54 protein-coding genes and 1 tRNA gene (1 of these 55 only partly in view) are annotated in these 56768 nt (G+C 62.2%); 27 read left to right on the top strand and 28 right to left on the bottom strand.

Translation table 11 applies throughout. The features are described 5' to 3' along the window. Positions 1-113: 113 nt before the first annotated feature. The 5 genes from secE to P7228_RS04015 all read left to right on the top strand — a co-directional run bounded on the left by secE (position 114) and on the right by P7228_RS04015 (position 4328). The gene (gene secE, locus P7228_RS04035) at positions 114-323 is read left to right on the top strand and encodes a preprotein translocase subunit SecE (protein ID WP_278016931.1); all 210 of its coding nucleotides are present in this window, start codon (positions 114-116) and stop codon (positions 321-323) included. Positions 324-373: 50 nt separating this feature from the next. Further along, the gene (gene nusG, locus P7228_RS04030; RefSeq protein ID WP_278016930.1) at positions 374-910 is read left to right on the top strand and encodes a transcription termination/antitermination protein NusG; all 537 of its coding nucleotides are present in this window, start codon (positions 374-376) and stop codon (positions 908-910) included. A gap of 205 nt (positions 911-1115) precedes the next feature. Further along, the gene (locus P7228_RS04025; RefSeq protein ID WP_278016929.1) at positions 1116-1328 is read left to right on the top strand and encodes a hypothetical protein; all 213 of its coding nucleotides are present in this window, start codon (positions 1116-1118) and stop codon (positions 1326-1328) included. 5 nt (positions 1329-1333) lie between these two features. Then, complete coding sequence (locus P7228_RS04020; protein WP_278017702.1) at positions 1334-2728, top strand: class I SAM-dependent methyltransferase; 1395 nt, start codon at positions 1334-1336, stop codon at positions 2726-2728. Further along, positions 2721-4328, top strand: a complete 1608-nt coding sequence (locus P7228_RS04015) for a hypothetical protein (protein WP_278016928.1) — start codon at positions 2721-2723, stop codon at positions 4326-4328. The genes P7228_RS04020 and P7228_RS04015 overlap by 8 nt, the downstream gene beginning before the upstream one ends. Before the next feature lie 2 nt (positions 4329-4330). Here P7228_RS04015 and P7228_RS04010 read toward each other — a convergent pair whose 3' ends face one another. Continuing rightward, entirely contained in the window at positions 4331-5077 is a 747-nt protein-coding gene (locus P7228_RS04010) for a CPBP family intramembrane glutamic endopeptidase (protein ID WP_278016927.1), read from the bottom strand. A 256-nt stretch (positions 5078-5333) separates the two neighbouring features. Between P7228_RS04010 and P7228_RS04005 the strand changes: the two genes are divergently transcribed. After that, positions 5334-8384, top strand: coding sequence for a TonB-dependent receptor domain-containing protein (locus tag P7228_RS04005; RefSeq protein WP_278016926.1), 3051 nt, complete (start codon positions 5334-5336; stop codon positions 8382-8384). A 79-nt stretch (positions 8385-8463) separates the two neighbouring features. Here P7228_RS04005 and P7228_RS04000 read toward each other — a convergent pair whose 3' ends face one another. Then, entirely contained in the window at positions 8464-9525 is a 1062-nt protein-coding gene (locus P7228_RS04000) for a retroviral-like aspartic protease family protein (protein ID WP_278016925.1), read from the bottom strand. A 208-nt stretch (positions 9526-9733) separates the two neighbouring features. Between P7228_RS04000 and rplK the strand changes: the two genes are divergently transcribed. Further along, positions 9734-10165, top strand: coding sequence for a 50S ribosomal protein L11 (gene rplK / locus P7228_RS03995; RefSeq protein WP_278016924.1), 432 nt, complete (start codon positions 9734-9736; stop codon positions 10163-10165). Between the two features lie 4 nt (positions 10166-10169). Further along, the gene (rplA, locus tag P7228_RS03990; RefSeq protein ID WP_278016923.1) at positions 10170-10862 is read left to right on the top strand and encodes a 50S ribosomal protein L1; all 693 of its coding nucleotides are present in this window, start codon (positions 10170-10172) and stop codon (positions 10860-10862) included. 111 nt (positions 10863-10973) lie between these two features. Here rplA and P7228_RS03985 read toward each other — a convergent pair whose 3' ends face one another. From P7228_RS03985 to P7228_RS03965, 5 genes are all read right to left on the bottom strand, one after another. Further along, complete coding sequence (locus P7228_RS03985; RefSeq protein ID WP_278016922.1) at positions 10974-11885, bottom strand: GNAT family N-acetyltransferase; 912 nt, start codon at positions 11883-11885, stop codon at positions 10974-10976. Next, the gene (locus P7228_RS03980) at positions 11882-12856 is read right to left on the bottom strand and encodes a polysaccharide deacetylase family protein (protein WP_278016921.1); all 975 of its coding nucleotides are present in this window, start codon (positions 12854-12856) and stop codon (positions 11882-11884) included. Before P7228_RS03980 ends, P7228_RS03985 begins: the two co-directional genes overlap by 4 nt. Before the next feature lie 81 nt (positions 12857-12937). Further along, positions 12938-15823: a DUF2339 domain-containing protein gene (locus tag P7228_RS03975; RefSeq protein WP_278016920.1), complete on the bottom strand. Its 2886-nt coding sequence runs from the start codon at positions 15821-15823 to the stop codon at positions 12938-12940. A gap of 79 nt (positions 15824-15902) precedes the next feature. Continuing rightward, positions 15903-16667 carry a competence/damage-inducible protein A gene (locus P7228_RS03970; RefSeq protein WP_278016919.1) on the bottom strand — a complete coding sequence of 255 codons (765 nt, stop codon included), beginning with the start codon at positions 16665-16667 and terminating at the stop codon, positions 15903-15905. Positions 16668-16700: 33 nt separating this feature from the next. Further along, on the bottom strand, positions 16701-18200 hold the full coding sequence (locus tag P7228_RS03965; protein ID WP_278016918.1) for a flavin-containing monooxygenase: 1500 nt from the start codon (positions 18198-18200) through the stop codon (positions 16701-16703). Positions 18201-18497: 297 nt separating this feature from the next. Here P7228_RS03965 and P7228_RS03960 point away from each other — a divergent pair, with 297 nt between their 5' ends. Next, positions 18498-21092, top strand: coding sequence for a TonB-dependent receptor (locus P7228_RS03960; protein WP_278016917.1), 2595 nt, complete (start codon positions 18498-18500; stop codon positions 21090-21092). Between the two features lie 78 nt (positions 21093-21170). Here P7228_RS03960 and P7228_RS03955 read toward each other — a convergent pair whose 3' ends face one another. Both P7228_RS03955 and P7228_RS03950 read right to left on the bottom strand, forming a co-directional pair. Further along, positions 21171-22334: an acyl-CoA dehydrogenase family protein gene (locus P7228_RS03955; RefSeq protein ID WP_278016916.1), complete on the bottom strand. Its 1164-nt coding sequence runs from the start codon at positions 22332-22334 to the stop codon at positions 21171-21173. Between the two features lie 3 nt (positions 22335-22337). Next, positions 22338-23099 carry a crotonase/enoyl-CoA hydratase family protein gene (locus P7228_RS03950; protein WP_278016915.1) on the bottom strand — a complete coding sequence of 254 codons (762 nt, stop codon included), beginning with the start codon at positions 23097-23099 and terminating at the stop codon, positions 22338-22340. Between the two features lie 102 nt (positions 23100-23201). Here P7228_RS03950 and P7228_RS03945 point away from each other — a divergent pair, with 102 nt between their 5' ends. Together P7228_RS03945 and P7228_RS03940 are read left to right on the top strand one after the other, a co-directional pair. Further along, a complete protein-coding gene (locus P7228_RS03945) occupies positions 23202-24470 on the top strand; it encodes an acetyl-CoA C-acetyltransferase (RefSeq protein ID WP_278016914.1) in 1269 nt (422 codons plus the stop codon). Positions 24471-24480: 10 nt separating this feature from the next. Then, the gene (locus P7228_RS03940; protein WP_278016913.1) at positions 24481-26007 is read left to right on the top strand and encodes an acetyl-CoA acetyltransferase; all 1527 of its coding nucleotides are present in this window, start codon (positions 24481-24483) and stop codon (positions 26005-26007) included. 9 nt (positions 26008-26016) lie between these two features. Here P7228_RS03940 and P7228_RS03935 read toward each other — a convergent pair whose 3' ends face one another. After that, the gene (locus P7228_RS03935; RefSeq protein ID WP_278016912.1) at positions 26017-26661 is read right to left on the bottom strand and encodes a carboxymuconolactone decarboxylase family protein; all 645 of its coding nucleotides are present in this window, start codon (positions 26659-26661) and stop codon (positions 26017-26019) included. A gap of 2 nt (positions 26662-26663) precedes the next feature. Next, on the bottom strand, positions 26664-27185 hold the full coding sequence (locus P7228_RS03930) for a VOC family protein (protein WP_278016911.1): 522 nt from the start codon (positions 27183-27185) through the stop codon (positions 26664-26666). A 162-nt stretch (positions 27186-27347) separates the two neighbouring features. On the opposite strand from P7228_RS03930, the gene hppD reads away from it, so the two are divergent. From hppD to P7228_RS03915, 3 genes are all read left to right on the top strand, one after another. Next, entirely contained in the window at positions 27348-28451 is a 1104-nt protein-coding gene (gene hppD / locus P7228_RS03925) for a 4-hydroxyphenylpyruvate dioxygenase (protein ID WP_278016910.1), read from the top strand. After that, a complete protein-coding gene (locus P7228_RS03920; protein WP_278016909.1) occupies positions 28448-29005 on the top strand; it encodes a VOC family protein in 558 nt (185 codons plus the stop codon). Before hppD ends, P7228_RS03920 begins: the two co-directional genes overlap by 4 nt. Positions 29006-29079: 74 nt before the next feature. Next, on the top strand, positions 29080-29877 hold the full coding sequence (locus P7228_RS03915) for a type I phosphomannose isomerase catalytic subunit (RefSeq protein ID WP_430732498.1): 798 nt from the start codon (positions 29080-29082) through the stop codon (positions 29875-29877). Positions 29878-29925: 48 nt separating this feature from the next. Here P7228_RS03915 and P7228_RS03910 read toward each other — a convergent pair. Then, positions 29926-30016, bottom strand: a tRNA-Ser gene (locus P7228_RS03910). Positions 30017-30243: 227 nt separating this feature from the next. Between P7228_RS03910 and P7228_RS03905 the strand changes: the two genes are divergently transcribed. The 3 genes from P7228_RS03905 to P7228_RS03895 all read left to right on the top strand — a co-directional run bounded on the left by P7228_RS03905 (position 30244) and on the right by P7228_RS03895 (position 32865). Then, entirely contained in the window at positions 30244-31041 is a 798-nt protein-coding gene (locus tag P7228_RS03905; protein WP_278016907.1) for a DUF1134 domain-containing protein, read from the top strand. A 102-nt stretch (positions 31042-31143) separates the two neighbouring features. After that, positions 31144-32322 (top strand): amino acid aminotransferase, encoded by a 1179-nt coding sequence (locus P7228_RS03900; RefSeq protein WP_278016906.1) that lies wholly within the window; start codon positions 31144-31146, stop codon positions 32320-32322. Then, positions 32323-32865 (top strand): GNAT family N-acetyltransferase, encoded by a 543-nt coding sequence (locus P7228_RS03895; protein WP_278016905.1) that lies wholly within the window; start codon positions 32323-32325, stop codon positions 32863-32865. A gap of 25 nt (positions 32866-32890) precedes the next feature. On the opposite strand, the gene P7228_RS03890 is transcribed toward P7228_RS03895, so the two are convergent. The 8 genes from P7228_RS03890 to P7228_RS03855 all read right to left on the bottom strand — a co-directional run bounded on the left by P7228_RS03890 (position 32891) and on the right by P7228_RS03855 (position 38239). Beyond that, complete coding sequence (locus P7228_RS03890) at positions 32891-33628, bottom strand: phytochelatin synthase family protein (protein ID WP_278016904.1); 738 nt, start codon at positions 33626-33628, stop codon at positions 32891-32893. Between the two features lie 162 nt (positions 33629-33790). Then, complete coding sequence (locus P7228_RS03885; protein WP_278016903.1) at positions 33791-34408, bottom strand: riboflavin synthase; 618 nt, start codon at positions 34406-34408, stop codon at positions 33791-33793. A gap of 10 nt (positions 34409-34418) precedes the next feature. After that, complete coding sequence (gene ribD / locus P7228_RS03880) at positions 34419-35381, bottom strand: bifunctional diaminohydroxyphosphoribosylaminopyrimidine deaminase/5-amino-6-(5-phosphoribosylamino)uracil reductase RibD (RefSeq protein ID WP_278016902.1); 963 nt, start codon at positions 35379-35381, stop codon at positions 34419-34421. After that, a complete protein-coding gene (locus P7228_RS03875) occupies positions 35362-35841 on the bottom strand; it encodes a hypothetical protein (protein WP_278016901.1) in 480 nt (159 codons plus the stop codon). The genes ribD and P7228_RS03875 overlap by 20 nt, the downstream gene beginning before the upstream one ends. Positions 35842-35859: 18 nt before the next feature. Continuing rightward, the gene (locus tag P7228_RS03870; RefSeq protein ID WP_278016900.1) at positions 35860-36525 is read right to left on the bottom strand and encodes a DUF4402 domain-containing protein; all 666 of its coding nucleotides are present in this window, start codon (positions 36523-36525) and stop codon (positions 35860-35862) included. Positions 36526-36579: 54 nt separating this feature from the next. Further along, positions 36580-37302, bottom strand: coding sequence for a M48 family metallopeptidase (locus tag P7228_RS03865; RefSeq protein WP_278016899.1), 723 nt, complete (start codon positions 37300-37302; stop codon positions 36580-36582). Next, the gene (locus P7228_RS03860; RefSeq protein ID WP_278016898.1) at positions 37299-37739 is read right to left on the bottom strand and encodes a YcgN family cysteine cluster protein; all 441 of its coding nucleotides are present in this window, start codon (positions 37737-37739) and stop codon (positions 37299-37301) included. Before P7228_RS03860 ends, P7228_RS03865 begins: the two co-directional genes overlap by 4 nt. Next, on the bottom strand, positions 37727-38239 hold the full coding sequence (locus tag P7228_RS03855) for an SCO family protein (protein ID WP_347402854.1): 513 nt from the start codon (positions 38237-38239) through the stop codon (positions 37727-37729). Before P7228_RS03855 ends, P7228_RS03860 begins: the two co-directional genes overlap by 13 nt. 196 nt (positions 38240-38435) lie before the next feature. On the opposite strand from P7228_RS03855, the gene P7228_RS03850 reads away from it, so the two are divergent. Genes P7228_RS03850 through ssb form a run of 5 tightly spaced genes read left to right on the top strand, consistent with a single transcriptional unit; the run spans position 38436 to position 42430 of the window. After that, positions 38436-39056 (top strand): ankyrin repeat domain-containing protein, encoded by a 621-nt coding sequence (locus tag P7228_RS03850; protein WP_278016896.1) that lies wholly within the window; start codon positions 38436-38438, stop codon positions 39054-39056. 1 nt (position 39057) lies between these two features. After that, positions 39058-39732, top strand: a complete 675-nt coding sequence (locus tag P7228_RS03845) for a COQ9 family protein (RefSeq protein ID WP_278016895.1) — start codon at positions 39058-39060, stop codon at positions 39730-39732. Between the two features lie 59 nt (positions 39733-39791). After that, the gene (locus P7228_RS03840) at positions 39792-40043 is read left to right on the top strand and encodes a FeoA family protein (protein ID WP_278016894.1); all 252 of its coding nucleotides are present in this window, start codon (positions 39792-39794) and stop codon (positions 40041-40043) included. Then, a complete protein-coding gene (gene feoB / locus P7228_RS03835; protein ID WP_278016893.1) occupies positions 40040-41896 on the top strand; it encodes a ferrous iron transporter B in 1857 nt (618 codons plus the stop codon). Before P7228_RS03840 ends, feoB begins: the two co-directional genes overlap by 4 nt. A 15-nt stretch (positions 41897-41911) precedes the next feature. Beyond that, complete coding sequence (ssb, locus tag P7228_RS03830) at positions 41912-42430, top strand: single-stranded DNA-binding protein (protein WP_278016892.1); 519 nt, start codon at positions 41912-41914, stop codon at positions 42428-42430. Between the two features lie 16 nt (positions 42431-42446). Here ssb and P7228_RS03825 read toward each other — a convergent pair whose 3' ends face one another. The 4 genes from P7228_RS03825 to P7228_RS03810 all read right to left on the bottom strand — a co-directional run bounded on the left by P7228_RS03825 (position 42447) and on the right by P7228_RS03810 (position 45739). After that, positions 42447-43214, bottom strand: coding sequence for a DUF2189 domain-containing protein (locus tag P7228_RS03825; RefSeq protein WP_278016891.1), 768 nt, complete (start codon positions 43212-43214; stop codon positions 42447-42449). Between the two features lie 190 nt (positions 43215-43404). After that, positions 43405-44307 carry an OmpA family protein gene (locus P7228_RS03820; RefSeq protein WP_278016890.1) on the bottom strand — a complete coding sequence of 301 codons (903 nt, stop codon included), beginning with the start codon at positions 44305-44307 and terminating at the stop codon, positions 43405-43407. Positions 44308-44693: 386 nt separating this feature from the next. Beyond that, the gene (locus P7228_RS03815; protein ID WP_278016889.1) at positions 44694-45227 is read right to left on the bottom strand and encodes a YceD family protein; all 534 of its coding nucleotides are present in this window, start codon (positions 45225-45227) and stop codon (positions 44694-44696) included. Continuing rightward, a complete protein-coding gene (locus P7228_RS03810) occupies positions 45224-45739 on the bottom strand; it encodes a ubiquinol-cytochrome C chaperone family protein (protein WP_278016888.1) in 516 nt (171 codons plus the stop codon). Before P7228_RS03810 ends, P7228_RS03815 begins: the two co-directional genes overlap by 4 nt. A gap of 180 nt (positions 45740-45919) precedes the next feature. Here P7228_RS03810 and P7228_RS03805 point away from each other — a divergent pair, with 180 nt between their 5' ends. The 4 genes from P7228_RS03805 to P7228_RS03790 are packed head-to-tail and all read left to right on the top strand — an operon-like array spanning position 45920 to position 48728. Beyond that, positions 45920-46390 carry an outer membrane protein assembly factor BamE gene (locus P7228_RS03805; RefSeq protein WP_278016887.1) on the top strand — a complete coding sequence of 157 codons (471 nt, stop codon included), beginning with the start codon at positions 45920-45922 and terminating at the stop codon, positions 46388-46390. 60 nt (positions 46391-46450) lie between these two features. Then, the gene (hslV, locus tag P7228_RS03800) at positions 46451-47011 is read left to right on the top strand and encodes an ATP-dependent protease subunit HslV (RefSeq protein WP_278016886.1); all 561 of its coding nucleotides are present in this window, start codon (positions 46451-46453) and stop codon (positions 47009-47011) included. A 14-nt stretch (positions 47012-47025) separates the two neighbouring features. Beyond that, complete coding sequence (hslU, locus tag P7228_RS03795) at positions 47026-48327, top strand: ATP-dependent protease ATPase subunit HslU (protein ID WP_278016885.1); 1302 nt, start codon at positions 47026-47028, stop codon at positions 48325-48327. Beyond that, on the top strand, positions 48324-48728 hold the full coding sequence (locus tag P7228_RS03790; RefSeq protein ID WP_278016884.1) for an ACT domain-containing protein: 405 nt from the start codon (positions 48324-48326) through the stop codon (positions 48726-48728). The genes hslU and P7228_RS03790 overlap by 4 nt, the downstream gene beginning before the upstream one ends. 7 nt (positions 48729-48735) lie before the next feature. Here P7228_RS03790 and P7228_RS03785 read toward each other — a convergent pair whose 3' ends face one another. After that, positions 48736-49530, bottom strand: a complete 795-nt coding sequence (locus tag P7228_RS03785) for a hypothetical protein (RefSeq protein ID WP_278016883.1) — start codon at positions 49528-49530, stop codon at positions 48736-48738. A gap of 29 nt (positions 49531-49559) precedes the next feature. Continuing rightward, entirely contained in the window at positions 49560-51065 is a 1506-nt protein-coding gene (locus tag P7228_RS03780) for a SulP family inorganic anion transporter (protein WP_278016882.1), read from the bottom strand. Between the two features lie 254 nt (positions 51066-51319). Between P7228_RS03780 and P7228_RS03775 the strand changes: the two genes are divergently transcribed. Next, entirely contained in the window at positions 51320-54166 is a 2847-nt protein-coding gene (locus tag P7228_RS03775) for a M16 family metallopeptidase (protein WP_278016881.1), read from the top strand. A 22-nt stretch (positions 54167-54188) separates the two neighbouring features. On the opposite strand, the gene P7228_RS03770 is transcribed toward P7228_RS03775, so the two are convergent. Then, complete coding sequence (locus P7228_RS03770; RefSeq protein ID WP_278016880.1) at positions 54189-56006, bottom strand: ABCB family ABC transporter ATP-binding protein/permease; 1818 nt, start codon at positions 56004-56006, stop codon at positions 54189-54191. A 65-nt stretch (positions 56007-56071) separates the two neighbouring features. Next, positions 56072-56768 carry the 3' portion of an aspartyl protease family protein gene (locus tag P7228_RS03765; protein ID WP_278016879.1) on the bottom strand. It continues 251 nt past the right edge of the window, so the window shows 697 of its 948 coding nt (coding positions 252-948); the start codon falls outside the window, past its right edge — the gene reads right to left on this strand; its stop codon occupies positions 56072-56074.

Below are 56768 nucleotides of genomic sequence, written 5' to 3'. Positions count from 1 at the left end.
ACATTGGAATCAGCAGCTGCCCCTCCCGGACCTTGTCCGGGGCGGCGAGGAGCCCTACCTGAAAGCCGGTGCCGCGAGGCGATAGGTATTTTTCGAGGACGAGAGTTCAGGCAATGGCCGAAGAGAACAAGCGCAAGACGAGCCCGGCGGAATTCGTCAACCAGGTCCGCTCCGAAGCAGGCAAGGTGGTCTGGCCGACGCGCGAGGAGACCATCCGGACCGCGATCTTCGTGTTCATCATGATGGTCATTCTCTCGCTGTTCTTCCTCGGTATCGACACCGTGTTCGGTTCGGTCGTTCAGTGGTTGCTGACGCTCGCTTGATCTTGGCGCCTGACGGCACCTCAACGGAAATGAAGGACTAAGGGATTTCCATGGCTCGCTGGTACATCATCCACGCTTATTCGGGCTTCGAGAACAAGGTTCGCGACCAGATCATCTCCGAGGCCGAGCGGCTCGGGCTGTCGGAAGCCGTCGAAGACGTGCAGGTCCCGACCGAAACCGTGACCGAGGTCAAGCGGGGCAAGAAGGTCCAGGTCGAACGCAAGTTCATGCCCGGCTATGTCCTTGCCAAGCTCAAGATGACCGACGACGTCTACCACCTCGTCAAGAATACGCCGAAGGTTACCGGGTTCCTCGGCTCGGGCAACAAGCCGCAGCCGATCAGCGAGAAAGAGGCCGCCCGCTATTTCGGCGGCGTCGAAGAGGCCAAGGCTGCGCCGAAGCGCGACATCCACGTCGATTACGAGATCGGCGACCAGGTCAAGGTGCTCGACGGGCCTTTCGCGAGCTTCAACGGCGTCGTGGAAGAGCTCGATTTCGACAAGGCCAAGGTCAAGGTCTCGGTCTCGATCTTCGGTCGTGCGACCCCGGTCGAGCTCGATTTCGAACAGGTCGAACTGGTCAAGTAATCGATCGCTTCGGCGGCTTTCTGGTCGCCCAGCCAACCAAGCTTCAGGCAGTGTCGGTGCGCGATCGCGGGATTGCGCATGATTGGCGTGCGCGCCGTTAACCTAAACTCGCCGATCCCGGCGTCCCCTTAAAGCCTTTCTTAACCACCAGGGTTCTAGAGTTTCTGCGGAATTCAGACCAATGGGCTCGCCTGAGGAGGGGACGGTGAAGAAGCGTTTTTCGGATGTTGTTTTTGCGATCGGTGTTTTTGCCGTCCTGCCGGCCGCGCCGGCGCATGCTTATCTTGACGGGGCGACCGTCAGCATTGTCCTCCAGGCAATCGTCGGCGCTTTCGCCAGCATCCTGGTGTTCGGCAAGATGTACTGGAGCCGCGTCGTCGGCTTCTTCAAGCGCTCCGGCGATAATTCGCCCGAGTGAGCGATATGTATTTCGACAGGGGATCGTTCCGCGACCCTTCGGGCCGCGTCATGCTGCACGAGAACCGCGTGTTTCGCGTGGTCTACGAACAAGGCATGGCCAATTACCGCGCGGCGCGCGATGCGGGCATTTACGAGGAAATGGCCGAGCGGGGCTTCCTGCTTCCGGCCACCTCGCTGGCGCCAGCCAGCGATCCGGCGCTAGCTGAACTGTCGTCGGGCGCGCGCGAATTGCTTGAGCACCCGAAGCTCGACTACGTCAGCTATCCCTACGAATGGTGCTTTTCCGAGCTGAAGGCGGCCGCAGTCCATCATCTCGATTTCCACATCGCGTTGCTGGACAAGGGCTTCAGCCTCTCGGATGCGACCGCATACAACGTGCAGTTCCAGGGCACTCGTCCGGTATTCATCGATCATCTCTCGATCATTCCTTATGACGAAGGGTCTGCGTGGATCGGCCAGCGCCAGTTCGGCATGCAGTTCCTCAATCCGCTCTACCTGTGGGCCAAGAAGGGGATTGCCCCGCATGCCTGGTATCGCGGCTCTGTCGAAGGGATCGAGCCAGAGGAGCTGGTCAAGCTGCTCGGGTGGAAGGATCGCCTCTCGTTCAACGTGCTTGCGCATATTGTCGGCCCTGCCGCTTTCGCGCGGCGACGCGTCTCGGAAGGTCTGGGGGCCAAGCCGGTTCGCGAAACCAAGCTGCCCAAGAACCGCTTTGTCGCGCTGCTCACTAGCTTGCGCGACTACATCGCCGGTCTGGACTTGCCCGATACGAAAACCGTGTGGGACGACTACGCCGACAACAATAGCTACGACGAGGCGCGGCGCAGCGCCAAGCATCAGTTCGTGTCCGAAGTCGTTGCCTCGGCCAATCCTGACCGCGCGATCGACATCGGCTGCAATAGCGGCGACTTCAGCCAGACCGCGCTGACAGCCGGCGCACGCAGTGTGATCGGTTTCGACTTCGATTTCGGCGCGCTTGAACGGGCCTATGCCCGGTTCGATCAGTCCCGACAGAACGTCCTTCCGCTGTGGCTCGACGCCACCAACCCCAGCCCTGCACAGGGTTGGGCGAATGCCGAGCGCAAGAGCATGGGCGATCGCTGCAACGCCGATGTGGTGCTGGCCCTTGCGGTCATTCACCATCTCGCGATCGGCAAGAACATTCCGCTCGACATGGCGGTCGACTGGCTGATGGGGACGGCCAAGCGCGGGATCATCGAGTTCCCGTCGAAAGCCGACCCGATGGTCAAGCAACTGCTCCGCCACCGCGAGGATATTTTCCCCGATTATGACGAGACGAATTTCCTCAAGCACGTGTCCGCCCGTGGCAAGATCGTGCGGCAGGACCGTCTCGGCGAGGATGGGCGGCTGATCATCGCTTACGAGCGGCGTGACTAGCACCAGCCGCAATCTGTTTGAGCGCATCAGCGTCTGGCCAGTCGCGGGAGCCATCATCACGATCAACGTGGTGTTGGCGACGTGGGCCAAGAATATCCTGCGCCTGGGCTTCGAGAGTGCGTGGCCGACGCTGATCGGTGCGATCATCGGCGCCGCGTTGGTAACCGCGATTCTGCGTGCCGCGACCGGGTCGTGGGCAAAGGCCGGAATCGCGTCCGGGCTGGTTGCCCTCTACGTCTTCTATGTACCGGCAATCGTTAAGATCACCGGAGCATCCGCGATCGTGATGGGCGGGATGCACCTGGCGGCAGTCGGGCTGCTTTACCTGTTCTGGCGGGCGCTTCCCAAGGCGGATGACAAGTTCGCGGCGATCGCCAGCCGGCTCAATCTGATCTGCCTGATCTTGCTGGTGTGGAACGTTGCGCCGTTGGTGCAGGACAATATCAAGCTCGAGCAACGCCGCTCCGCCGCAGTTTCCACCTTGCCTCCGATGGAAGGATCGGCCGCATCGAATTCGCCTGACGTGTGGCATCTGATTTTCGACCGCTACGCAGCGGATTCGACACTCTTGGCACGTTACGGATACGATAATTCCGACTTTTCCGATGCACTTCGCCAGCGCGGCTTCGTCGTGAGCCAGGATGCGTTCGCGAATTACCAGCGAACTGGCCACTCGGTCGCTTCGACCATGAATGGCAGCATGCTTGATCCGATGGCGCCAGCCATGAAAAGCGGGCAGCGCGACTGGGTGCCGATCTATCGGGCGATGCGCGACAGCGAAGCGCTCAGGCAATTCGACCGCATGGATTACCGCACCGTCTGGGCCGGCAGCTGGTGGGAACCCACTCGGTTCAGCAACATCGCCAGCGAATCCATCCAGATCCGCTCGAGACCTCAACTCACGCGCCTGCTCATCCGGGATTCGGCCCTGGGCTTCTGGAAGAAAAGGCTGTCGCTGCACATTCTCGATGACCGCGAGGACCAATGCCTGAGATCAGACGAGAAGTTCGATGCCTTGATGAAGCTGGCGAGCGAGGACGATCGCAAGCTCGTGCTGGGGCATTTCCTGATTCCACATCCGCCCTTCGTTCTTAACGCGGACGGCAGCTGCAAATCGCTGAGGACGGCCGTAAAGACTTCGCGGCGTGACAATTACGTCGACCAGGTGCGTTTCGTTAATGACCGCGTGATCAAGCTTGTCGATGCAATCCTGGCGGGGCCACGCCCGGCGATCATCGTCATTCACAGCGATGAGGGGCCATGGCCCGAGCCCTATGTCGGCAATGAGCATGGCCTCGGAACCGACCCGGTGCGAGTACCATGGGCCGATCTCACCCCGGAACAGATGCACGAGAAATTTGCGATCCTCATGGCGGTACGCTCCCCGGATGGAAAGGCACCTAAGATCATGCCCGATTCACCGGTGCAGATCTATCCGGCCATCCTCAAGGAACACTTCGGCTCGACCCAGCAGCTTCCGGAGTCGCGGCACGTTGTCTTCAAGCACAAGCGCAAGCTCTACGATTTCGAGGACATTTCCGACCGTCTAGGGGTTGGCCAAGCTGAGAAAAAGAAGCCGGTGCTGGCGCAGAATCGCTGAGGTCAGAACGCGATCCACTCGAGCTTTTGCGCATAGGCGAGGCTCATCATTACCGTATCGACTGCGGCATGGGCCAGGACGCATGGCAACAGGCTCCAGCTCGATTTGATCCGCACCCATCCCAGGAACAACCCCACCACTCCGGTGATGAGAACGCCCCCCATGCCCTGGTAGATATGCGGGAGGCCGAAGGCTGCCGCCTGGATCAGAAGTGCCAGCCAGATCCGACCCTTAATCCCGGCCAGCCGGTTGAGCCGGTCGAACAGGAATCCGCGCCACAGCAGCTCCTCGCCCAAACCTGCAGCGAGCCAGGCGACGACCACGATCCACAGGACGAAGGACAGCGGGCTCTCGACCACGAAGTCGAGGACCATCTGTACTTCGGGTGCGTTGAAGCCCAGCGCCTCGACCAGCATGGCGCCAAGCGAGAACCATAGGATGATTGCGATGGTGGTACCGAGGGCCATAAGCAGCGTCTTGGGCCAGCTTGCCGGGCGCGCGAGGATCCAGGCTTCGGTCAAGGTTCCGTCGCGGCGGAGCCAGAACCACGCAACTACCAGCGCCCCAAGCATGCTTGTGGCGACCGACGCCAGGATACCATTCGAACCCTGACCCAGGATCACGATTGGCGGCACCGAGGCAGCGATATAGACAATCCCGACGCTAAGGATCTGCAGAAGGAAGCGGCCCCAACCCATGCCCTGTAGTTCAGGGGGTTGCATCTGATACTGCTCGATGGTCGTGGTCATTGGCGCATCCCCCCTGGGTAGCTTTCGCGATTCCGGCGTTAAATTAAGCATCGGATATTCCGACAGTTATTCAGGAAGAACGAACTTCGCAGTGTTGCTGGGCCCCGCGCGATGGCTCCCTCGCGCTACAAATTCCCCGAAATGTCAAGTGCAGGCGTCCGTATTAATTTTTCGGTACTCCTCTAACCGAAACTATAGCCCGAATTGCGCGAAAGGGAGCATATTCGAAGGAAGGGTCGCCTGATGGGGGGATGAAATGTCGCGAGTTTCCATTCGCTATAAGTCGCTATTGGCCACTGCTGCGGTCGCCGCGATCGCACACGGCACAGCTTTCGCTCAGGATACGGCGGTCCAGTCGAATGAGGAAGCACCGGATCAGGGCCCAGAGATCGTCGTGATCGGTACCCAGATCCAGGGTGCACAGATCAACGATGTGTTGCCGGTTACAGTGCTCGACGAAACGGCGATCGAAAACACAGGAGCCGCTTCAGGCGACGAACTGTTCCGCGCCATCCCGCAAGCAGGTACGGTAGCCTTCAACGAACAGAATGCGACGACGCAAAACAGCGCACGCGGCGACGTCGGTTCGATCAACCTCCGCGACCTCGGCACCGGCAACACGCTGCTCTTGATAAATGGGCGGCGTATGACGCTTCATCCCGGCTTCCAGACAGAACTGCTAGTCCCAGTCGTATCGTCCGACACCAACGAAATCGCGCCCGGCAGCATCAGGCGCGTCGAGATCCTGCGCGACGGTGCTTCGGCCATCTATGGGGCTGACGCGGTCGCGGGTGTGATCAACACCGTGCTCAAGGGAGGCATGACCGGCGGCTTTGTCGAGGGCGATTACCGCATGTCCGATGGCACCGGTCTCTACAGCTACACGCTCAGTGGTGGGTACGGGTTCAATTTTGGCGGTGGGCGCGGCAACATCACCGTTTACGGCAGCTACTTCCACGAGAATGGCATGGGTACCGAGGAGCGAGAATACGCTGCCGATGAGAATCGCCTGCCGCTGGTCGAGGGGACCGATTTCGAAGGTGATGCGTCATTCAACAACCGCAACACATTCGGGCCGTTCGGGCAATTTGACATTATCGGTGTCTCTAGCACCAATCCGCGTACGCCGATTGGCGACGACGATTTCTACCTCCAGCCGAGCACCTTCCCGGGCTGCCGATTGGACTTCGGCAATGGAATCTGTGCCCGCAACGGCACCACTCCCACAACCGCTGTGCGCTACAATCAGAATTTTGACGGTACGCTGATCAGTGAAAAGAATCGCTACAACGCGCTGGCCCTGCTGAGCTACGAGTTGACTGACAACCTGGAATTCTATTTCGAAGGCAGTTTCTATCGCTCGGAAAGTCGCAGGAATAATGAAGCCTCGGCGATCCTAGGGGCTACCCCGTTCCGCATCTCTCGCAATGCGTACTGGAATCCATTCGGACCCATCGGAAGCCCGAACCGTCTGACTGCTCCGGGGATTACAATTGCTGCCGGTGGGGCCGATATTGATCTGGAACGCTACCGTTTCGTCGATGTCGGCAGCCGTGATGTTTCAGTCGACAAGGACACCTATCGCCTGGTGGCGGGATTGAAGGGCAGCTTTGGAGAGTGGGATTTTGATACCGGCTTTCTCTATTCCGAAGCCGATCTGGTCGACCTTGCTCGCAACCGCGTCTCGATGACGTTGGCGCAGAACGCCATCAATCGGACCACGCCGGACGCCTACAACCCTTTCAATGGAGGGTGCCTCGGTGATCCTGGCGAAGGCGATTGTACGCCAAACTCCGAGGCGGTCCTCGACTCGATCCGGGTCGATGTCTTCCGCAAGGGGGGCACCAGTCTTGCGCTTGCCGATTTCAAAGTTAGCCGTGACGACCTGTTCGAACTTCCTGGCGGCAATCTCGGTATCGCGGCTGGTGTCGAATGGCGGCGTGAAAGCTTCTATGATGATCGCGACCCGCGCCTCGATGGGACCATCACCTTTACCGACAGCATCACAGGTGAGTTCATCGGCAGCGATGTAGTCGGCACAAGTCCGTCGCCGGATACGAGCGGCAACCGGGAAGTCTACTCAGCGCACGCCGAAATCTTCGTGCCACTCGTTGGTCCGGACATGGATATTCCGCTGGTCGAAGAATTGAATGTCCAACTGGCTGGGCGCATCGAGCGCTTCACGGACATCGACGAGACCGCGATGGTCCCGCGCGTCGCCGTATCCTGGACAACAATCCCTGGGGTGACCTTCCGTGGAGCCTGGTCCGAAGGTTTCCGCGCACCAAACCTGGTGCAGGTCAATGACGAGGGTACGACTCGCGTCAACACGCGCGACGACTTCGTTATCTGCCAGGCGCAGGTCGAAAAGAATGTCATCGCCAATCTCGGTGCCTGCGCCGGCCAGAGCACGGTCAGCTTCCGTTCGGGGACCGAGAACCTCGTTCCCGAGGACAGCGAGAGCATCAACCTCGGCATCGTGCTCGAACCCGAATTTCTTCCAGGCCTCACATTGACGGCGGATTATTGGCGGGTCGAACAACGCGGCCTCGTAGGGACCTTTGGGGACGACAACGCCATCGCGCTCGACCTGTTGCGGCGCCTCAACGGCAGTACCAACCCGAACGTCATTCGCAACGATCCCACCGCGGACGAGTTGGCGCTCTTTGCCGGTACCAGCCTCGCGCCAGCGGGAACGATTGTCCGCGTTCTCGACCCCTATCTGAACCTCGACAGCCGTATATCGAAGGGCTGGGATTTCGGCTTGTTCTATGCGGTCCCGGATTTCGGACTCGGTGATTTCCGTTTGCGGCTCAATGCAGCCAGGCTGAAGAGCTTCATCCAGTCTGCAGGGCCGGACAGTCAGGAACTGCTCGAAGGAATTGCAGCCGGCGCTTTGCCGCCGGATGTGACCATCGGGGGTCTCGGTGAATTGCTCGAAATCGAAGGGCGTCCAAAGTGGCGCGTCAGCGGGTCGGTCAATTGGGAAAGTGGCCCAGTCGATATCGGTCTGTTCGGCCAGTATGTCGGCGAGGTCTGGGATACCAGCGTCACGCGCGACGTACTGCTCGACACCGACGATCCGAACGGGAACTTCTATCGGGTGAGCGATTGGTTCACGACGAATTTCTCGATCAGCTACTCGATCAATAACGATACGCCGCTTGATGGGACTAGGTTGCGTTTCGCAATCAACAACTTGTTCGATAAGGACCCACCGCTGGCGGATGAGCAGTTCGGCTATTTCAGCGAACTACATTCAGCGCGCGGCCGCGTTTTCCATGTGGAGTTGCGCAAGAAGTTCTAGCTCGCAGGTTTGAGCATGATCTAATCGGCGGGGAGGCGAGTTCCTCCCCGCTTCTCGGTTATTCAGGTTCGCACGGCTGCTAGCGATCGCACGCTGTGTCAGTATCCGAACCCAGCCGCGTGACATGGGTGGTGGTCCGGATCATGGTGGCGCGCGCCCTGCATCTCTTAAGCTGGAAACGGACCTTGCGCTCGTGAAAATCGAGTGAAACTCGGCGGAAGGTCTCCATCAGGTCGGTTCCAAGCAGGAGTGCGGGTTTTTCGGCGAGACCGAACAACTCGAATGGCGACACATCGGCAAAGGCTATCGGAACATTCTGAAAGGTCACAGGTCCCAATTTGAGCAAGGGTACGATTGCAAAATCGAGCGTAGCGGTTGCCCCTGTCACTCCATAGATCTCGATCGTCTTGAAAGACTTGGCGTGACGCCTTCTAAGTTTATCCCGTAGAGCGAGATTGCCGATAGTGACCTCGGTCCCGGTATCGATGACCGCTTCGACCTTCTGCCCGAGTGCGCGGACTTCGGTCAGGATCAGTTGCCCGCGCTTCAATCGCGCCGTTACCACGATCTCGTTCGGCCTGACGATCGCGGGGACCAAGCCATCTTCGACGGTAATGATTCGCTTGTCGAAATCGAGCATAAGCCGTTGCCGCACCAGCGCGTCGAGGCCGATCATCCCCTCGGCGCCGATATTGCGTTCATCGAGCACGGGAAGCAGGAGATCGGTGGTCGTCGTGGGCCCTAGTTTGAGAGAATCGACCTCAACGCGATCGACCACCTTTCGTTCGGTCATCGTCTGCAGCATGACCGGCTGGGCATCGGGGAGTCCAAGTCGTGCGGCAATTCTCTCGCCGACCACCGAAGTGTCGGCCCCGCTATCGACCACGAACTTGTAAGGCCCTTCGCCATTGACCTTGACTTCGACCGTCATCCGGCTGCTGACCTTGCGGGCGTCGATCTCCTCGCCTCCTATCGCCAAGGTCTCGTCGAAGTGGGCAGGGGGCAACTCGCGCACTTGCGAAGGTGGCAGGGCCTGTTCATCCTTGTCGCTTTGAGCGACGGCTGGAGCGGCCTGGGCCGATATCGCAAGAGCGGCGAGGAATGCCGACATGCGTGCGAGCAGATGGTTGCGATCGGTCATGCGCCGAAGTCTATCACAGATGTGCCTCGGACGGGCCAACCATGATCGGCGAATCGCTTGCATTCCTCTACGAAAACGCTATGTGCGCGCCTTCTCAATCCACCAATTGGGAAACCGTGCGGGAGGTGCACCCCGGTGTGCCGCTTGACCGCTTACCATGAGCCGCAACTGGAAGCAGGTGCGGCGACAGTGAGAAAGGAGGCCATTCATGGCCAAGAAAATCGACGGCTATATCAAGCTGCAGGTGCCTGCGGGCATCGCCAATCCGTCGCCCCCGATCGGCCCGGCACTGGGCCAGCGCGGCGTCAACATCATGGAATTCTGCAAGGCCTTTAATGCTGCGACCGACAGCATGGAAAAGGGCATGCCGATTCCGACCATCATCACGGTTTATGCCGACCGCTCGTTCACCTTCGTCACCAAGACTCCGCCGGCGACCTTCCTGATCAAGAAGGCCGCCAAGCTGAAGTCGGGTTCGAAGGAGCCGGGCAAGGTTTCGGCCGGAACCATCAAGCGTTCGGCGCTCGCCGAAATCGCCGAGATGAAGATGAAGGATCTCAACGCCAACAACATCGAAATGGCGACCCGCATCATCGAGGGCTCCGCCCGTTCGATGGGCCTCGACGTGGTGGAGGGCTAAGATCATGGCAAAGCAGACCAAGAAGCAGCAGGTCGTGGCCAAGCTGGACCGCGAAAAGCTCTACACCGTAGACGAAGCGATCGCGACGTTGCGTGAGCACAAGGCGAAGTTCGACGAGACCGTCGAAGTCGCGATGAACCTCGGCGTCGACCCGCGTCACGCGGACCAGATGGTTCGCGGCATGGTGTCGCTGCCTTCGGGTACCGGCAAGGAAGTCCGTGTCGCTGTGTTCGCCAAGGGCGACAATGCCGACAAGGCTCTCGCCGCTGGTGCCGACAAGGTTGGTGCCGAAGACCTGATGGAAGACATGCAGGCCGGCAATCTCGATTACGACCGCGTTATCGCGACCCCCGACATGATGGGCGTCGTCGGCCGCCTCGGTAAGGTGCTTGGCCCCAAGGGCCTGATGCCGAACCCGAAGCTCGGCACGGTCACCCCGAACGTGGAACAGGCCGTCAAGGACGCCAAGGGCGGCCAGGTCGAATTCCGCGTGGAGAAGCAGGGCATCATCCACAGCGGGATCGGCAAGCTCTCGTTCAAGGATGAGGACCTGAAGGCCAACTTCAAGGCGCTGACCGAAGCGGTCGTGAAGGCCAAGCCGTCGGGCGCCAAGGGCAAATACGTCCGCAAAGTCACCGTGACCTCGTCGATGGGCCCGGGCCTCAAGGTCGACCTGGGTGAAGTCGAGGGCGCATAAGCCTCGCTTCATCGACTCATAAGATAAGTAAGGCCGTCGGAGCGATCCGGCGGCCTTTCTCGTTCTCGTGCATCAGCGCGAGACATCCACAACGCCGCCTGACGAGCGGGACTAGGCCCGGAGCAATGTCCGCACCCGGGCCAGTGCGCCGCTACGCTCGGCGATTGACTTCGCCCCCGCAACCGCCGCGTCGAACCCGTCGCGTGCGCCCAAGAGCGCGCGGTTGGCGAGCGTCTTTTCCAGCAGCACGAAACTGGCGCATTCTACGCTCGCGGTCCCGAACATCGCCTTGTGAGCACCGTCGCCTTCGGTGAAGTCGAACCAGCGATAGCGCGCCTCCGCGAACAGTTGCTCGAGCGCCTCCATCTGCAGCACTGTGCCCGGTGAGAGCCGCGCCCACTCCGGCTGATAGCCGAGCCAGGCATAGACCAGCGTCTGGCCATCGATCGGCAATGCCAGATAAGCGATCGGCGTATCACCGGCGCGGAGGAGGAAGCAGCGCAGGCGATCCTGCTCCGCTTGTTCGAGCAGGCGTTCTCGCGCCCGGGGCGTATCGGGCAAGCCGGCATCGAGCAGCCGGGCCTGGTAGGTCATGGCCGACAGCGGCAAGGCGGCTTTCAGGAAATCCTCGACCTCCGCCACGGTCCGGTGAGCGCTCACTCGACATGCCCCGTCGCACGCATCGGCCAGCTTGCGCTGCTTGCGGCGCAGCGTCGAGCGTGTCTTGCCCGAGAATTGCCCGAGATAGTCTTCGTAGCTGCCGGACATGTCGATGTAGTGACGGGGATAGTCCTGCCGCCCGCCCATCACGTGATCGGGAAAGTGCCGGAGAAGTTCCCCAATCCTTTCCTGCGGCGCCGACAGAACACGAAATCCATCACCCTCCTGACGGTCGCAAGCCTTGGGCAATCGACCAGCGAGAATATCCTCGAGCGAGAAGCAGACGGTTTCCAATCGGCGCGGTACCGCGAGCAAGCGCCGCGAGCCGACGGTGAAGTCGATCGAGGCAGGCGTGAGGGTCACAGCGCGCCGTAAAGCGTGTTCGAAACGATCTGTTCGGCGTGCCGCAGCCCGGTGCGGATGGTGCTCGGCGGGAGCGGCTCTATGCTTGGGCCGCTACCGGTAAACAGCGGCGGGTTGTCGCGATAGTTCGCGGTCTCGACCCCGCGGAGTGCGGCGAGATCTCGGCACAGCCCCTCGAACCGGCGGCGCACGATCCTGTTCACCGCCAGCTTGCGCCGGTTGATGAGTTCGAAACTATGCGACACGAAAGTGAAGCAGCTCTGCCCGTGATCGCGCGCATGCCGGACCGCAGCGATCATTTCCCGCCGTGAGAGCGCGGTAATCTGGGCGTGGCGCTGGCCCCCGTCGGTGGTCCCGATACTGCCCACTGGAACCTCTATCACGCCTTTGTAGAGCACGGGGTCGCGGACGTCCCGGCCGAGCGAAATCCGGCAGTGCCCGTCGGCGATGCCCGGACAATGGCTGGTGTCGTAGCGCAAGCCAAGTGCCGCTAGCGCGCGCAGCGTGTCGTCATTGGCACCGTAGTTTCCGGCACGAAAGGCGACCGGGTCCGGTGCGCCTGCTGCGATCAGCGTTTCGCGGGCGTAAGCGAGCAGCTGGCACTGCTCGTCGAAGTTGAAGTCGGCGAGATTGAGCCCGGTCCTGGTGCCCAGGTGGTTGGCTGGACCCGCTAGCTCGAGCCATTCGGTATGCAGGTGGAGCTGAACGTCCTGACCGGCTTCGATGATCGGCCCGACGATGTCTTCGATGGCGGCAACACCCCAGATCAGCGCAGGCATGGGATCAACGAAGAACACGGCCTTCTGGCCGTACCTGCCAAGCAGGTCGAGCTTATGGGTGATCCCAGCGGGTCCATCGGGGGTGATGCAGGCGATCGAGCGCGCAAAGTTTTCCGCCCGGTCGACCGGACAGGGCGAAGTCATCAGGCCCGAAGAATATTCGGTATCGATCGTGATATACACCTGTGTCATCGCGCAAGGGCATAGCGCACAGAGGTTAAGACCTCGTTTTACAAGTTTTCTAGCCTCTTTTCAGCGCCTTGATGCCTTGCGTTACTGCGGCTCGGTGGTGCGCAGCTGACGGCTATAGAACCACCCTATCCCGATCAGGCTGAAACCCAGTGCCATGAAACTGGCGATCCTGAGCAGTCCTTCGAGGCCCGCCGTGTCGAACAGGAAGACCTTTGCTACCGCCAGCAGCATCAGCACCAACGACCCGATCCGCCAGCTGCGCTCGCCGCGCTTGCTGCCAACGAACAGGAAGGCGAGGGCGAGCAAGATCCCGAGAAGCGAACGCAACAGGTCTTCGGTCTGGCCGAGCGGCACATCTACCGGGATGCTGCCGCCGAAGGCCTGACGCAGCAGGACGATCGCGCCGATGCTGATCACGATCATGATGATGCCATCGAAGATCGGCCGGAAACGCTCGATAGCGAGCTGGCGCAGCATCACGGCCGCTAGCGCAGCGACGACGGTCGCCGCCAGGGCAAGATTCGCCAGCGGGGCGGGGCCGATCGCCTGGCGGTCCAGTAGCGGGCTGTGGACCAGACCACTGAACCAGGCAGCGTGGGCGAGCGCCATTGCCGCCAGACTCCCAGCGAGCAGCGGCTGCGGCTTGAGCGGTCCGGCACCTCTCAGAACCAGCCAGCCGGTGCCGAGCAGCAGCGCCTCCCACAAGGTCCGTTCCAACAGTCCTTGGCTGACGAACTGGGTGAGATCGGCGATGGCGAAGACCTGCTTGAAGAGGATATGCGCGACGACCAGCGCCACCGGCGCGGCCAGCAGGCGGCCATCGACCAGTCGGCTGTTATCCTTGACGCCAGGCAACCCTGTCACCGCCAATGCCGCGCCGACGGGCGCAATATGGAGCAGTGCAGCGCGCAGGCTGGGCAGCCGATCGATCAAGAGCGGATCGCCGACAATCGCCTCGGCCCCTGCCGCGAGCCATTCGAAAAACGGTGCCAGTGCCCAGAGGCCAGCGATGGCGAGAAAGACCCACTGGGCGACCATGCGGTCACGCAGCCGATAGAATACCGCGATCGCTGCGAGGGCCACGGTCCAGGCCAGCGCATCGGACGGCAGCATCTGTGCCAGCGCTCCGTAGGCGAGCAGGGCCGCCAGAGCTTCGCCCACGCGGCGGGATTCGGTCGAACTCTCGCGCCAGGCCAGTGCGAGAAAGGGCAGCGTTGCCGAAATCCAGCGGATCAGGGGTCGCACGCGATCATCGGTCCAACCCTCGCCGCCCAAACGTGCGAGTTCGGATTCCGACGGCATGCCAAGGGCCAGTGCGAGGAGCGAGAGCACGGCGAAACTCCACAGGAGCACGCTGTAATGGCGATCCTCGCGATCCCTGACCAAGCCGAAGAGCGCGAAGAATACCAGTGCCGCCATCGCGACCGCAATCCATCCCGGGGTCGCCATCAGCAGCGCGGCAAAAGCCAGCAGGCCGGCAGAGCCAAGCAGGGTGACGGTCGCAATCGCGCGATCGCCTTGCCACAGACGCCACGCCCCCAGCGCCGGCAACACCGCCAGTGTCGCGGTAGCGAGGGCGAGCCTCGGTTCGAACAGGTCCGCATCGAAGCTGCCGAAGGTGCCATAGGCGACCGCCGCAATGCCAAGTGGGACGCCGGCCAGTTGCAACCAGTCGACCATCCGCTCGTCGCGCCGCCAGATGTGGGCCAGCGGGATCGCTGCAAAAACCGCCGCCAGTCCGACCCCGACCAGCGCGAAGGCGGTGGGGACAGCTTCTATCTCCCATTGTGCCAGCAGCAGGATGCCGACCACGGCGGCGATCGCGCTGCTTTCGCGCAAGCGTGCATCGCGCCAGGCGAAATAGCCGAGGGTTGCACCGAGCAGCAGGTAGAGCCCCCAGGCCAGGGGCGCGTATCCGCCTTGGTCGACCAACAGCGCCAGTTGGACGCTGGCAACGAACGCCGAGGCGAGGCGCAGCGGGCGCTCGAACGTCTGGCCGCCCAGCATGGTCGGAAGCACCGCCCCTAGGACAATGAAATAGAGCCCGAGTGCGAGTAGCTCGGCGACGCCCGGATCGTCCGAAAGCAACAGCAGCGCGCCCCATCCGAGACCGAACACGAGCGCTGCGATCGACAGCCAAGGGCGCTGCTGCCGCTGCCCGGTGTAGGTCAACCCGGCTGTCACGAGGCCGAGGTAGAGGGCGAGCAAGGGGAGGTTGGCTTCGTCTCCCCCGACCAACGCAGGCGCTGCGAAGCCGCCAACCAATCCCAGGACCGCGGATGGCAGGCCGAAGCGATAGGACAGTGCGATCGCTCCGGCAGTCACCAAAGCAAGGCCCACGAACGCCGCCGTCTGGCCGATGAGGCCATATTGCGAACCGGCAAGGTAGAAGGCGGCGTAGAGGGTCGCGAGACCTGCGCCTGCGAGCGCCTGACGGACGCGTTCGTCCTCGATCCTCGCTTCGTTGCGATAGGCCCATTCCGCCCCGCCCAGGAGGCCGAGCCCGAACAGGAACGCCAATGCCACGCGGACGGCAGGCGTAAGGAGCCCGGATTCGATGGAATATCGTACCAGGAATACGCCCGCGACCGCCAAAGTTACCCCGCCTGCCCAGATCGGCAGGCGACGACCGAAAATGTCCTCGAAATCGAACTGGATACGCGGAAGTGAAAACCGCTCGGCGACACCTTTGATATCCGCCTGGGCGGGCGTCGGTGAGGCCTCGGCCTGAGGCTCGGGCGTCGCGGTAGCGCCGGTCGTACTCTCCTGCTCTCGCCTGACCAGCGGGACGCTGGGCGTGGCCGGCTTCACGGATTCAGTCGTCGGCAAGGGAGCACTTACCTCCGGCGGGGATGCCGCCGAAGCGCCGTCAGCCTCAAACTGGGAAACGCGCTGCTCGAGCTGGTCGACCCGATTTTTCAACCAGATAACCGCGCCGCCAAGCGCCATGATCAGCAGGATTTCCATTGCGCCCCCTCAGCTCCGATCCAGCATAGGAGCAAATCACGCCGAATGAAGCGTAAATCGGGCGCTTGCGAAGTTTGGATCAGATCCCGCCGGGAGTGAAATCGACCCCGGCTTCGCCGAGCGCCTCGCATAGCGTGTCGATACAACTCGCGAGGTCGTCCGCCGCGGTCGAGCGGACCACAAAATTGGCCCCGACCTTGCCGTCGCGGAAGAAGGGGTAGCTGCCGATCTGGCAGTTCTCGTGCGCTTTCTCGACTTCGCGCAAGATATCGGCGACCTCGCTTTCGGCGGTCCAGCAGCCCACCGTCTCGCTGAGCAACGGCGCGCCGCCCTCGAGCGTTCCGGTCAGCGCGTCGAGCATGCCGGCGGTGATATGCGGCACCCCCGCCATCAGGTGGAGGTTGCCCAGCTTGATCCCCGGCGCACCCGACATCCGGTTGGGGATGAGTTCGGCGCCTTCCGGCACCCGCGCCATGCGCAGCCTCGCCTCCGTCAGCGTCATGTCGCGGCTGGCGTAGTAGCGCTCCAGCATGGCGCGCGCTTCGGGGTGGATCACGACCGGCACACACAGCGCCCTGGCTACGGCATCGACCGTAATGTCGTCATGGGTCGGGCCGATCCCGCCGGTGGTGAAGAGATAGTCGTAGGCTTCTCGCAATGCGTTCACCGCTTCAGCGATGCGCGCTTCGACATCGGGCACGACACGCACTTCGGACAGGCGAATGCCCTGGACCTGCAGCCAACTTGCGACCTGTGCGATGTTCTTGTCATGCGTACGTCCCGACAGAATCTCGTCGCCGATAACGACGAGCCCGGCGGTCCAGACTTTATCCGTTGCGCTCATGCCGCAAGCCTTAAGGCAGGATCGCGCCGCGCGCTACTCCGCAGCTTGGCGCCGTTCTTCGGAATGGGCATTCTCGAACCGCAGCACGCCGTCGACGACCGGGGTGGCGCGCATGACCTTGCGGTCTTCGAGATAATCCATGCCCAATTGCCAGGGCCAGACCGGGCCGTTGCTGGGCAGCATGTCGAGCGAACGCTTGATGTAGTTCGAGGAGAGGTTGAAGAATTCCTCCCTCTCCATCCTGTGATCTGCCGGCAAATAGGGCGTCGCGATCTCGGCCCCTGTAGCTTTCATATGCGCGAATAACCTGCAGATGTAGTTGCCCACCACGTCGACCCGCAGCGTCCAACTGGCATTGGTGTAGCCGAAGAAAGTCGAGAAGTTGGGAATGTTCGAGAACATGCACCCCTTGTAATAGAAGTGGTCACGGAAATTGACCTGCTCGCCTTCCACGCTGAGCGCGATTTTGCCGGCCATTGCGAGCTGCAATCCGGTTGCGGTCACGACGATGTCGGCGGGCACCCGCTTGCCCGATTTCAGCACGACCTCGCGCCCCTCGAAGCGGTCGATCGTATCGGTTACGACCTCCGCCTTGCCGCGATTGATCGCCTCGAACAGGTCGTCATCGGGAATGAAGCACATGCGCTGCTCCCACGGACGATAGGGCGGGGTGAAATCTGCCTCTCGGTACTTGTCGCCCAAGCTTTCCTGGGCGCGCTTGGTCAGATGTTCGGCAACCTGCTGCGGATGGGTTTCGCACCGCTTGATCATGAAATCCGTGAGGCGAATGTTGCGCCAGCGGATGATCTTGTAAGCCAGATCCTCCGGCAGGATCTTGCGCAGGAACCGGGCGATGCGGTCCTGCGAAGGGATGTTGCGGATCCAGGTTGGCGTCCGCTGCAGCATCGTGACCTTGGCTGCCTGCTGGGCCATTACCGGGACGATGGTGATGGCCGTCGCACCCGAACCGACCACGACAACATTCTTGCCAGCGTAGTCGAGATCGTCGGGCCAGAATTGGGGATGAAGCACCTCGCCTTCGAAGTTCGAGAAGTCGAACCCCGCATCATATGCCTGGTCGTAATCGTAATAACCCGTGCCGAGAAACAGCCAGTTGGCGGTTACCTTGCGCTGCACGCCATCGGCCTCGACCACGACGTGCCAACGGGCGTCCTCGTGGCGGAAGTCAGCCGAGACGACGTGCTGCCCATATTGAATGCGGCGGCGGATATCGTGCTTGTCGATGACGCCGTTGAGATAGTCCTTTATGTTCTGAGCGCTGACGATCCGGTTTTCGCTGCGCCACGGTTCGAACTCGTAGCCGAAGGTGTGCATGTCGCTGTCGGTCCGGATGCCGGGATAACGGAATAGGTCCCAGGTACCGCCCAGGTCGTCACGCCGTTCGAGGATGGTGTAGGTAAGGTCGGGCAGCTTCATCCCGAGATGTGCGGCCATTCCGATACCGGAAATTCCGGCGCCGACGATCAGCACGTCATGGTCCGACTGCGTAGCGGGTCTTGCGGTATCTTCCATACCGCCAAACAAGCACAGAGCCGTCCGTAAGGCGAGTCATGATTGCAATTTGAAACCCAGTTTCGTGGCACTGATAAGACGAGATAATCGGGCCGATGAAGTGATGAATTCGCTTGGCGGGCGCAGCATCTCTGACCTGACCGGTCAGTTTACGTTACGGCATCCAAAGCCTTGGCGTTACGTTGTGACAAAAATGCATCAACCGCCTCGCAGTTGCGCAACCCCCCTGTTGTAATAACCTTCTGGCTGGTAAATGTTTCGCGCAATAATCGGGTTTTTGGAGAGGAGCCCCCCAAAATGAATCGTAAGCTCGCTACCTTCGCGTGCGGCCTCATGGCCAGCAGTTTCCTGGCAACGCCCGCGTTCGCCCAGGATGACGAAGCCGATGACGGCGTACTGCCGGACGATAACGTAATTATCGTCACGGCCACCCTGCGCGCCGCCGACGTCCAGGATATTCCTATCGCTGTCACCGCGGTTCAGCCCGAACAACTGGAGCGCCAGGGGATCTCGGACATCAAGTCGCTGTCCTCGATTTCGCCGAGCTTCAACATTCAATCGTCGCAGACCGAAACCCAGGGAACCTCGATCAAGATCCGCGGCGTTGGTACGACGGGCAACAACACCGGTCTCGAAAGCTCGGTCGGCGTCTTCATCGACGGTGTCTACCAGTCGCGCCCCGGCGTCGCGCTGGGCGACCTGATGGACCTCGAGCGGCTCGAAGTGCTGCGTGGCCCGCAGGGCACGCTGTTCGGTCGCAACACCTCGGCTGGTGCGCTCAACATTACCACCAAGCGTCCGAGCCTCGACATCGTCGAAGGTTTCGCAAACGCGACCTATGGCAATTACGACTTCATGAATGTCCAGGCTGGTATCGGTGTGCCGGTGGTGCAGGATGTGGCCGCCGTCCGCTTCTCGGGCTCCTACCGTAAACGCGACGGTTACCTGAAGAGTGTGACCGGCGCCGAAAGCAACAATCGTGACCGCTTCATGCTGCGCGGCCAGCTCTATGCCGAACCGTCTGCTGACGTCAGCATCCGTATTCTCGGCGATTATTCGGAAGTCGATGAAAACTGCTGCGATGCGGTGATCATTCGGGAAACCGAGCTCCAGCCGTTCTTCGCCTTCCATGGACTGGCCAATGACGGTGTGGGGCCCAACGGCTTTGACGCGCTTGAGGATCTCGACACCAATTCCCAGCTCTTCGTCAACACTTCAAAGCAGTGGGGCATTTCCGGCGAGCTGAAATGGGATCTTGGCGCGGCCCAGATGACCTACATCGCTTCCTATCGCGATTTCGAATCGGAGTCGGTGCAGGAATCGGACTTTGTCTCGCTCAACGTCTTCACTGCCGGCCGCGGCGGCGCGGCTTCGCTACCGGGCCTGCCGAAGAACGGCGACTTCATCAAGACGATGACGCACGAACTGCGTTTTCAGGGTGAAGCCTTCGATGGCGCGCTCGACTGGCTCATTGGTGCCTATTACAGCGATGAAGACATCGATGCGCAGGGCGTGCTGACGCTTGGCCCGGACTTCCAGCGGGCGGTCAGCGCCGGCAACTTCGGCGCCGTGGCAGGGGTCAACCCGCTTTTCACCTTGACGGCGCTCGGCAACGGCGGTGTCCCGGTCAATGCGAACGGCGGCTATGCGGTCAACCTGTTCACGCAGGAAGCACGTTCGTTCTCGATCTTCACGCACAACGTGTTCGACATTACCGATACGCTCAGCATCACGCTGGGCGCGCGCTATGTCGACGAGCGCAAGGACGGCGCCTTCGATCAGCTTGAATCCTCCAACCCCGCCTGCCAGGCGAGCGTCAATGGCGCGCTCCTGGGAACAGTGCCGGCACCGCTGCGGGCAGGCCTGGTCGGCCTGAACTGCTTCTCTTTCACGGCTCCGGTCACGCTCACGGCGCCGGCCCTGTTGGGCGGTGGCCTCGCAAGCAACCTGCTTCCGTTGCCGCGTGAATTCGACCTGCGGTTCAAGGATGACGAGATCACCTATACCGGCCAGGTCACGTGGAAGCCGACCCTCGATACGATGCTCTACGGCAGCTTCAGCCACGGCTTCAAATCGGGTGGTTTCAACCTTGACCCGACGGCGGCCAACCTGGCCAATAGCGGCGCGGTTATCGGCGGTCTTCTTGCCGGCACGCCCGTCGCGCCGATCTATGCTGATCCGCGGTTCCGTTCGGAAAAGGTCGATGCCTACGAAATCGGCTTCAAGGGTACCTTCGGCCGGATCAACGCCAACGTCGCGCTGTTCCAGATGGATATGAGCGACTTCCAGGTGCTCGAGTTTACCGGGGTTCAGTTCACCACCTTCAACGTGGACAATGCCCGGTCGCGCGGCGTCGAAGTCGAAATCTTCGGCAAGGTCGACGACTACGTCAGCATCAATGCCTCGGGTACCTACGCGAAAGCCAAGTACGGCAACGATTGCGACAAGGGCGCTCCGCTTGACGTGATTGCAGCAGTGTCGCTGCTGTGCGGCCAGCCGCTCACCAACGCGCCGAAGTTCACCGCTGTCACCGGCATGACCTACGACGGTCCGCTGTTCGATACCGGTTGGGGCTTCCTCGCCAACGTCAATCTCAACTATTCGGACAAGCGCCGGACCTCGACCCAGCACTTCGAACGGCTCTCCTCGGGAGCGATCGTGGAGCTGCCGTTCGACTATCAGGAAAACTACTTCAAGGTGAATGCGCGTGTCGGTTTCACGACGCCCGACGAGCACTTCACGTTCGAACTGTGGGGTACCAACCTGACGAACGAGATTACGCGAGGTATCACCGCGAACACGCCGCTGCGTGGTCCTGGCGGCGCGCGTAGCCGCATCGGCTTCGTCGAGGAGCCGCGCTTCTACGGTGTGACTGTCCGGGCCAACTTCTAGGCCCTCGACTAAAGACAAAAGGAAAGGGGCGGTGGACTTCGGTCCGCCGCCCCTTCTCTTTGCGTTGTCGCCGCGTGATTACATCGAGCGCGCGATCAGCATCTTCATGACTTCGTTCGAACCGCCGAAGATGCGGGTAATGCGCGCGTCGCGATACATCTTCGCGATCGGGTAGTCGTTGATGTAGCCCGCGCCGCCATGCAGCTGCAGGCACTTGTCGACGACTTCGCTCTGCAGCTCGGTCACCCAATACTTCGCCATGGCAGCAGTCGCTACGTCGAGCTCGCCCTTGAGCAACTTGGCGATGCAGTCGTTGACGAATACCCGCGCCGCGGTGCCACGCGCCTTGAGGTCCGCGAGTACGAACTGGGTGTTCTGGAAGTCCCAGATTGTCTGCCCAAACGCTTTGCGCTCCTTGACGTACTCCACCGTCGTCTCGAGCGCCTTCTCGATGCCGGTCGCCGCACCCATCGCGATAACGAGGCGTTCCTGAGCAAGCTCGCCCATAAGCTGGTAGAAGCCCTTGCCCTCGACCCCGCCGAGCACGTTTTCGGCCGGCACGAAGACATTGTCGAAAAACAGCTCTGAAGTATCCGCCGCGTCGAGGCCGATCTTGTCGAGCTTGCGGCCGCGCTCGAAGCCTTCCGCGCCCTCGGTCTCAAGCAGCATGAGCGAAATGCCCTTGGCGCGCTCGTTCGGGTCGGTCTTGGCGACGACGACGATGAAGTCTGCGGTCTGGCCGTTCGAGATGTAGGTCTTCGACCCGTTGATACGGTAGCCGTTGCCGTCCTTCAAGGCGGTGGTGGTGATCGACTGGAGATCACTGCCAACCCCCGGCTCGGTCATCGCGATCGCGCTGACGAGTTCCCCGCTGACGAGCTTGGGCAGGTATTTCTGCTTCTGCTCCTCGGTCCCGTGGCGCACAAGATAAGGCAGGATGATGGTGTTGTGCAGGCTCGCGGCGAAGCCGTCGACATTGTGCTTGGCCTGCTGGTCGATGACTACCATGTCATGCCGAAAATCGCCGCCGTGGCCGCCATATTCCACCGGGACTGAGACGCCGAGCAGCCCGGCTGCGCCCGCCTCGTTCCAGAATTCGCGCTCGACCTGGCCATCTTCGCGCCATTTCTCGACACGTTTTTCAGGGGCATGCTGCTGGTAGAACTTGCCGACCGCGTCCGCAAAGATGGCGATCTCCTCGTCTTCCATGAACTCGGGCTGGGGTACGTCGATTACGGGCATCTCTTACTTCCCCTTCCAGTTGGGCGCGCGTTTTTCAGCAAAGGCGAGCGAGCCTTCGCGCGCGTCCTCGCTCATGAACACCTGTGGGAGCAAGGCCGACTGCTTCTCCCACATTTCCTCGGTGCTCCAGCCGGCCGATTCCACCACGATCTGCTTGGATACCCGCACCGCAATGGGGCCGTTGGCGGTGATCGCATTGGCGAGTTCGATCGCTGCGTCGAGCGCTGGTCCGTCGGTCACGCGGTTGACGAGACCCAGTTCATAGGCGCGCGCTGTGTCGATGAAATCGCCGGTAAGCGCGAGTTCCATGGCAATCTTGGGCGGGATCATACGCGGCAGCTTCATCAACCCGCCGGCTGCTGCCGCGAGCCCGCGCTTCGCTTCGGGAATGCCGAACTTCGCGCCCGAATTGGCCACGATCATGTCGCAGCTGATCATCAGCTCCATGCCGCCCGCAAGGGCGTAGCCCTCGACCGCAGCGATCAGCGGTTTGACCGGGCCCTTCTCGGTAATGCCGCCGAAGCCGCGTCCCTCGATGCTCGGCCGTTCGCCCCTGAGGAAGCCCTTGAGGTCCATGCCCGAACAGAAGGTGCCGCCCGCGCCGGTGAGGATTCCGACCCGCAGGTCTTCATCGGCGTCGAGCCGGTCTACCGCCGCCGCGATCCCCTCTGCCGCGGCCTTGTTCATCGCGTTCTTGGCCTCAGGCCGGTTGATCGTGATGATCAGGATCCCGTCGCGGGTTTCGGTCAGGACTTCTTCGCTCATCGGAGCCACTCCCATTTTCAATAGAAACTGAAATCTTGTGCGAGTGGTGCAGGGGGTTTACGGACACGTCAACTGCATTTTCGCTAATCGAGAGGAATCGTCATGGCCGAAGCCTATATCATCGACGCTGTTCGCACCCCCCGTGGCATCGGCAAGCAGGGCAAAGGCGCTCTGGCCGCCATGCACCCGCAGCATCTGGCGGCGACCGTGCTCAAGGCCATCAAGGATCGCAACAATCTCGACACCAAAACGGTCGACGACGTGATCTGGTCGGTCTCGACGCAAGACGGGATGCAGGCGGGCGATATGGGCCGGATGGCGGCGCTCGACGCAGGCTATGACATCACCTCGAGCGGCACCACGCTCGATCGCTTTTGCGGCGGCGGCATCACCTCGGTCGCGCTGGCCGCGGCGCAGGTGATGAGCGGCATGGAGGATTGCGTGGTCGCGGGCGGGACCGAGATGATGAGCCTCACCGCGCAGATGTCGAAGGAGAAGATGCAGGCCGGGCTGAAGCCGCCGATGATGGGCAGCTACAACCAGCGGCTGCAGAAGGTACACCCCCAGAGCCACCAGGGCATTTGCGGCGATGCCATCGCCAGCATGGAAGGCTTCACCCGCGAAGAGCTCGACGAGGTCGGCTATCGCAGCCAGCAGCGCGCGGCGGAAGCCATCAGCGAAGGCCGCTTCGCCAAATCGGTGGTGCCGGTGGTCGACGATGACGGCAATGTCGTGCTCGACCATGACGAGTATCCACGCCCGCAGACGACGATGGAAGGGCTCGCCCAGCTAGAGCCTGCCTTCACCAAGATCGCCGACGTGCCGCTCGACGCCGATGGCACCACCTTCCGAGGGTTGATCAACCAGAAATACCCCGATCTCGAGATCCAGAATTTCCACCATGCGGGCAATAGCTCGGGCGTGGTCGACGGTGCGGCGGCGGTGCTGGTGACGAGCAAGGACTACGCCCAGAAGAACGGGCTCAAGCCGCGTGCACGGATCGTTGCGACCGCCAACATGGGCGATGATCCGACGCTGATGCTCAATGCTCCGGTCCCGGCGGCCAAGAAGGTGCTGGAGAAAGCGGGCATGACCAAGGACGATATCGATCTCTACGAGATCAACGAGGCCTTCGCCGTGGTCGCGGCCAAGTTCGTGCGCGACCTCGACCTCGACTGGGACAAAGTCAACGTCAACGGCGGTTCGATCGCATTGGGTCACCCGATCGGCGCCACCGGCTCGATCCTTATCGGCACCATCGTCGACGAGCTCGAGCGGCGCGGCGATCGCTATGGCCTCGTGACCATGTGTGCGGCGGGCGGCATGGCTCCGGCGATCATCATCGAGCGCGTGGACGATTTCGTAGACTGAGGCTGCCGAGGTGATTGCCAACAACACGCCCGTCATCATCGGGGTCGGGCAGTATTCGGAGCGCGTCGGCGAGCCGGACTACGCGGCGCTGTCCTATATGGACCTCGCCGGGCGGGCGCTGCAGGTGGCGATCGACGATTGCGCGGCGACGGGAGAGGTTGCCCCGGCGATCGACACACTGGCCTGCATTCGCCAGTTCGAGATTTCGCGCGCCGATCGCGACCCGCCCTTTGGCGGTCCCGACAATCGTCCGCGCGCGATCGCCAGGCGGGTTGGGGCCGATCCAAGGCGCGCGATCCTATCGACCACCGGTGGGCAGACCAACCAGCAGTTGCTGGGCGAATTTGCCACTGCAATAGCTGCGGGCGAAAGCGAAGTCGCGGTCGTGGTCGGTTCGGAAGCGATCTCCACCGCGCTCGCACTGGTGGCCAAGGGCGAGAGTCCCGACTGGTCCGAAGAGGTTGGCGGCGAGCTGGAAGATCACGGTTTCGGGGTCGAGGGACTGCTCGAAATGGACCTGTTTGCACATGGCGCGACAGGTGCGATCCCGCTCTATGCCTTGTGCGAAAACGCACGGCGGGCAGAGCTCGGCAAGAACGTCGACGAATACCGCCGCGACATCGGCGAACTGTTCGAACCCTTTACCAAGGTAGCGGCAGCCAACACGCATGCAGCAGCTCCGGTCGAGCGCAGTGCCGAGGAACTCGCGACGGTGACCGAACGCAACCGCATCGTCGCCGAGCCCTATCCGCGCATGACCGTCGCGCGCGATCAGGTGAACCAGGCGGCCGCGATTATCGTCGCCAGCGCGGGCAAGGCGCGCGAACTGGGCGTGCCCGAGGAAAGATGGGTTCACATCCACGCCATCACGAAGGCGGAGGAACTGCCGCTCATGGAGCGGCCCGACCTGGCGCGAAATCCGGCGACAATTGCCTCGCTAGAGCGGGCGCTGGGACGCGCCGGAAAAACACTCGGCGAGATTCGCTACCTCGATTTCTACTCCTGCTTCGCGATCCCGGTGTTCGATGTGGTCGACCATTTCGGGCTGGCCGTGGACGATCCGCGCGGGCTGACGCTGACCGGCGGCCTGCCGTTCTTTGGCGGCGCGGGGAACAACTACTCTGCGCATGCAATCTGCGAGGCGGTCAAGCGCGTGCGTGACGATCGCGGGAGCTTTGCGCTAGTCGGCGCAAACGGCGGTTGGATGAGCAAATATTCGACCGGGATCTACTCGACCGAGCCAGCCGACTGGTCTGCCAATGATCGCTACGAGAAGCTGCCGATGGCCGACAATGGCCTACCGCGCGGCTCAGCCCCCTTCGAAGAGGCGACGGTCGAGACCTACACGATCAACCACGCCAAGACCGGCTCCGATGCCGTCTTCATCGGACGCAATCCGGCAGGCGAACGAGTCTGCGGTAATGCCGATCTGTCGCACCAGCCGACGCGCGAACTGTTCGAAGGCGGCGAACCTTTCGGGGCGAAGCTGGCAGTCCGCCGAGACGAGCGCGGGCGGAATATCGGCCGCGTTGCTTAGCGCTCAAACCTAGTCCTTCTTGCGCTCGCCGCCCATGAAATCGAGCGCGGAGAAATCTTCCGGTGCCGCCACCTCGACGATGGGATCGTCGCGATCGTCGAACTCGGTGCGGAGCGCGCGGCTCATCACCGCATGCATCTGATAGAGGCAGGTGATGTAGGTGAGCTCGAGGATTTCCTCGTCGGAAAACTCCGCCTTCAACTTCGCAAACAGATCGTCGGGGACGCGGCCCTGGTGCATCACCAGCCGGTCGGCATAGGCAAGCACCAGCCGTTCGCGCGCATCAAAGCAAGTCGCGGTCTGCCAATTGGGGATCGCTGCGATCTTCTCTTCCGCGACGCCCAGCCCGCGCAGGCTCTTGCAGTGCTGCGAGAAGACAAACTGGCTGCCGGTGGCCCATCCGGCCCAGGTCTGGCCCAGTTCACGCAGGACAGGGTCGATCTTGCGCTGAGGGTCGCGGTAGTAGGCGAAGCCCTGCGCGGCGTGCTTGAGTGTGGCGGGGGAGGCAGCGAAGACCGTCCACCAATCGCCGGGTGTGCCGGTCGCGGTGCCCGGCTCGGCGACCGGGTCGCGCTCTCCGAACAACAGATTGTAAAGCGGGATTGCGACGGTCTCGTCGGCTTCGCTGCGTGGTACTTCTCTCAGTCGCGGCATGATCAGGCTCCAGCCGTGGCGGGTTCATGGGCGATGTCTTGCGGACCGAACTTCTTCGTCGTCGCGGCGAATTCGAGCATGATGCCGTTGGGATCGGTAAAATAGACCGAGCGGACGAAGACGCCGTCATGCTTTTCCGCGGCGACGCCCATCGGGCTGTCGTCGTGATTGACCACGGCGTGGGTATGCGGGACGCCCGCTTCTTCCAGCCGGTCGAGCGAAGCCTCCAATTCGCTTTCCTCCATGTCGAAGGCGAGGTGGTTCATCGAGCCCACGGCAGTCTTCGCGTCGCCAGGAAAACGCTTGACCGAGGCGATGCCGGGCGCGGCGGGCGGGCCGTCCTTCCACCAGAAGAAGGCGACGCTGGCGCCGCCGCCGCAGTCGAAGAAGAAATGCTGTCCGCCGTCGGGCAGTTGGACGGTCTTGAACAGCGGCATCTTGAGCACCTCGGTGTAGAATTCGACCGTCTCTTTCATGTCGCGGCACACCAGCGCGATATGATTGATGCCCTTGGTCCTGATCATTGGCTTCTCCCTTGTCGCGAAGTCTGCACTGGCATGTCCCGCTCCGCAATTGCGCATTTTGCAGACAGCCGCGCGACGTCCATTGCGCGCTTTGACAGAGCGCAAAAATTCGGCTAAATAGTTTCAAACGAAACTAGTTTGATTCTGCGAGTAAGGACCGAGATGCCTGATCTGTTTGATAACCCCGCTGGCCTCGATGGCTTTGAATTCGTTGAGTTCTGCGCGCCGGAGAAGGGCGTGCTCGAACCCGTCTTCGAGACCATGGGCTTCACGCATGTCGCCACGCACCGCTCGAAGGACGTGCACCTGTGGCGCCAGGGCGGCATCAATCTGATCGTCAATTACGAGCCGCGCTCGGCGGCGTGGTACTTTGCTCGCGAGCACGGCCCTTCGGCCTGCGGCATGGCTTTCCGCGTCCGTAACGCTGCCGCGGCCTGGGAGCACCTGATGGACCAGGGTGCCGAGCCGGTGCAGGTCGAAACTGGGCCGATGGAACTCGCCATCCCCGCGATCCGCGGCATCGGCGGTGCAATCCTCTATCTGGTCGATCGCTATGCCGACGAGAACGGCGATGGCCTGTCGATCTACGACATCGATTTCGAATATCTGCCGGGGGTCGAGAAGCATCCTGAAGGCGCGGGCTTCAAGCTGATCGATCATTTGACGCACAACGTCTACACCGGGCGGATGAAGTACTGGGCGGACTATTACGAGACGCTGTTCAACTTCCAGGAAATCCGCTTTTTCGACATCAAGGGCGAATATACCGGCCTGACGTCCAAGGCGCTTACTGCGCCCGATGGCAAGATCCGCATCCCGCTCAATGAAGAAGGCGAAGGCGGCAAGGGCCAGATCGAGGAGTTCCTGCGCCAGTTCAACGGTGAGGGCATCCAGCATATCGCGCTGATCTGCGACGACCTCATCGCTGCCTGGGACCGCCTGAAGAAGCTCGGCGTGCCCTTCATGACGGCGCCGCCTGAAACCTATTACGAAATGCTCGACGAGCGCCTGCCGAACCACGGTGAGAATGCCAAGGAACTGCAGATGCGCGGTATCCTGCTCGACGGCACGACCGAGGGTGGCTCGCCGCGGCTGCTGCTGCAGATCTTCGCCGAAGCGCAGGTCGGACCGGTCTTCTTCGAGTTCATCCAGCGCAAGGGCGATGACGGTTTCGGCGAAGGAAACTTCAAGGCACTGTTCGAAAGCATGGAGCGCGATCAGATCCGTCGCGGCGTGCTCGAAGTTGCAGAGGAACCGGCCGAATGAGCGCGATCAAGCCATCGGGCATCCACCACGCCGCCTATCGCTGCAAGGACGCGAAAGAGACCGTCGAATGGTACGGCAAGGTGCTGGGTATGGAATACACCACCGCCTTTGCCGAAGATCACGTGCCCTCGACCGGCGCCTACGATCCCTACATGCACGTGTTTCTCGACGCGGGTAACGGCAACGTCCTTGCCTTCTTCGAACTGCCGAACCAGCCCGACATGGGCCGCGACGAGAACACCCCGCAATGGGTTCAGCACCTGGCCTTTCGGGTCGCATCGGAAGACGAGTTGCTGGCCGCCAAGGATCATGTCGAAAGCCTCGGGATCGAGGTGCTCGGCCCGACCCATCACGGCATCTTCAAGTCGATCTACTTCTTCGATCCCAATGGCCACCGGGTCGAACTCGCCGCCGATATCGGCACCGACGAGCAATATGCCGAACTGAAGCGCGTCGCGCCGCTGATGCTCGACGAATGGAGCCAGACGAAGAAGGCTCCGCAGCATGCTGCCTGGCTTCACGAGATCGCGCGCCAGGAGCATGGGGTCGATTGACCTCTACCCGGGTCGGGTCTTAACCATTCTTTGCTAGGGGATTGGCTTCGTAGCGCAGGATGGGAGTTGCGAGGGTGTCCCTCGAGATATTGCCGCGTCATTTTGTCGAGAAACCGTGGGGGCAAGCTGGCCTTCCCGCGCAATTCGGCGGGCGCGACGACAAGGTTGGCGAGATTTGGTTCGACCGCGAAGATGCTTCGCTGCCTCTGTTGTGCAAATGGCTTTTTACTAGCGAGAAGCTGTCGGTGCAGGTCCATCCCGACGATGCGCAGGCCCGCGCCCGTGGTCTCTCCTCGGGCAAGGAAGAATGCTGGATCGTCACGGGTGCCGCTGAAGGCGCGACGCTCGGCATCGGTCTGACCGAGCAGCTGTCCGACCAGGAACTGCGCGAGGCAGCGCTGTCAGGTGAGATCGAGCAGTTGCTCGACTGGAAGCCAGTACAACCGGGCGATTGGTATTACATCCCGCCCGGCACGATCCATGCGATCGGTGCCGGGGTCCAATTGGTCGAGATCCAGCAGAACGCCGACATTACCTACCGCCTTTACGACTATGGTCGCCCGCGCGAACTGCATCTTGAAGACGGCGTCGCTGTTTCGAATTCCGCTCCCTATTCAGGCCCGCATGGGCGGCTGCCAGACGAAGCCGGCCTCCACCTGTTCGCGATCGGGGCGCACTTCCGAATCTTTGTCGCAAACGGCGCTGCCGATCTATCTGACCTGACGGGCTCCAGTTTCTACCTCGCCCCGATCGCTGGCCGATATGAATGCGAAGCTGGCCTCCTGGAACCCGGCATGATCGCATTCGGGAACCCCGCCGCCTTGCGCGGAGCCGGACCGGGCCATCGCCTGCTGGTTGCCCAGCAGTCCTAGAGCAGGGCCCCAACGGCGAAATCAGCAGCTTCTCACGTTGGCGGTAAATGGCGGAGACGGAGGGATTCGAACCCTCGGTACCCTGATAGAGTACGGTTCCTTAGCAGGGAACTGGTTTCAGCCACTCACCCACGTCTCCGCAGCGCGCGCCTTCAGGCTGCGAGAGGCGCGCTATAATCGCGCGAAGTTAAGGCTTCAACCCGCCTTGATAAAAAAGCGCATCGGCGCCCACGCGGGGTAATCCGGCCCGTGGCGGACTCGGTTCACCGCGTTTTCGATTCGGTTCACCGCCGCGCAATTGTTGTTTCCCCAGCAAAGGATTCTCATGTTCGAGCAGGGGTCCGCGACGGGCCGGGAGAAAATCAAATGACCGGTATATTCGGTAAGTCCAGGATTGCCTTTTCAGCAATCGCAGGAGCTATTGCGCTCATCGCCGCACCGCTCAGCGCACAGGTCGAGACCTTCGATCCCGACGCGGCGTTCTCCGGGGAGATCGACGGCGATCTGGCGCCAGTAACGGGTTCCGCCAGCCAGCCTGAACCAGCTGTCGATGGTGCGGCCCCGACCGCGGCAGAAAGCGATGCGGGCGCATCACCGGCTGTCGCACCAGAGTGGACCGATCCCACGCAAGGCGACCCAGGCGTCGCCGCCTCTGCCGAAAGCGAGGCGGCTGCGGACAGCAAGACCTATGCCGAAGACGATCTGATCGGCGCGGCCGAGGGGGTTTTCGGCAAGGGCGCAGAAGGTCTAGCGCGCATGATCGAAAAGATGCTGGCCGACCAGGGCGAGCCCAATGCCTATATCGTCGGCCGTGAAGCGGGCGGCGCCTTTGTCGTCGGTGCGCGCTACGGTTCCGGCACATTGCATCACAAGGTCGAAGGCGAGCGCAAGGTCTATTGGACCGGCCCCTCCATCGGGTTCGATGCCGGCGCAAACGCGGCCAACACCTTTGTCCTGGTCTACAACCTTTACGACAGCGAAGAGCTTTTCGAGCGCTATCCTGCCGGCGAAGGTCAGCTCTATGTCGTTGGCGGCCTCAACGCCAGTTACATGCGCAAGGGCAATGTCGTGCTGATCCCGATCCGCATGGGCGCGGGCCTCAGGCTGGGCGTCAACGCGGGTTATATGAAATTTTCGAAGAAGCAGCGCTGGCTGCCGTTCTGACGTTCTTCGGGTTTCGCACGAAGACGTACAAAAGCAGACTTTTGGGGGCCGCAAGGGGAATTCCTGTTGCGGCCCTTTCTCTGTGAGGGCATGGCGCGGTTCATGCTCGATCAACTCGCTCCCCAGGCTCCCGATGCGCTTCTGGCGCTGATCAAGATGTTTGCCGACGATGAGCGGCCCGACAAGATCGATCTGGGCGTGGGCGTCTACCGCACCAATGAGGGCGCAACCCCGGTCTTCCGCGCAATCAAGAAATCGGAACAGCGCCTGGTCGATGAGCAGGACAGCAAGTCCTACCTCGGCCCCGAAGGGGACATGGGCTTCGTTGAAGCGCTAATGCCTTACATCTTCGGCGAGGACGCCAGTATGGGTGGCCGGATCGAGGGGATGCAGACCCCCGGGGGCACCGGCGCGGTGCGGCTGGCAGTGTCATTGGCGCAAAAGGCCGGCGTCAAGCGCATCCACATGGGCGTTCCGAGTTGGCCCAACCACGCCCAGATCCTGGCCGATGTCGGGGTCGAGACCGTGACCTTCGTGCATGCCGGCGATGATGGCCAAGCCGATCTCGGCGCCGTACTGGGTGCAATCCGCGGGGCGAGACCCGACGACGCCGTGCTGCTGCATGGCTGTTGCCACAACCCTACCGGAGTCGACTACACGTCCGACCAATGGGCCGAAATTGCCCGCGCATTTGCCGAGACCGGCGTGTTGCCGATTATCGATGTCGCCTACCACGGGCTCGGTCAGGGGCTGGACGAGGACGTGGCCGGTCTGCGCATGGTGCTTGCCGCCGTGCCCGAGGCGCTGGTGGCCTATAGCTGCGACAAGAACTTCGGGCTTTACCGCGACCGCGTCGGTGCCTTCTTCATGATGGCGAAGCACCAGGATGAACTGCCGGCAATCGTCTCGAACGCCTATGCGCTCGCGCGTGCCAACTGGTCGATGCCGCCCGATCACGGGGGTGCTGCGGTGCGGCAGATCCTTGAGGATGCCGATCTTACGTGTCTGTGGATCGAGGAACTGGCCGACATGCGCGCGCGGATGCGGCGCGTTCGGGAGCGGCTGGCGGCGGCCGACAATGAAGCGCCCGGCCTGGGGCTGGCGACGCTTGGAGACCAGAACGGGTTGTTCGCCATGTTGCCGCTGTCGAAGGAGCAGATCGCTAAGCTGCGCGACGACCATGCCATCTACATGGCCGGATCGGGGCGGATCAACGTAGCTGGCCTCCATGCGGGGAATACCGACAAGTTCGTGGCCGCGTTGGCCGACGTCGCCGGCTAGATGGACCGTCAGCCGGTTCTGGAGGGCGAGCGGGTTCTGCTGAGACCGCTTGCGGAGGAGGATTGGGCCGCGCTCTATGCCGCCGGATCCGACCCGAAGATCTGGACGCACTATCCCTTCCCGGACCGCTGGAAGGAACCAAACTTCCGGGTCTATTTCGAAGAGGGGTTGGCGAAGAAGGGCGCGCTGGCGGTGATCGACAAGAGCTCCGGCAGGATCGTGGGCTCGTCGCGATTTCAGTACCATTGTTCGGAGAATGGCGGACAGGTCGAGATCGGCTGGACATTCCTAGCGCGCGAGGTCTGGGGCACGGGAATCAACACCGAGATGAAGCGCCTAATGCTGCGGCATGCTCTGGACAGCGTCGAGCGGGTGATCTTCCATATTGGCGAGAACAATGTGATCTCGCGCCGCGCGATCGAGAAGATCGGAGGGCGGCTGACCGACCAGATCGATGTGCTCGAGACCGCCGACGGCTCGTTCCCGCATGTCGTTTATGAGATTACGCGAAAGGACTTCGAGGAAGGCCCGCTAAACTCCTGATCCCGCGGGCCGAGATAGGCCCACTTCAGCGGCCGACCAAGCTTCCTCTCGCGGATTGCGCCGTCCGGACATCGTTGCCAACCTCGACCCAGCCGCGCGCGACCCCGCTCTCCGCATCGCTTGGCATCATTGCCTGGAACAGATCATCAAGTGGCACCCATGTGTGCGGATATTTGTAGGACGCTGTGTCAAGGACAAGGACGCGGTCGGTCTCTTCATCATAGGCGGCAATCGGCGAGATGTGCCCAACGCGGTCCTGACCGAGCGCGCCCCGCTGGTAATTGACCAAGACATAGTCGTCTTCCTCGGATAGATTTCGGATCACCGTTCGGCGAAACTCGGCCACGCTTGAGGTGTCCGCGTATTGGGTTGCCACCGATACGCCGTGCGAAGCGATGATTTCCGAGATTATCTCCAGCGTCATGCCGTTGAGGGCGACCTGCCAGGCCGGACGAACTTCAGAAGCTCTTTCGTTGAACAGGCTCAATTGAGAGACATCCCTGTCGAGCGCATTCAGCACTATCACGCTGCTCGCGACACCACAGAAGCTGGTGAGCTTCTGGGCCTCGAAGTGTTCTGCCATGTCGTCATAGTCGGCAAGGGCGTCAGCTTCGCTCAGCAGTTGACGACCGGCCGCAGAATCGAACGAAATCAGGGCAGCCGGCAGCGGACGCGGGTCCTCGCTTGGCACCAACCTGTATGCAATGCGCCCTGCGAAGATCGCGGCGAATAGCATGGTGATGATCAGGGCCCACTTCAGCACGGCAATAGCCTCTCAGCCGACCCGTGATCAGGTTAGCACGTGCACCGGCCAATGCAAATTTGGGGGCAGGTGGCAAAACCGAGCCATCATTCCTCACAAGTGCACACTGTTTGACCTCCGCGGTTGGAGGCTCTGCCCCTGCTCCTGGCGAGACTTCGTCGCCTAGCTATTAAGACTCTGCATTCGCTTGAGATAACGCGCCAGTACGTCGATCTCGAGGTTGACGCTGTCGCCTTCTTCCAGCGCGCCGAGCGTCGTCACCTCACCGGTGTGGGGAATGATATTGAGCGAAAAGCGCACGTCGCCGTCGGCCTCGTCAACCACCTCGTTCACCGTCAACGAAACTCCGTCGACCGTGATCGAACCTTTTTCGGCCACGTAGGGCGCGATCGCCTTGCCGGCCAGGATCTCGAAGCGGTGCGAACCGCCGACATCGCGCTTCAGGGCAACGCGACCAACTGCGTCGACATGGCCCGTCACGATGTGCCCGCCTAATTCATCGCCCAGGCGTAGCGCCTGCTCGAGGTTGAGCTTGCGCCCCTCGCTCCACTGGCCCTGCGCAGTGCGGCTGACTGTCTCGGCAGAAATGTCGACCGCGAACCATGCGTCGCCCTGCTCACCGCCGCGTTCGACGACCGTCAGGCATACGCCCGAACAGGCGATCGAGGCGCCGATGTCGATGCGCGCCGGATCCCAGGGGCAGGCAATGACCGCGCGCAGATCGCCGCGATCCTCGACGCTGGCGATAGTCCCGATGGCCGTGACGATACCGGTGAACATGCGTGCTCCTTTAGCTGACGCGGCTGTAGGCGGTGAATGTGTCGCTGCCAAGCTGGCGATGCTCGGTCACTTCCCACCGTTCAAGGAGATCAAAGAAGGCTTCGGGTGCGCGCAACCCTTCCCCGATGGTGATCGGGGCGCGGTAGATATGGATCCGGTCGACGAGGTCCGCATCAAGAAAAGCCTGCGCGGTCGCCGCGCCGCCTTCGACATAGAGATACTGCAAGCTTGCCAATGCCGCTATCTCTCCTGGCGAGCCAATCGCCTCGGCCCCTTCAGGTACACCGTCGGTAGTCAGCACGTATCGTTTCGGGCTGCGATCCTCGATCCCCGGCAAGCGGACGTCAAGGCGGGGGCGGTCGGCTCGCCATGTGCCGCTACCCACCAGAATGGCATCCTGGCGGGCGCGGTGGGCGTGAACATGCGCGCGCGCCTCGGCGCCCGTGATCCATTGATCCTGCCCTGCAGGCCGCGCCATGAAGCCATCCTGCGAGATGGCGATCTTGAGCGTCACCAACGGACGTCCAAGTCGCTTTTGCGAGAGATAGCCCGCGAGGCTGGTGCGCGAAGCCGCCGTGTCGAGCAGCTCGACTTCGATACCGGCAGCTTGGAGGCGCGCTATGCCGTCGCCCGAGGTGCGCGGATCTGGATCGACAACGCCAATCACCACGCGGGCGGGCCTAGCTTCGGCAAGCAGGTCGGCACAGGCGGGGCCGCGGCTGCTCTCGTGCGCGCAGGGCTCGAGCGTCACGTAGGCGGTCGAACCATGTGCAACGCCGGGCGGTAACTGGGCGAGCGCATGGGCTTCGGCATGGGGACGACCGCTCGCCTGCGTCCAGCCGCGCGCGATCACGCGTTCGTCTTTCACGAAAATGGTACCGACCGCGGGGTTCGGGCGGCTCAGGGGTCTTGCGCGAGCGGCAAGTCGCGCCGCCGCATCGAGCCAGCGCGCATCACTCGCCGCGTTCTGCAACCGTTTCGCCTGCCTGTTTCTTCGCCGCTTCTTCGCGCGCCTTGTCTTCTGCGATCTGGCGCTCCATCGCGTCGACGTCCATCCCGCTCGCACGGCCCAGCTCGCGGTACATTTCCCGCTTGCGGTTCTCGATCTCGGCCCGCTGCTGGGCCAGTTCATCCTTGCGCCGCTGGTTAGCCTCGTTGGTGGCAGCGATCTCCTCGTCGGTGCGATCGGGGGAATAACTGGTGATGTAGGTTACCTCGGGTCGCGCGGGCGGAGCGTAGGACACATCCTGCCAGAGATAGAATACCAGCGCTCCAATCGGCAGCATCGACAGACCGAGGATCGGCCATCGGTAGGGATGAGGACGTCTGAATTCGGACCAGAAGTCCGCGAGGCCCGTCGCCGGATTGAAACGCGAATTCGACAGCATGGCCCAAACATAGGGCGTCGAGCGTCCAAGCGCCAGTGCCCGCATGCGCGGCGATGGGCTGGATCAGTCGTACTGGACGGTAATCGGAATGCGGCCGCGCAGCATGCCGCCGAGTGCCGTTGCGCTATCGGTATAGAGCGTACCGGTGAACTCGAAGGTGAGCTCGCCATTGCCGTCGAGGAGCGGCAAGGCCGAGAGACTGCTGACAATCTCCCGCAGTTCGGCCTGGCTACCCGCAGGGTCGGCCATGGTGATCGTGGTCGGCATGTCGATACGTATCACGCGGTTGGGTGCGCCCGTGACCAGCGCCTTGCCCTTGATGGCGAAACCGCCGAGATCGTCGATCCCGCCGAAGGTCACCTTGTTCCCGGTTCCGAGGTCGAGCACCACGCGGCCGATTCCGTCGCCGACCAATACCAGCCGGCCAAAATCGATATCGGTTTGCACCGTCAGTGCGACCGGAGTCTGGTTGCAGTTGGGATTGCCGGGAGGTGGATTGGGCTTGGTGCAGGCTCCGGGGTCTGAATTACCATTCCCGCCGCCGTTGCCATTCCCGCCGCCGTTACCGTTACCGTTACCGTTACCGTTGCCGTTACCGACGCCGCCATTGCCGTTTGACGCGCCATTGCCATTGCCTGAGCCGTTGCCGCCAGGCTTCGCCGATGCCTGCCAGACAGGCGCAAGGGCTAGTGCACACGCACTCGCAGCAAGGAGGGCTGCTCGAAACATGACCCGAATCTAGCGTTTTACAGTTAACGAAACTCTAGCGGTATTTACCGAGGTTTATCCGAAGCTTGCGTAAAGGCTGCGGCCATTCGCCTTGAGCCACGCATCGGCGGCCTCGATCTCGTCTTCGAACAGGTCGCCGAGCATCCGATGGAAGGCAGGGCTGTGGTCAAAATGGACCAGGTGGGTCACCTCATGCGCCACTACCGAGCGGCGAACATGGTCGGGTGCCTGGATCAGTCGCCAGTTGAGCCGGATGCGCTGGCGGTCCGAACAGCTACCCCAGCGGCGCTGCGCACGCGAAAGCGCAACTGGCACCGGGGCGAGCTCCGCCTTGGCGCAGTAATGCGCGACATCCTGTTCGAAAAATGCCTGCGCCTCCTGTTCGAACCAGCGTCGCAAGCGGGCTTCGAGCGAATGGTGTGGACCGCCCAGGGTTATCGTCTCGGCGACGAGGACGGGCTTGCGCGGCGCATCCTCGCGCCAATCGATCTGCAGGCCAGTGCCGCGGTACTGCAGTACCGCACCAGGACGCGGGGCATTGCGCGGGGGAAGCTTCGACATCTGCGCTTCGAGCCATTTGCGCCGCGCGTGGGCGAAGGCGATCGCCTCGGCGCTGCGTGCCCACTGCGGCAAGGTGATGCGAACCTCGCTGCCGTCGGGCGCCAGTCGGAGTGTGAGGCGCCGCGCGCGGGGATGTCGGCGAAGTACAATCGGAACGGTCTCGCCCCGTAGCTCCAGTTCCGGCTCGAACATGTCTCGGCGGAGCCAGTCGATCACGGATTCCACTCCACGATATGGTGCTCGAGCGGCCCTGCGTCGGTTTCGCTCACCACTCGTCCGGCGACCGAGACGCCCGCATGCTTGACCGCCTCCGGATCGCCCGAGATCAGGTAATGCCATTCGGGCAAGGGTTCATCGGCATGCCGCAGGCGATAGGCGCAGGTGCGTGGCAGCCACGGAACATCGTCCATGATGCGCAGCGTCAGGCGCAGGCAGTCGGGTACGAAGGCCTTGCGGTTTCGATAGTCGCTGCAGCGGGCGTTTTCCGTGTCGAGCAGCTTGCAGGCGACATTGGTATCCTCGATGGCGCCGGTTTCATCGTCCTCGATCTTGTGCAGGCAGCAGCGCCCGCACCCGTCGCACAAGGCTTCCCATTCCGCACGGCTCAGATCGGCCAGCGGCAGTTCCCAGAAGCGCTTCCTCAATTCACCCATTTCGCCAGTTCTGCCGCTACCGCCTCCGGTCCCTGATCGGTCGGGAGCGTTGCCAGCGGTTCGCCCTTGGGGCCGAACAGGTAGGTGATGGCCGAGTGGTTGACGAGGTAGCCACCGCCGTCCTGCTCTTCGCCGCGTTCGTAATAGACGCGGAAGGCATCGGCCACCGCCTTGACCTGCTCGGGAGTGCCGGTGAGACCAACAAGGTCGTCTGAGAATGCGGCGGTGAATTGGCCGACGGCTTCGGGAGTGTCACGTTCCGGATCCACGGAAATGAAGATCGGCTGGATCTTCGCGGCCTTTCCCGGATCAGCCTGCGCCAATTGTTTCAGTCCGCGCATCGCGCGCTGGACGTCGGTCGGGCAGACGTCGGGGCAATAGGTGAAGCCGAAGTAGACAGTACGGTACTTCCCGTCGAAATCGGACCAGCGCACTGACTTGCCATTCTTGTCCACAAGCTCGAACTCGCCGCCGATATCGGCGCCCTGGAGCGGTGGCATGGAAGCCTCTGCGGCGCTTCCCTGAGGGCTTCCTGCGTCTCCGCAGGCAGTCAGCCCCAGCAAGGATGCGCCAATGAGCGCGAGGAGAAGATTTCGTTTTGTTACAGGCATGGCAAGCTGGTTCATGGTCTGCTAACTGGTGACGCGCGACAGCGGATCAAGCTGATAGTGGCAGGGTTTTCGAAAGGATGACAGCATGACGCGGGCCGTTATGCGCAAGATTGCGTTGGCAGCAGCCCTGGGGGGCATGGCACTTTCCGCGCCAGCGGGGGCGCAGATGTTCTCCGATGGCTATGAGTTCCTCAAGGCGGTCAAGGAGCGCGATGGCGACGCCGTGACCAATGCCCTGAACGAGCCGGGCAGCACGCTGATCAACACGCGCGACATCTCGAGCGGCGAAACGGCGATGCATATCGTGACCGAGCGCCGTGACGTCACCTGGATCAGGTTTCTCGCGCAGCGTGGTGCCAATCCGAACGTCAAGGACAAAAAGGGCACTGCCCCGATCCAGCTTGCAGTGCGGCTCGGCTTTGTCGAGGGCGTCGAAGCCTTGATCAAGGCTGGGGCCGAGGTCGATGTCACCGACGTTGCCGGCGAAACTCCGCTGATCGCTGCGGTGCATCGCCGGGATACAGCTTTGATCCGGCTGCTGCTCGCCAATGGCGCCAATCCCGACCGAACGGACAATTCGGGCCGCACGGCGCGCGACTACGCGACATTGGCGCAAGGCAATCGCGCCATGGTGGAGGAATTCACTCGCGCCGACGAGGAACGTGCAGGCAAGGGCCAGGACAAAGACTACGGACCCTCGATCTGACATGGTGGAGACCGCGACGCTCGATTACGCCGACATGACGCTCGACGAGCTGCGCGTCGCGCTCGCGCCCGAGATCGCTGCGAATGCGATCTTCGATGGCTGGAGCGACACTGCGCTGGTCACGGCGGCCGATGCGGTCGGCGCCAATGCGGATGTCGCGCGGCTCGCCTTCCCCGGCGGGGCGATGGACATGATCGATGCGTGGATCGTCAATATCGATCTGGCGATGATCGACGCCTTTCCGGCGGAACGGATCGCATCGCTGAAAATTCGCGAGCGTATTCGCGAGCTTATTGCGTATCGGCTTGAGGCGGTTACGGGGCTCGAGGAATCGGTGCGCCGCGCCACTGCAATCATGGCAATGCCGCAAAATGCGCGACGCGCGCTCAAGACCGGTTGGCGCAGCGCCGATGAGATGTGGCGGCTCGCGGGTGATACCGCGACCGACTACAACCACTACACCAAGCGGGCGATCCTGGCCTCGATCTACGCTGCGACCCTGGCGGTGTTTGTCGACGATCAAAGCGAAGGCAAGCAGGTCAGCTATGCCTTCCTCGACCGGCGAATCGACGGTGTGATGAAATTCGAGAAAGCCAAGGCCCAGTTGCTGGGCGGTGAGCGCGAGTATTTCAGCATTTCGCGCTTCCTCGGACGGTTGCGCTATCCGACACGATAGCGCTAGCCGCTATTGATAATCGGTTGCAATTAGGGGCGCGCTCTGGCAGCGCGGTTTGCATGACGCTCGACCACCTGCCGCGCGGTACCAGCGCGACTATCACTTCGATCCGCTGGGATGATCTCGCTCCCGATGAGGCGCGCCGGTTGCGCGCTCTGGGCATCGACGAAGGAGTCGAAGTGCAGGTCGCGCATCGCGGCGTGTTTGCCGGCAGCGACCCGCTTGCGGTCACGGTCGGGCGCATGACGGTAGCTCTGCGCCGCGCCCATGCGGCCGCGATGCAGGTTTCCGTGGGCGAGGGCGCTGTATGAACCCGCTTCCCAGGATTGCGCTCGTCGGCAACCCCAATGCGGGCAAAAGTGCGCTGTTCAATGCGCTGACCGGTGCGCGCCAGAAGATCGCCAATTATCCCGGCGTTACGGTCGAGCGGAAAGCGGGCCGGGCGACCACGCCCGGCGGGCAACCCATCGAATTGCTCGACCTGCCCGGCAGCTACAGCCTTCACGAGACCACAAGCCCCGACGAGGAAGTAACGCGCAAGGTGGTGATGGGTGAGTTCGAGGGCGAGGCCCGCCCAGACGTGATTGTGCTGGTGCTTGATGCCGCCAATATCGAGCAGCATCTCGTCTTCGCGCAGGAAGTGATCGAACTCGGGAAGCCCACTGTGGTCGCACTCAACATGGTCGATCTTGCCGAGCGCGATGGTCTGGTGATCGATCCGGAAGCACTGGGCCATGCGCTGGGCGTCCCGGTGGTGCCGACCGTGGCCGTCCGGCGGCGGGGTCTGGCTGAACTGACCGCCGCGATTGCTGCGGTGCGCAAGGGTGATCCCGAGCATGCCGAGGAACGCCCGGCCGGTCATCTCACGTTGCCCGAACGGCGGCTGGCGGCGAAGAACATCGCCAAAGCGGCAATCCTGTCGGAGAGCGGCACGCATCGTCTCCACGCCGGGCTCGACAAGTTGCTGCTTCATCCATGGCTTGGCCCGATCATCCTGTTCGGGCTGCTCTTCGTCATGTTCCAGGCAGTGTTTGCTTGGGCCGATCCCTTCATCGGCGTGATCGAAGGTGCCACCGAAGCGGTCGCGGGCTGGGTCGCGGGAAGCATGCCAGCCGGGTTCTTCCGCGATTTCCTCACTGAAGGCGTGATTGCGGGTGTCGGCTCGGTCGTAGTGTTCCTGCCGCAGATCGTGATCCTGTTCTTCTTCATCTTGGTGATGGAAGCGAGCGGGTATTTGGCGCGCGCCGCGTTCCTGATGGACCGCCTGATGGCAAGCGTCGGCCTGTCGGGCCGCAGCTTCATTCCGCTGCTGTCGAGTTTTGCCTGTGCCATCCCTGGCATCATGGCGACGCGCAGCATCGCCGATCCCAAGGACCGGCTGACGACGATCCTGATCGCCCCGATGATGACCTGCTCGGCGCGCCTGCCGGTCTATGCGGTCATCATTGCGGCGGTGATTCCCGCGACGAGCGTGGGTCCGGGCATAGGACTACAGGGGCTGGTGCTGTTTGTACTCTATTGCGCCGGGATCATCGGTGCGATGCTGGTCGCCCTCGTGTTGCGGCGTTCGGTCACCAAGGGGGCTGCTAGTGGGTTCATCATGGAACTACCGCGCTACCAGTGGCCGGCGATCAAGGATCTCCTGATCGGGCTTTGGCAGCGCGCCTGGGTGTTCCTGCGCCGTGCGGGTACGATCATTTTTGCGGTCACGGTGGTGCTATGGCTGCTGTTGACGTTCCCCAAGGCCGATCCGGGCGAGAACCAACTCGACGCGAGCTTTGCCGGACAAATCGCCAACGTGATGCAGCCCGCCTTCGAGCCGATCGGCTTCAACCGCGAAATGACGTTGGCTCTGGTCCCCGCCATGGCCGCGCGCGAGGTTGCCGTCGCCTCGCTGGCGACGACCTATGCCGTCGAATCTGAGGATGAGGCCGCGACCGAGAACGCTTTGCGCGACCAGATCGCCGCGCGCTGGAGCCTGCCCACTGCGCTCGCCTTCCTCGCCTGGTTTGTCTTCGCCCCGCAGTGCCTTTCGACGATCGCTGTCGCCCGACGCGAGACAAACGGGTGGAAATGGCCCAGCTTCATGTTGGCTTACCTGTTCGCGCTCGCTTATGTGTTCGCCGGAATCACCTACTGGAGCGCACTGGCGCTCGGATTATAGCGAAGGAAGTATCGGATGGCCGGGTCTCTCAACAAGGTAATGCTCATCGGGAACCTGGGGGCTGATCCGGAGATCCGCACCTTCCAGAACGGCGGCAAGGTCGCCAATCTGCGCATTGCGACCAGTGAAACCTGGAAGGATCGCAACACCGGCGAGCGTCAGGAACGTACTGAATGGCACACAGTGGCCATCTTTTCCGAAGGCCTGGTCGGGGTGGTCGAACGCTTCCTCAAGAAGGGTAGCAAGGTTTACATCGAGGGCCAGCTCCAGACCCGCAAGTGGCAGGACCAGTCGGGCAATGACCGATATTCAACCGAAGTCGTGATCCGCGGCTTGAACGGCACGCTGACCATGCTCGATGGTGCGGGCGGCGGCCAGCGCGGCGGTGGCGGTGGCGGCAGCTACGGCGGCGGCTCGAACGGCAATGGCGGCGGCTCGGGTGGCGGCTGGAACCAGGGTGGTGGCGGTTCGGGCGGAAGTGGCTCGGGCGGCGGCTCGAACTACGACGATCTCGACGACGATATCCCGTTCTGAGGCCGGACGGCCGAGACTACCTCACCGCGCGGCGGTACAGGTGGAATGTCGCGTGGCCTAGCAAGGGCAGCACGACCAGCAATCCGACGAACGCCGGCGCCATCGCGGCGAATGCGAGCAGCGCGATAATCACAGCCCAGCTCAGCATTAAGAAGGTGTTGAGCTGCACCACGCGCACGCTGACGATGATCGCGGTAATGAAATCAACCTCGCGGTCGATCAGCATCGGCAGGCTCACCACCGTGATTGCGAAGAGGAACAGCGCCACGATCCCGCCGATCGCACTGCCTACGCCGAGCATGCCGAGGCCGGCCGGGGTGAGGAGGGTTTGCAGCGGGGTCGCGCCAAGGCCCGACTGACCAAGAAACACCCCAAACACCGTGTGCGCCAGGATGACCCAGAAGGCGAAAATGACGAAGGCGATCACGCCCATGACCGGCAACTGGCCGTCGCCCGCCTTGACCGCACCGAGCACCGGACCCCAGCCGATCGAATCGCCCGAGAGGCGGCGACGGCTAACTTCGTAGAGGCCCGCGGCGGCGAAGGGCGCGAGCAGCGGAAAACCCGCGGCGGCAGCGATCAGCCAGGCGAGTTCGCCGCGATTGTAGAAGTAGTAGGACAGCCCGATCCCGGCGGCGGCAAAGATTGCCGCGAAGAACAGCCCGTAGAGCGGTGCTGCACGAAAATCGCGCCAGCCAGCGGCCACTGCAGCGCTCAAGTCGCCGAACGACAGATCGCTCGCGACTTCATATTGCCCGACGCGATTCCTCGCCAATGCGCTCATGTCTCTCCCTCCGCATCAAGAGAGGGGAGGGTGCCTCAATGCGCGGCTGCCTTCAAGATCGGCAACAAGAGGCAAGATTGAACGAAAAAGCCGGACAGCCATCAATGGCCACCCGGCTTTTCCTTAACTGGGCGCGCTGGACGCGCCGTTATGCGGCGTCGGGACAGGTCCAAGCCCATCCCCTCGCGCCTTAGATTTCGTCGACAGCCTTGCTGACGAGGATGTTCACCGAAACGCGGCGGTTCTGGGCGCGGCCTTCCGCCGTGCTGTTGTCAGCCGCCGGATCCGATTCGGCCATGCCGGTCGGGGTGACCATGCGCCAGGGCTTCCAGCCGCACTTCTGCTGCAGGTAGTTGACGACGCGGCCGGCACGGCGCTCGCTCAGCACCTGGTTGTAGTCTTCGTCACCGACCGAATCGGTGTAGCCGACGACCAGCAGCAGGGCGTTCTCCATCGCGTCAGCTTCGGCTGCGGCATTGCAGAGCTCGTTCTGGGCCTGGCCCGAAAGGTTCCACTTACCGGTGTCGAAATAGACGTTGGTCGAACCCTTGATGTTGTACTTGTCGATGTCGCCCATGCGGCTGCGCAGGGCATCGGTCGCTGCGCTGTTCTTGGCGATGCGCGTGTCGTGCTCGCCAAAGCGCTGCTCGGTGCCGTTGCGGATCATCGCAGCGGTCTTGAGGTCCTTGCTCTTCAGGTCGATCTCGCTGGCCACCAGGCCATTGGCCCAACGAACGGTTTCGACGGAAACAGGCAGACCGTTGAGCAGCTGGTCGGCGCCGAGCTTGTCGCGGTTGAGGCCCAGGAAGCCACCTTTCGACTTGATCTTGGTGCCTTCGCTGATCAGCACGACGGTGTTGCTGCCGTCGATGGTCGTGATCTGCAGCTTGTTGTCGCTACGTGCTGAGATGAAGCCTTCGAGGTCCGGGCCTTCGTTCATGCCGGCCAGGTCCGCAGGCGGCGAACCATAGACGGTGGTGAGAACTTCACCTTCCGACGCGTCGAGCTCCTGTGCGGTCAGGCTGCTCGTCGCCGGAATGGCCAGCGCGCTTATCAGGAACAGCATTCCCGACTTCTTCGAAAAGGTATTCATTGGTTACTCCTTAAACTTATGACAGCCGATGCTGTGATTCCACAACTCTGTGTCCGACCGCCTCCCCTCTGGCGTGCCCGGCTATCGAATTTCCATGATCTCGTTGTGTGACTAGCGCGGCGAATGGCCGCACATGAACGCTATGGATTTGCCGAGTGTTCGGATTAACCTTTCTCTCATATGAACGGTTCCGAAGAGTCCAGCCATCCTATGGTTGGCATGAGCGCATCTTGCGGCGAACCGTTGCATAACCGGTAAATCGCAATCAGGTCACAGTCGCCGGAAAGGCGGGAATCGTGCCCCGACGCCGTTAGCATTCCGGCCCCATACGCGCTCACACAGCCGATTCCCGAGCCCGAATTAGGATGCCCTCAAGAGAGGAAGGGTCATTCCTTCCTTAGCCCTCGCAAAGCATCGGCGAGTGGACCGCTAGGAGTATCGTCGCCCGTGATTCCGGCCGCCCTACGGACAGCATCCGCTTCCGGCCCTTCGGCATAGGGGTCGATCGCGAGGCCCAGCGATTGCGCCACCGCCTCGCCGAGATCGAAAGATTCGCCTGAGTATTCGATCTCGTCGCAGTCTTCCGGGCTGATCTCGATCTCAATCTCCTCGTCTTCGGACAGGGCGGGATCGATCTGCCCTTCCTTGACGAATCGCATCAGCAGCGGCTCATCGATCGAAACTTCGAACTCTTCACCCGAGACCGCGCAGTTCTGAACGATATTGGCGGTTAGAGTGCCGCGCGCGAGTACCGCCTTGCCATCCTCTTCGAGCGAGATCTCCGCGTGGATCGCGTTGACCGCGGGAATCCCGAACCGCCGTGCCAGCGCAGTTCGTTCGTTTTCATCTGCATCGATGACAATGGCCGCAGCCGGTAGTTGGCGCGCCTTGACGATGCGCGTGAGTTCATTCTCGCTCATACCGCCGTTCCTGCCTTTATCAGGGTGGGATCGTCGATGGTGGCGAGCCGCTCTGCGAGTGCGAGCATCCTGTCCGCAACGCATTGTGCGGAGCCGCCCTCGGCGAAACTGGTGTTTCGCTCGACCGCCTGCGAAAGCCTCGCCGCGTCGCGTTCGACCAGGGCGCTCCGATAAGCGCCGAGCCTGCCGCCGAGAAGGCTCATCAGCTTGCCCATCCGCTTGCCAACCACGACATCGTTCACGCCGAATTCGCGCAACTGGCCGTCCATGTCGTCGACGAACAGCTCAGCCAAGAAGGCGCTTTCGGACCGCATGTCGCTGGCCTCGAGCCGCACCATCATCACCGAAAGCACCGCGGTGATCATGTCGAACCGACCCGTAACCGTGTCGGCGACGCCGCACTCTGCATACCAGGCTGGCGCTCGAGCCAGTTCCACTACCTTGTGCCACAGCGGACGGAGCGCTTCGCGCGGGTCGGGCTCGGTTCCCAGAAGCTTGGAGAGAAAGGACATGGGGCGAAAGCTCTCGTTGCGCAGCGTTCAGCCGCAATTCAATTCGTAATGCCCAGTGGCGGCAATACGCGGCGTTGCATGCCGCGCGCCATCGCCTTAAGGCACTTGGCGCATATAGGAATGGTTAGGGCGCGGGCAATCGCCACGTGTCCCCCAAGGATAAAGAAGGTTTGCGATTCGATGGATAGGGCGAAGGCTTTCAAACTCGGCCTGGTTCTGGCGATGGGCGTCGGACTCGCGGGATGCACGTCGATCCGCGAATCGCGCGGCTACGTGGTCGATCCGGTGCTGGTCAATTCGATCCAGCCGGGGATCGACAATCGCCAGTCGGTCGAAGGCACTCTTGGGCGCCCGAGCTATGTCAGCGAGTATGGTGAGAAGACCTGGTATTACATTTCCAGCATTACCGGCCGTAAGCCTTTCGTGCGCCCGCGGATCAAGTCGCATTCGGTGCTAGCGGTATCCTTCGACGATGCCGGCAACGTGGTGAGAGCCGAAACGAGCGGAGTCGAGCAACTGGCCTATATCAGCCCGGATGGCGACGAAACGCCGACCCTGGGTCGGGAGCGCGGTTTCCTCGAGGACCTGTTCGGCAATATCGGCCAGGTCGGTGCCCCGGGTCCCGGTGGCGGAGCTGGACCGGGCGGTTAGGCCAAGCTCGATTGAGCGCGTTCGCTTGACCGGCGCGCTCAAGTCCCCATATCCCGCCGCATGAGCGAGGAAAAAGCGAGCCACGGCCTGATCCAGTGGCACGGGACCACCATCATCGGCGTCAGGAAAGACGGTAAGACCGTGATCGCTGGCGACGGCCAGGTGTCGATGGGCAACACCGTGATGAAGCCCAACGCCCGCAAGGTCCGCCGCATCGGCGAGGGTGGCAAGGTCGTGGCCGGTTTTGCCGGCGCAACTGCCGATGCCTTCACCCTGTTCGAACGGCTCGAGAAGAAGCTCGAGCAGTATTCCGGCCAGCTGATGCGCGCCGCGGTGGAGCTCGCGAAGGACTGGCGGACCGACAAATACCTCCGCAACCTGGAAGCGCTGATGATCGTCGCCGACAAGGATGCCTTGTTGGTGTTGACGGGCAACGGCGACGTGCTCGAACCCGAAGGCGGGATCGCCGCGATCGGATCGGGCGGGAATTACGCGCTCGCTGCAGGCCGCGCGCTCACCGAATATGAAGAAGACGCCGAAGTGATCGCGCGTAAGGCGATGCAGGTCGCCGCCGACATCTGCGTCTTCACCAATGGCAATGTGACCGTAGAGACGGTCTAAGGCTCATTTATCCCATGATCGACAATCTCACTCCGAAGGCGATCGTCGCCGCACTCGACGAGCACATCATCGGCCAGAAGGATGCCAAGCGCGCGGTCGCCGTGGCGCTGCGCAATCGCTGGCGCCGTCAGCGGCTGGGTGCCGAACTGCGCGACGAGGTCACGCCCAAGAACATCCTGATGATCGGCCCCACGGGCTGCGGCAAGACCGAGATCAGCCGCCGCCTTGCCAAGCTGGCCGAAGCACCGTTCGTCAAGGTAGAAGCGACCAAGTTCACCGAAGTCGGCTATGTCGGCCGCGACGTCGAACAGATCGCGCGCGACCTCGCCGAGGAGGCGATTCGGCTCGAGAAGGAACGCCGCCGCGAGGCGGTGCGCGAGGCCGCCAGCCAGGCCGCGATGGAGCGCCTGCTCAATGCGCTGGTTGGCGAAAATGCCAGCGAAGCCACGCGCGAGGCCTTTCGCGAGCGCATCGTCGAAAACGCGATGAACGACACCGAGGTCGAGATCGACGTCAGCGAGACGCCCAACATGCCGATGGACATTCCGGGCCTGGGCGGCGGGGCGACGATGATCGACCTCAGCGACATGTTCGGCAAAGCGATGGGTCGCAAGCCGACCAAGCGGCGCAAGCTGAAAGTGCCCGAGGCTTGGGACAAGCTGGTCGACGAAGAGGCTGAAAAGCGCATGGACCAGGACGACGTCGCCCGGGTCGCGCTCCAGAATGCCGAAACCAACGGCATCGTCTTCCTCGACGAGATCGACAAGATCGCGGTCAGCGACGTGCGTGGCGGTTCGGTCAGTCGTGAAGGCGTACAGCGCGACCTGCTGCCGCTGATCGAAGGCACGACCGTCGCCACCAAGTATGGCCCGATGAAAACCGACCACGTGCTGTTCATCGCGAGCGGTGCGTTCCACGTTGCCAAGCCTTCCGACATGTTGCCCGAACTGCAGGGCCGCCTGCCGATCCGGGTCGAGCTGCGCGCGCTGACCGAAGAGGATTTCGTGCGGATCCTGAGTGAAACCCGCGCGAACCTCGTCGAGCAGTACAAGGCGCTGATCGGCACCGAGAAGGTCGAGCTCGATATCACCGAGGATGCAGTGGCCGAAGTGGCCAAGATTGCTGCGCAGGTGAACGAGAGCGTCGAAAACATCGGCGCCCGCCGCCTTCAGACGGTGATGGAGAAGCTGCTCGAAGAAATCAGCTTCGAGGCCGAAGAGCATACCGGTGAAACGGTAAAGATCGACGCGGCTTATGTGCGCGACAAGCTCGCCGATCTCGCCGGCAATAGCGACCTCAGCAAGTATATCCTGTGAGCGGGGCAATTTCGGACCGATCCGAGATGCTGACGCAAATGGCGCCGCGGCTCGATCCGGTCCGCTATTGCTTCATGGTCATTACCCCCGACACCGCCCCGCAGGCGCTGGGCGCGGCGATCGGCACATTTCGCGAAGACGAAGGCGTGACCGCGATCGTCCCCGAACCGGTGGCGCGCGAGTTGGGCGAGGAGGGTCCGGCCTTCGCGCGCATCACGCTGATGGTGCATTCTTCCTTAGAGGGCGTCGGCCTGACGGCTGCCGTTGCAAGCGCGCTGGCCGAGGCTGGCATCGCCTGCAACATGGTTGCAGCCTTCCACCACGACCATGCCTTCGTACCAGCCGCGCGCGGCGAGGAGGCGCTATCGTTGCTAGCGGATCTGGCAAGGTCTGCTGCCTAGCCGGTGATCAGGACTCAAAGATTTCGTCCAGCCTCTGCTGAAGTTCGACTAGAATGGCTTCGCGCTCTTCGTAGCCAAGCAGCACATGCCCGTTGCGGCCCATATTGTCGAAAAGCTCGTTAAGGAACTGCCGGTTGGAGCGCATCTGATCAACATTGCACTGCGGAGCGAAGCGCAGGTCTGGATTCTTCATGTAACCCCAATCGAGTTCCGTATCCGACCCCCTCGGGAGCGCTGCAATCTGGATCGCATCGGGATGGCGGCTGTAGAGACGGAACAATTCGTTTGTGCGTTCTTCGTGATTGGCGCGCTGTCGGTCCCGAAAGAGGATATAGCGGCGCAGCTGGTTCTTGATCCTTTCATCTTTCAGGCGGTCGAAACGCCCGGTCGACAGAAGCTCTTCAAGAATCGGTAACTGATCGGCTTCGCGCCGATAGATGTGTGATGCGGCTACGGCGCTGCATTCGGACGGGGTTAGCGGCCGCGGATCAGCCGAAGTGAAGATGACGCTTTGGGCCTGCGTGAAGAGGTCCGTTCTCGTTTGCAGATCTTCGCGTTCATTGCGAACGAGCTCTAGAAGAGTGGCTGTTTCTGCCTGAAGCCGCGTGAGGATCACCCCCTCATCTTTCCGCTCCTGCCGTTCCTCGTTCCAATTCGCGGCCTGCAGACCGAGGAATACCCCGACCACCACGATGACGAATTCAGCCGCGAGGGCGAACCAGTTTTGCTCGCGCAGTTGCACCGCGATCTTGTTCAGAAATACAGGTGTCTTCCCCCCGGCCATGGTCGGAGTATGGAACACCGATCCCTGAGTGCAAAGGCAATCTTTGCCTAGGGGTGCGGTGCCAGTCCGATTTCCACGCCGGTCTTGTCGGTCAGCGCGAACTTGTCGAACAGGTCCGAACTCGCCCGGTTCAGTCCGCGCACCTGCACGCTGCGGCCGTTGCGGCGCATGCGCTCCACCACCTTGTCGAGCGCGGCGATGGCCGAGATGTCCCAGAAATGTGCTTTGCGCACGTCGATGATGACGTGGTCGGCCGGATCGGGCTGCAGGCCCTCGGGACCGAACGCGGCCTCGAAACGGTCAACGCTGGCATAGAAGATCTGGCCCTTGGCGCGGTAGATCGCGGTATCTCCGTCCCGTTCGCGGACGACTTCGAACATGGTCATCACCTTGTGGGTGAAGAACACACCGGAAAGAACGACGCCGACCAGCACGCCAAGCGCGAGATTGTGCGTGGCAACCACGACCACAACGGTCGTGACCATGACCACCGAACTCTGCCACGGATGCTTGCCGATATTGGGGATCGAATTCCACGAGAAGGTCCCGATCGAGACCATGATCATGATCGCCACAAGTGCCGGCATCGGCACCTGGCCGACAAGATCACCCAGCGCGGCGAGCAGGACCAGCAGCGCGAAGCCGGCGGTGAAGGTCGATAGGCGGCCACGCCCTCCGCTGGTCACATTGATGACCGACTGGCCGATCATGGCGCAGCCACCCATGCCGCCGAACAGGGCCGCGATGACATTGGCGATGCCCTGGCCAGCGCTCTCGCGCCGCTTGTTGCTGCCGGTGTGCGTCATGTCGTCGACGATCTGCGCCGTCAGCAGCGATTCGAGTAGGCCGACTGCCGCCATTGTCGCCGCGTATGGAGCGATGATGCGCAGCGTTTCCCAGGTCAGCGGCACGTCGGGCAGCATGAAATAGGGCAGGCCCTCGGGCAGTTCGCCCATGTCCGACACGGTGTTGACCGGCGCATCAAGCCAGATCGTCAGTGCAGTCAGGACCACGATCGCGATCAGTGGGCTGGGAACGGCGGTGGTGAGCTTCGGAATCAGGTAGATCATGGCCAGCGCTGCCGCGACCATCGCATAAGTCATCCAGCCGATGCCGTCGGCAGTTGGATCGAGTTGCGGCAGTTGTGCCATGAAAATCAGGATCGCGAGGGCATTGACGAAGCCGGTGATGACCGAGCGGCTGACGAACTGCATCAGCAGGTCGAGCCGCAGCAGGGCGGCAATTGCCTGGAACACGCCCATCAGGATCGTTGCCGCAAAGAGGTACTCGACCCCGTGATCGCGCACCAGCGGCACCACTACGACCGCCACCGCAGCCGTCGCTGCCGAGATCATGCCCGGTCGCCCGCCGGTAAAGGCAATGACCATGGCGATCGCAACCGAGGCATAGAGCCCCACGCGCGGGTCGACGCCAGCGATGATCGAAAAACCGATCGCTTCGGGGATCAGGGCGAGGGCAACAACGATGCCCGCAAGGATGTCGGCGCGAATATTCGCGAACCAACCATCGGCCTGCATGCCGGGGTGGGTCATGGGATATACCTAGCTAAAGGGGATGTCTTGCGGTCCGCAGAGAGATGAGCAGACCTGTTCTCCGGCGCCTTGGACTATTGTGCAGTGCAGCGCAACCTTTGAGCGAACATCCGGACGAAACCAATTGGCCGACTCGCGCCGTGTCGAAGAATATCGGCCGTTGGTGGGAATTTCGGCGAGTTCTCGCTTGAGGCGAAGCAGTCTGTCCGTTTAGGCAGGCAGGACAGTTTCAAGCCAACGGGGACGCCACATCAATGATCAAGCATATTCTGGCTAGCAGCGCTGCTGCGCTGGCCATTGTCGCGGCCGCTCCGGCTGGAGCCGAGCAGCAAGAGGCTGCAGCGCCGACCCTCTCGGCACCCGTCATCGACTTCACTGAGTGGTCGCTCGACAACGGATTGCGCGTGATCGCGATACCCGACGAGACAACGGCCACGGTGACAACCTCGCTGTGGTACGAAGTCGGCTCCAAGCATGACCCCGAAGGGCGCAGCGGTTTCGCCCACCTGTTTGAGCATATTCTCAGCCGCAAGACCGAGAACATGCCCTACAACATGATCTACGGCCTGACCGCCGACGTAGGGGGGACGCGCAATGCCTCCACCGGTGGCGACCGGACGAACTATTACGAGACGGTCCCTGCCGAATATCTCGAACGGATGCTGTGGACGCACCGCGAACGCATGTTCAAGCCAGTCATCGACCAGGAAGTATTCGATCGCGAACGCGACGTCGTGAAGGAAGAATTGCGTCAGCGCGTGCTCGCACCGCCCTATGGCCGGATGCGCTTCGTCGTTGCCGAGAACGCCTATGATCACCTGCCCTATCGCCGGACCGGGATCGGCAGTCTCGAAGACCTCGACGCGGCGACACTCGACGACGCGCGCGCCTTTCACCAGGCCTTCTACGGACCGGATACCGCGACCCTGATAGTCGCCGGCAACTTCCAGATTGCCGACCTTCACAGCCTCGTGAACCAGTATTTCGGCGATATTCCGCGCCGCACCAACCCGGTCGATCTCGCGATCACGATCGAGGAGCCGCAGCGCAGCGGCCCGCGCAGCCTCGTCGCGACGGCGCCCAATGTGCCGCTGCCGATCAGTGGCTCGCTTTGGCGGGGCCCGGGAACGACCCATCCCGATGCGCCGGCACTCGATGTGCTCGCGGCGATCATGACGCGCGGCGAGAATAGCCGGCTCGATGAGCGGCTGGTGCGGAGCGGCAAGGCCGTCGACACCAGTTTCTTCTACTCAGAGAATGAAGATGGCGGATATATCGCGGGATATGCCACGCTGAATCCACAGGCGAACATCGAAGAGATCGACGCGATCCTGGCAGCCGAAATCGCGCGTCTGCGCGATAGCGAAGTCAGCCCAGCTGAATTGGCCGAGGCCAAGAACGAGATATTCGCCAGCGCGCTGCGCCAGCGCGAGACCGCCCGCGGCAGGGCCTTTGAATTGGGCGAGGCGCTGGTGTCGACGGGCGACCCGCGCGCAGCTGACAAGCGCCTCGCAGGAGTGGCCGCAGTGACGCCCGCCGATATTCGCCGAGTAGCCAACGCATGGCTCGAGCCGGAAACGCGGGTGGATTTCCGCTACGTCGCCGGCGAAGACGATCCGTCGTCCTATGCAAACCCGGTTCGCCTGCCTGAATACCGCACGCTTCCACCGGTTTCGGGCGAGCCGCTCCAAGTATTGCCGGAAGGCGTCCGCGAGGAACCCCCCGCGCCGGGGAAGAGGCCGGATGTGGCAGTGCCACCGATTGTCGCAACCGAACTCGATAATGGGATCGAATTGGTGGCGACCCAGACGGGGGACGTCCCGATCGCGACCATGACAGTGCTCTTCCCGGGTGGGTCGGCAAGCGATCCGCGCGACAAGGCTGGTCTGGCGGAATTTGCGGCGGCATTGGCCGGCAAGGGGACCGACGGGCAGACCGCGACCGATATCGCGTCGCAGCTAGAGGGCCTGGGCGCGCAGCTTGGCGCCACGGTCAATCCCGACGGCACATTCATCAGCCTGACTGCACCGGTTGCGAATCTCGCAGCTGCCGGAGCGATTCTCGCAGACGTCGTCACCTCGGCCTCCTACCCGCAAGGGGAAGTCGATCGCGAACGAAAGCGCACGATCGATGGCCTGACCGTGGAAATGAAAGACCCCGGCGCAGTCGCTAGCAAGCTGCTCTATGTCGCGCTCTACGGCGATGCGCCCTATGGCACGCAGACCGGCGGGACGGTCGAAAGCCTCGCCTCGATCACCCGCGAAGATCTCGTCGCCCATCGTGAGACCTGGTGGCACCCTGGCACGGCCCGGATCATCGTGAGCGGGGGGATCTCAACCGACGCGGCCCAGTCGCTCGCCAACGATCTCTTTGGCAGTTGGACAGTCAATCGACCCGCTCCTGCGACGATCGTGCAACCAGCGGGTACTGAACAATCCGCTCGCACCATCGTGGTCGACATCCCAGACGCTGGTCAGGCGGCGGTGTTTGCGGCGACGCGTGCTGTCTCGCGCTCGGACGAGACATATTATGCACTCGACCTCGCCAACTCGGTGCTCGGCGGCGGTTCAAGCGGAAGGCTGTTCGAGGAAGTGCGAACCAAGCGTTCGCTCAGCTACGGGTCTTATTCGGGCGTGCCCGATCGCGCCGATGCTTCGTTTCTTTATGCGAGCGCCCAGACCAAGAACGAGTCTGCGGCAGAGGTTGCCAAGATCATCCTCGGCGAAATGGGGAGGCTTGGTGCCGAGCCCCTGGACGACGACCTGCTCGAAGCGCGGCGCCTGTTCCTCTCGGGCAATAACGCGCGGGCACTCGAAAGCAGCAACGGGTTCAACGCGATCGTCGCCGGGCTGGTGATGCAGGGAATCGCACCCGATGAGGCAGCGGCCTATGCGGATCGACTGTCAGGAATCTCCTCCGAAGCGGCGAGTGAGGCGGCGCGTCGCTATGCCGACCCCGATCGGGCGACGTTGATCGTGGTCGGAGATTCGCGCCACTTCATCGACGACCTCAAGGCCTTGCGCAGCAATGTCGAACTGGTCTCGATCGACGAACTCGATCTTTCGCGCAGCGATCTGAGGCGACAAGCCGACGGCGGGTAGGCATCTGGCGCGGCGCCGCCTGCTACTCGGCGGCGTCGCGTTCTTCCTCGCGTTCGGCAGCCTGGCGCGCCCACATTTCGGCATAGAGCGCACCCTTGGCGAGCAGCGCGCTGTGCGTTCCCTGTTCCGCCAAACGACCTTGCTCGAGCACTAGGATCTGATCGGCATCGGCCACGGTCGACAAGCGATGGGCAATGGCGACGGTCGTGCGGCGTTCGGAAACGCGGTGGAGTGTCGCAAGTATTTCCTGTTCGGTTCGCGTGTCGAGCGCGCTGGTCGCCTCGTCCAGCAACAGGATTGGTGGATCCTTGACCAGTGTACGGGCGATCGCGACCCGCTGCTTCTCTCCACCCGATAGCTTGAGCCCACGCTCGCCCACCTCGGTATCGAGGCCTTGCGGCAAGCGCTCGATGAATGGAAGGATGGCGGCGCCTTCGGCAGCGCGCCGGACGTCTTCCTCGCTCGCCCCGTCGCGGCCATAGGCGATGTTGTAGCCGATCGTGTCGTTGAACAGCACGCTATCCTGCGGAACAATCCCGATCGCGGCGCGCAGGCTCTCCTGTGTGACGCCCGCAATATCCTGCCCATCGATCAAGATGCGCCCGGATCGCGGGTCGTAGAAGCGAAACAGCAGGCGCCCGATGGTGCTCTTGCCCGCGCCCGACGGGCCGACGATAGCCACGTGGTGGCCTGCGGGGACTTCAAAGCTCAACCCGTGCAGAATTGTCCGGTCCGGTTCGTAGCCGAACACTACGTTCTCGAAGGTAAGGGTCGGGCGGCGCACCACCAGCGCCGGGGCGCCAGGTGCATCCTTCACTTCCGCGTCGGTATCGATCAACTGGAACATCGCGCTCATGTCGATCAGCCCTTGGCGCACGGTACGATAGACCATGCCGAGCATGTCGAGCGGGCGGAACAGCTGCGTCAGGTAGGTATTGACCAGTACCAGATCGCCGGTCGTCAGAACGCCCTTGCTCCATTGCCACACGGTAAAGGCCATGGCGCCGCCCATCAGCAGGTTCATGATCAACGCCTGGCTGATATTGAGCAGGCCGAGCGAATTCTCCGACTTGATTGCCGCCTCGGCGAAGGCTCGCGCCGACTCGCCGTAACGCTTGTGCTCGCGCGCCTCTGCACCGAAGTATTTCACCGTTTCGTAATTGAGTAGGCTGTCCACTGAACGCGCCAGGGCAGTGCCGTCGAGCTCGTTCATCTGCTTGCGCAGTTCGTTGCGCCATTCGGTAATCTGGCGGGTCACCACAATGTAGGCGGCGACGGTAAGGGCGGTTGCAGCGACCAGCTCCCAGCCGAAACTGAAGTAGAAGATCACGCCCACCGCGATAAGTTCGAGTGCAGTCGGAGCAATGTTGAATAGCATGAAGTAGAGCATGATATCGATGCTCTTGGTCCCGCGATCGATCGTCTTGGTGACCTCGCCGGTGCGCCGCGAGAGATGGAACCGTAGCGAAAGTTGGTGAAGGCGGGCGAACGTGTCCTCGGCCAATTGGCGGGTCGCTTCCTGCCCGACACGTTCAAAGGTGATGTTGCGCAGATTGTCGAAGGTGACGGCGGCAAACCTTCCCGCCGCGTAGGCCAGGACAAACGCCAGCGCGACCATCATCGCCTGGTTGTCCGGCGTGGTCATGGCATCGACCGCACGCTTGTAGGCGAAGGGCAGCGCCAGCGTCGTGGCTTTCGCCGCGAGCACCAGCATCATCGCACCTACGATCCGCCGGCGCAGTGTCGGATTATCGCGCGGCCAGAGATAGGGCAGGAACCGCCGCAGCGTGAGCCAGCCCTCGGCGTCTAGCGGGCGATTATCGATCTCGTCAGGCGGCATCTCGCGGCGAATGTGGGCGCGAGGATGGGTTCAGGCAAGGCTTTGGCACATTTGCCGATCGGCGATCACATGCGGGAGGCAGTCGCGTCCGACGAACGCCAGCGCTTTCTCCCCGGCAAATCGAACATGATCCGGCTATTCGAGAAATCGATCGAAATCCGGTCGAACAGCTTGAGATGCTCCATGCCCAGCGACAGGACCGGCGTGTCCTGTAGGCCGAGCGCTTCGAAGGCCGGGGTATCGGCGTATGTTATCGGCACGTCGGTCAGTTCCATGCCCTGGATCTCGAGGCTCCGTGCGAGGAAATAATTGGCCATCAGCTTGACGCCGTTGACGTCCATCGTTTCGACCTCGTGCTCGCGGCGGGCGCGGATCTTTTCGCGCAGCGCAATGTTGCCCATGCTTGCCTGGGCCCCGGTATCAATGATCACGACGGTCTTGACCCCGTCGACAAGTGCATCGGTAATCAGGAGCTGCCCGAGTTTGTGCCGCGCGCGGACGATGATCTCGTAACCCCTGCGGCTGGACTTGGATGATACATCCTCGACCGTGATCGTCTCGTTGCGGAAATCGAGCAGAACCCGAAAATCCTGCAGGCTGTCGAGCCCGATAATGCCCTCCGCGCCGACATGTTCTTTCTCGAGCACGGGAGCGGCAACGTTATGGATCACCTGATTGCCGATCCTCAGATTGTCGAGTTCGACCAGGTCCACCGTGCGGCGACTGGCCATACCGACGAGCGTCGCCTTTCCGAGGGACTCA

It is taken from the genome of Altererythrobacter sp. CAU 1644 (genome assembly GCF_029623755.1).
Lineage (GTDB): Bacteria > Pseudomonadota > Alphaproteobacteria > Sphingomonadales > Sphingomonadaceae > Erythrobacter > Erythrobacter arenosus.
Note: the sequence above shows the minus strand (reverse complement) of the source record. Positions and strands in the feature narration are given on the sequence as shown.

Coding starts and splice junctions, on each gene's coding strand:
- secE (WP_278016931.1), top strand. CDS start 114: ATGGCCGAAGAGAACAAGCGCAAGACGAGCCCGGCGGAATTCGTCAAC.
- nusG (WP_278016930.1), top strand. CDS start 374: ATGGCTCGCTGGTACATCATCCACGCTTATTCGGGCTTCGAGAACAAG.
- P7228_RS04020 (WP_278017702.1), top strand. CDS start 1,334: ATGTATTTCGACAGGGGATCGTTCCGCGACCCTTCGGGCCGCGTCATG.
- P7228_RS04010 (WP_278016927.1), bottom strand. CDS start 5,077: ATGACCACGACCATCGAGCAGTATCAGATGCAACCCCCTGAACTACAG.
- P7228_RS04005 (WP_278016926.1), top strand. CDS start 5,334: ATGTCGCGAGTTTCCATTCGCTATAAGTCGCTATTGGCCACTGCTGCG.
- P7228_RS04000 (WP_278016925.1), bottom strand. CDS start 9,525: ATGACCGATCGCAACCATCTGCTCGCACGCATGTCGGCATTCCTCGCC.
- rplK (WP_278016924.1), top strand. CDS start 9,734: ATGGCCAAGAAAATCGACGGCTATATCAAGCTGCAGGTGCCTGCGGGC.
- rplA (WP_278016923.1), top strand. CDS start 10,170: ATGGCAAAGCAGACCAAGAAGCAGCAGGTCGTGGCCAAGCTGGACCGC.
- P7228_RS03980 (WP_278016921.1), bottom strand. CDS start 12,856: ATGACACAGGTGTATATCACGATCGATACCGAATATTCTTCGGGCCTG.
- P7228_RS03975 (WP_278016920.1), bottom strand. CDS start 15,823: ATGGAAATCCTGCTGATCATGGCGCTTGGCGGCGCGGTTATCTGGTTG.
- P7228_RS03970 (WP_278016919.1), bottom strand. CDS start 16,667: ATGAGCGCAACGGATAAAGTCTGGACCGCCGGGCTCGTCGTTATCGGC.
- P7228_RS03965 (WP_278016918.1), bottom strand. CDS start 18,200: ATGGAAGATACCGCAAGACCCGCTACGCAGTCGGACCATGACGTGCTG.
- P7228_RS03960 (WP_278016917.1), top strand. CDS start 18,498: ATGAATCGTAAGCTCGCTACCTTCGCGTGCGGCCTCATGGCCAGCAGT.
- P7228_RS03955 (WP_278016916.1), bottom strand. CDS start 22,334: ATGCCCGTAATCGACGTACCCCAGCCCGAGTTCATGGAAGACGAGGAG.
- P7228_RS03950 (WP_278016915.1), bottom strand. CDS start 23,099: ATGAGCGAAGAAGTCCTGACCGAAACCCGCGACGGGATCCTGATCATC.
- P7228_RS03945 (WP_278016914.1), top strand. CDS start 23,202: ATGGCCGAAGCCTATATCATCGACGCTGTTCGCACCCCCCGTGGCATC.
- P7228_RS03935 (WP_278016912.1), bottom strand. CDS start 26,661: ATGCCGCGACTGAGAGAAGTACCACGCAGCGAAGCCGACGAGACCGTC.
- P7228_RS03930 (WP_278016911.1), bottom strand. CDS start 27,185: ATGATCAGGACCAAGGGCATCAATCATATCGCGCTGGTGTGCCGCGAC.
- hppD (WP_278016910.1), top strand. CDS start 27,348: ATGCCTGATCTGTTTGATAACCCCGCTGGCCTCGATGGCTTTGAATTC.
- P7228_RS03920 (WP_278016909.1), top strand. CDS start 28,448: ATGAGCGCGATCAAGCCATCGGGCATCCACCACGCCGCCTATCGCTGC.
- P7228_RS03905 (WP_278016907.1), top strand. CDS start 30,244: ATGACCGGTATATTCGGTAAGTCCAGGATTGCCTTTTCAGCAATCGCA.
- P7228_RS03900 (WP_278016906.1), top strand. CDS start 31,144: ATGCTCGATCAACTCGCTCCCCAGGCTCCCGATGCGCTTCTGGCGCTG.
- P7228_RS03895 (WP_278016905.1), top strand. CDS start 32,323: ATGGACCGTCAGCCGGTTCTGGAGGGCGAGCGGGTTCTGCTGAGACCG.
- P7228_RS03885 (WP_278016903.1), bottom strand. CDS start 34,408: ATGTTCACCGGTATCGTCACGGCCATCGGGACTATCGCCAGCGTCGAG.
- P7228_RS03875 (WP_278016901.1), bottom strand. CDS start 35,841: ATGCGGGCACTGGCGCTTGGACGCTCGACGCCCTATGTTTGGGCCATG.
- P7228_RS03870 (WP_278016900.1), bottom strand. CDS start 36,525: ATGTTTCGAGCAGCCCTCCTTGCTGCGAGTGCGTGTGCACTAGCCCTT.
- P7228_RS03860 (WP_278016898.1), bottom strand. CDS start 37,739: ATGGGTGAATTGAGGAAGCGCTTCTGGGAACTGCCGCTGGCCGATCTG.
- P7228_RS03855 (WP_347402854.1), bottom strand. CDS start 38,239: ATGCCACCGCTCCAGGGCGCCGATATCGGCGGCGAGTTCGAGCTTGTG.
- P7228_RS03850 (WP_278016896.1), top strand. CDS start 38,436: ATGACGCGGGCCGTTATGCGCAAGATTGCGTTGGCAGCAGCCCTGGGG.
- P7228_RS03845 (WP_278016895.1), top strand. CDS start 39,058: ATGGTGGAGACCGCGACGCTCGATTACGCCGACATGACGCTCGACGAG.
- P7228_RS03840 (WP_278016894.1), top strand. CDS start 39,792: ATGACGCTCGACCACCTGCCGCGCGGTACCAGCGCGACTATCACTTCG.
- feoB (WP_278016893.1), top strand. CDS start 40,040: ATGAACCCGCTTCCCAGGATTGCGCTCGTCGGCAACCCCAATGCGGGC.
- ssb (WP_278016892.1), top strand. CDS start 41,912: ATGGCCGGGTCTCTCAACAAGGTAATGCTCATCGGGAACCTGGGGGCT.
- P7228_RS03825 (WP_278016891.1), bottom strand. CDS start 43,214: ATGAGCGCATTGGCGAGGAATCGCGTCGGGCAATATGAAGTCGCGAGC.
- P7228_RS03820 (WP_278016890.1), bottom strand. CDS start 44,307: ATGAATACCTTTTCGAAGAAGTCGGGAATGCTGTTCCTGATAAGCGCG.
- P7228_RS03815 (WP_278016889.1), bottom strand. CDS start 45,227: ATGAGCGAGAATGAACTCACGCGCATCGTCAAGGCGCGCCAACTACCG.
- P7228_RS03810 (WP_278016888.1), bottom strand. CDS start 45,739: ATGTCCTTTCTCTCCAAGCTTCTGGGAACCGAGCCCGACCCGCGCGAA.
- P7228_RS03805 (WP_278016887.1), top strand. CDS start 45,920: ATGGATAGGGCGAAGGCTTTCAAACTCGGCCTGGTTCTGGCGATGGGC.
- hslV (WP_278016886.1), top strand. CDS start 46,451: ATGAGCGAGGAAAAAGCGAGCCACGGCCTGATCCAGTGGCACGGGACC.
- hslU (WP_278016885.1), top strand. CDS start 47,026: ATGATCGACAATCTCACTCCGAAGGCGATCGTCGCCGCACTCGACGAG.
- P7228_RS03780 (WP_278016882.1), bottom strand. CDS start 51,065: ATGACCCACCCCGGCATGCAGGCCGATGGTTGGTTCGCGAATATTCGC.
- P7228_RS03775 (WP_278016881.1), top strand. CDS start 51,320: ATGATCAAGCATATTCTGGCTAGCAGCGCTGCTGCGCTGGCCATTGTC.
- P7228_RS03770 (WP_278016880.1), bottom strand. CDS start 56,006: ATGCCGCCTGACGAGATCGATAATCGCCCGCTAGACGCCGAGGGCTGG.